The organism is Roseibium sp., from assembly GCF_965229775.1.
In the GTDB taxonomy this organism is placed as follows: domain Bacteria; phylum Pseudomonadota; class Alphaproteobacteria; order Rhizobiales; family Stappiaceae; genus Roseibium.
Map to the genome: position 1 here is coordinate 1306829 of NZ_OZ245929.1, position 55268 is coordinate 1362096.

Consider the following 55268-nt stretch of genomic DNA (forward strand, 5'->3'; position numbering starts at 1 on the left):
CTCGGAAATTCGACCCCGAATTCGCGTTTCACCTGCTAGAGCAACAGCAGATCAGGAACGCCTTCATCCCGCCGACGGCGCTGAAAATGCTGCGGTCGGTCGAGAACCCCGCCGCACGATATGCGCTTCGGTGGCGCAGTGTCGGGTCCGCCGGCGAAGCGCTCGGGCGCGAGACCTATGACTGGTTCGCGCAGGAATTCGGAATTCCGGTCAACGAGTTTTACGGCCAGACGGAGTGCAATGCGGTCCTGGGGTCAGCCGCAAGCCTCGGCGTCACCCGTTCCGGCGCGATCGGAAAGGCGACGCCGGGACATGAGGTCGCCATCATAGATGACACCGGCGCGGTTCTGCCGGCCGAAAACCTTGGCCAGATCGCCATCAGGAGACCGGATCCGGTGATGTTCCTTGAATACTGGAACAACGCGGACGCGACGCGCGACAAGTTCATAGGTGACTGGATGGTGACCGGCGACCAGGGCGTGATGGACGAGGACGGCTATTTCCATTTCGTGGGACGCGACGACGACATCATAACCTCTGCGAGCTACCGCATCGGCCCCGGCGAGATCGAAGATTGCCTGATCAGGCATCCCGCCGTCGCACTTGCAGCAGCCGTCGGCAAACCCGATCCGCTGCGCACCGAGATCGTCAAGGCATTCGTCGTCCTGAAACCGGACGAACAGGACAACGACAGCCTTGCATCGGACATCCGTGATTTTGTCCGCGAACATCTTTCCGCGCATGAATATCCGCGGGAGATCGAATTCGTCAGCTCCTTGCCGATGACGACGACGGGAAAGGTCATTCGGCGCAAGCTCCGCGAAATGGCGCGCGCGGAAGCGTCCTGACTGCCGGGTCAGGACCTGACCTTTCTCCTGACATCCCGGGCCAGCCGCCGCAGCGACTGTTCAAGAGCCAGATCCGTGGCACAGAGCCTAGTCTTGAACGCGGCCATGGGACCCGCGGCCAACAACAACGTGCCGATTTCCAGGCGGCCCCGCCACAGCGGTTCGATCATGGAGTGTCCCGGGATCGCGAGCGAGTCCGCCAGCGTGAATTCAGGCATGGCCAGGTTCTCCTGGAACGTATGGAGGACCAGTTGCGCACCTGGCGAAAACCGGGAAAAGGCCTCGTCAAACGCGATCTTCCAGGCAAAGACATGGCCGCCATCCACCAGCAGCACGAGCGAGGCGATCAGCGTTTCTCCCACCCGCAGCTCGTCGATCCGGACGCGGCCGGCACGGGCCGCCCCGGTGACTGTTTCCCGTGCAAAAGCCGCCGTTTGCGATTGGCTGGCGAGCGCCGTGTTCTCGCGTCCCTTCCATCCCGATGCTTCAAGTTCGAGAAACTGTTCGAAACGGCTCGGCAGGGCCTTTTCCCCGATCGTTTCCAGAGTAACCGGACCTTCGTCTTCAAGACGGCGCAGAAGCCGCTTCATTTCCTTTCGGCGCTTGCCCTTGAAGGCTTCATCAAATTGGGCCTGCCCGTCCGGCCCGCCGTCGTGACAGGCCCGATGATGGCTTTCCGCAACGCGGACATCCGCACCATCGAGGCCCATCAGCATACGGGCCGCCCCTGAGGCAAGCGGCAGGTGCGGGAGCGCGAGGATCCCGGCCTTTCCGGCGGCGGTTTCGAAGAACCGCCTGGCATGAGAGGTGCCGGCGTCGGGGTGCAGCAACGGTGTGCCGACCGGGCCATACTCCGTCGTGAACAGGGTTGGAACCGGAACGAGAACACCGGCCGGACGGATCCGGATAGGTGCCGACATCAGCCACCGGCCCGTAAGACTGTCCCGCACGGCCAGCAGCTTCACGTTCCCGGGTCCCATGTGCCTGAGATAGGCGCGCAGGTAAACCGGACCGAAAAAGGGGTTCGGATCGACCGCGACATCGCTCAGGTCCTGCCAGGCCTCGAGCGGCAGGTCGTCTTGCAGGGGATCGAAGACGCATACCTCGAGCCCGGACACACCTGCGCTGTTAGCGAGCATCCGGCTGCCTCCGGCCGGCCAGCATCAGCGGCAGCACGAATGTTGTGACATGCAGTTTCCGCCGGGCGGTCATCGCAAGCGCGGTCGCTTCGAAAAAGATCGCACAGCTTGTGGCAATCGCCGCACCTGCCAGACCCATCAGGGGAATGAAAATCAGGTTGAGCACCACGTTGACGACAAATGTGGCCGCATAGATCCCGGCACAGGACGTCTGGTGGCCCGTCATCGAAAGGAGCGCATCTGCCGGACCGACGGACGCCCGTGCGAGCACGCCGATCATCAGGAGGGCGATGAGCGGATAGCCGTCTTCAAATCCGCTGCCGAAGAGACGCAACAGCAAAGGCGCGACAAGCAGGAGCGCGAGCCCCGCGCCCAGCGAAGGCCAGAATGTCCAGAGCGTCGCCTGCCGCGTATAGGCCGCCAGCCCGTCCCTGTCCTCGTTATGCTTGTAGCTGGAAAAGCGGTGCGCGGACGCGGCCCGCACCGCAAAATAGACGAAATGCACGAGCGCGAGCGTTCTGGAGGCTGCAAAATAGACTGCGACCTCGTCAGGGCTCTGAAAGAAGCTCACCATGATCACGTCTGCACTGGTGAGCAATTGCAGAAAGCCTTCCACCATCAGCATCGGCAGGGAAATGGTAAGCCATGTCTTCAGGTCGACCCTGGCCGGCCCTTTCGGCACCTTGCGCGGCAGCCTCGCTCTCAGATGAAAGTATTGATAGGCAGCAACAAGGGATGTCGCCGCGACCGCGACCATTGCCGCCGTCGTCGCCGTTGCAGGCATGCCGGTGACACTCACCCCGACCAGCAGGAACAGAATGGCCAGCGGGCGCCAGATATAGGTCGGCAGCATGGCAAGCGAAGGCCAGTCGTGACTGCGTGCGATCCCGTCCTGAACCAGCCCGAAGGCGAAGAACGGCAGCGCGAGAAACACGATCACGAGCGGCTCGACATAGGTTGGCGCGATCTTGGCGCTGAACAGATACACCCCGGCGATCGCAAGAGCGGCCGTCCCCACGCCGATCAGGAAGGCGACTTGCCGGCTGGCCGTCAGAAACCCGCGAAGGCCGTTGAGATCGTCGGCCTGCCGGTATTGCGGAATGAACCGGCTTGCCGATGTCGAGAACCCGCCACAGGCCATCACCCCGAGCACAATCACGAATGTCCAGGCAACCGAATAGATTCCGTAGTCATGCGCGCCGAGAAGGCGGGCCAGGACTATCTGTGACAGGAAGGCAAGTCCCGCGCCGGCCACCCGGACGGCAAAAGTGGAAACGGCCATGCGTCCCGCAGCCGCCTTTTCAGACGACCCGCGACCCGAGGCAGCCGCGATCTGATCGGCACCCTTCCCCAGGATTTGCATCCAGGGAGCGTCCTGAAAACGCTTTGTCCAGAAGTTGGCGGTCGATCGCACGTGGTGGGCCCTTGAGAATTTCTTTCCGTATTTTTGCCACAAGGGACTTAATTTTCCGTGGCTTTCGGGACTCGCCGGCCGAAGCGTTTTCACACCTGCGTGATGAATTTCCGGAATTCTGCCCAATCGGGAACTCGCCGCTTGCCGCGCCCGGTTCGGCTGATCTGCTTGTCGAACCGGCAGGTGTTGCCGTGATCGTGCCGCATACGGGCTGAACGCTACCGGGTCTCCGCCGGTTTTCGGTGTCCTTGCAATGCGTTAGCCAATCAAAACAGGCGTCAGGACGATCCCCGCTTGACAGAGCGGCAAAAACAGGAACAAATAGGGAACAAGCGAGTCGTCCGGCACCTGAATGTCACGTTGAGTGCGTCCGGTCCGAACTATTTTGAACCCGGTTGTCTTGCGGATTCAGAGGGTTGCCTCCCCTTCGATCCGCGTCTTGATCCGGTCCCTGCATCGCCGCCAAGCGCAGGGGCCGGATTTTTTCTTTTCAGCTCCGCCGCGGGCAGGTTCGCCGAAAAATTAACCATAACTTAAGACAATTCCCTCGATTCGCGCAGATCTGATTGCGCCACCGATAGAGAGATTTTATAGGATGAGAAGATTTTTTTATGTGTTCGACATACCGCCGCGAACACCCCATCGGAATTCGAAACAGATTTCGCTTCGTGGCGGTCAAAAAGGAAAACCATAATGCTTAAGGCAATCGCGATCGCGTCATGTGCCGGCGCTGCGCTCCTCACCGCCGGGTCTGCAAACGCCATGATCATCAATGGTGATTTCGAAGACGTCTCGACCCTCGACCCGGCCGGCCTTGTCAAGGGCAACCAGCTTTCCAATCTCGCCACGACCGGGTCTTCCTGGGATGTGTTCGACGAGATAACCGGTTGGAAAACCGCGAGCGGCGCCGGAATCGAAGTACAGACAAACCGCACGCTCGGCTCGATCGACGCGCATTCCGGTCAACACTACATCGAACTCGACAGCCATCCGCGCAGCAACTCCAATTCGTCCATGGAACAGGAGGTGTCGCTGAGTGCTGGTAGCTACGCGCTTTCCTTCTGGTACAGCCCACGCACCGGGAATGCCGACTCGAACAAGATCGACTTTTCGATCAGTGGCGGTCTTCTGTCTGGCTTCATCACCGGCCCGGATGCTTCGCTGGGGACGGCGGTCGGCGCCTGGACGCTGGTCAGGGCACTGTTTGAAGTTCAAAGCGCCGGAGACTACACACTGACATTCGCTGCAGCAGGAAAGCAGGATTCCTATGGCGGCTTCATTGACACGGTGAACATCACCGCGGTTCCGATCCCGGCGGCTGGGTTTTTGCTGCCCGCGGGTCTCGGACTGCTCGGCTATGCGTCCCGCCGCCGCAAGGCACGCTGATCCCTGACGACACGCAGTTCGACACAAAAAAATGCGGCCCCAGAGGCCGCATTTTTTTGATCATCCCCGGGTATCGCGCGCGGACAGCGCGGATGGCCGCGTCAGGCAAACTGGCGCCAGAACTGGTAGGACCGATCCAACCGGTTGAGCCTCTTGCTTTTTTCGGAGGGATCCAGATCTTTCCGGTCCAGTAGTATTTCAATTTCTTTTCTGAGTTCTTCCATATGTCTGTTTGCATATCTCAACATTTCAACATCCTCCACTCAGGGTGTTCTTCGATACACAAAAGGTGCTACTGAAAGAGGAGATATTCAAATTAAGTATTTTTAAGAAAACCGGTCAAATTATTAAGTTGTATTACTTTTTCCGGTTCAATTAATTGAACTGAACGCGTTGGATAACTCTGCGCGCGCAGTCGTCATCAGGCTTCGGCAAGCTTCGGCGCGAGATCGCCGAATACATCCGGCTGACCCCGGACCTTGGCAATCAGCATCGCGCCCTCAAGCTGAGCGAGAATGCGCAGGCTTTGCCTGGCCAGATCTGCTTCCGGAACGCCCGCGCCCCAGTCCGATGTCCGCAATCCGTCCACCAACCACGCACCTGTCCGGTCGAAGAAGGCTCTGGCTTCCGTCACCACGGCCTCCGGCAGCCCCGACGATTCCGCCGCCAGAATACCGCAAAGACACATCTGTCCGTCCTGACCCAGGGATCGAGCGAATTCGCCGTGCAGTCTCACGATCAGCGCCTCGGCCGACCTGGCCGGATGCGCCGGATCGCCCAACAAGTCGAGAAACCGTTCCGTGTATCTCCTTGCAACCCTGGCACCCAGATCAGCCTTGGTCGGAAAATAATAGTGCACGCTCGAACTCTTCACGCCCACGCCGGAAGCGATGTCCCGAAAACTGAAGCCGTTGTAGCCGTTCTGCCGGATAAGAGCTTCCGCAAGATCGAGGATTCTTTCTTCTGTATCTGCGGTTGATGCGGTCACGGATCTATCTCCTTATCTATCGACTGATAGATAGGCCTTGACAAGTCGAAGCGCAACACTGATATGTCGCCTGTTGAATCTATCTATCAGTAGGTAGATAAATAGGACCGAACGACGAACCGGAGACAAACAATGACGAACAGCATTGCGATCATTCAGGGCGGAACGTCAGGCATGGGCCTGGCAACGGCACATCGCCTCGCGGCCCGGGGCATTCCTCTCGTTCTGATAGGGCGGAACCCGGACAAGCTGTCCACCGCGCGCGAACGGCTGGAATCCTTGCACCAGGTAGACGTCGGCACATGGCAGGCGGACGTGACCCGGAGTGAGGACGTGGAGCGCCTGATCGAGAAAATCGCGAACCTGGAGCAGCCGGTCGGATACCTGGTCAACGCGGCGGGCTATTTCAGTCCCAAGCCGTTCCTGGACCACTCGGGAGACGATTTCGACCTGTACCATGCCTTTAACAGGGGAACCTTCCTGATCACGCAGGCGGTTACCCGGAAAATGGCGGAGACCGGCAAGGGATCTGTCGTCAATCTTGGATCGATGTGGGCGCACCAGGCCGTCAAGGCGACACCGTCTTCCGCCTATTCGATGGCGAAGGCAGGCCTGCACGCCTTCACGCAGCACCTGGCGATGGAACTTGGAGACCAGGGCATTCGCGTCAACGCGGTCGCGCCTGCCGTCGTCGAAACGCCCATCTACGGCGCCTTCATTCCGGAAGACCAGATTTCGACGACCCTGAAAAAGGGATTTGATGCCTTTCACCCCATCGGGCGCATCGGAACAGCCGAAGATGTTGCCTCAGCGGTGGACTTCCTGCTTTCGGACGAGGCAGGCTGGGTAACGGGTGCCATCTGGGACGTTGACGGCGGTGTCATGGCAGGCCGGAACTAGGGGACGGACCCATAAATGAGGCTGAAATGGCTTCACCCCGTGGCGTCAGGATGGGGGGGTGCCGCTATCGGCACTCCTCATTCCGGGATTGCCTCCACGTAGTACCAGTGGCCTGCCTTCTTCCGGAACCGGCTGAGCTCGCGATGCGTGTGCAGCTTGCCTGCGGCAAGGAATTTCGCCTCGAACAGCACCGTCCCTTCCCGATCGGCAGCCTCACCTCCCCGAACCTGCAGAACCGTCAAGCCGGTCCAGTGATTTTCGCGCGCCCATTGCATCGTTGCGGTCTCATCGAAACCGGTCCGGTTCTTTGGCCACAAGGTGTCCTTCAGATAGGAGATGTTCAAAGTGACATAGGCCGAATATCGGGAGCGCATGAGCGCTTCCGCCGTCTCGGCATTTGCAAGGCCGGACAGAAAGGGACCGCAGCAGGACGCAAGGGTTTTGCCGCTGCCGCAGGGGCATATGTCAGTCGTCATCAAGATCTCTGGTACCAGGCATTTCGTCAGACTGACTATCACCAAATGCGCGAAACCGCTATCGTTAAGCATCTGAATAGTCTCAAGGTCTGGCGGCATGAAACTGGCCACATTCAACATTGAATCCTTTGGTAGCGACCGGTTCGACACTGCCGGCCTGAGACCGCGGGTCGGTGCTTTGCGTCCAAGGATCGAGGAACTCGATGCGGACATCCTGTGCCTGCAGGAAGTCAACGCGCAAAAGGTGAAGGGGGCGTCGCGGCGGCAGTTTCTCGCGCTCGATCTGCTGCTTTCAGGCACGCGATACGAAACTTATCACCGGGCGGCAAGCGAGCGCGCGCCCGGAAAGGGTCCCGGGGACAAGCACAATCTTGTCATTCTGTCGCGCTATCCGATCACTGCGCAGGAGAGCCTGTTCCAGCAGCGTGCGCATGCGCCGCTCTGGCAGCCGTCAACGGCGATGCCCGGATATGACGAACCGCAGCATGTCACCTTCGAGCGTCCGATCCTGAGGTCTGAGATCGACGTCGGCGGATTGAAACCTCTCCATCTGTTCGTGGTGCATCTGAGGGCACCGATCGCCGCGATGATCCGGGGCGGCAAGACCGAGAAGCGCACCTGGAAAACCACGTCGGTTTGGGCCGAAGGTTACCTGCTTTCGGTCCTGAAACAGACGGCCCAGGCACTGGAGCTGCGTCTTGCGGTCGAAGCCCTGTTCGACAGGGACGAAAAGGCAAGGATCATCTTGACCGGTGACTTCAACGCGACCGGTGAAACCGGCACCCTGCGCCTCCTGCGCGCGGACCCGGACGATACCGCGTCACCGGACTGGGCACATCGCAGGCTGTTTCAGCTCGACGCCTCGCTTCCGTTGCCGGAGCGCCAGACCGTCATTCACCGCGGCAAGGGTCAGGCGCTCGACCACATCCTTGCCAGTGCAACGATGACCGATCGCGTCGTTGATGTGCACGTCTTCAATGACGGCCTTCCCGACGAGGTGTTCGAAGCCGAGGACGACACCTACTCCGGTTCCTTTCACGCGGCGATGCGCGCGCAATTCGACATCTGACACCACGCCCGGCAATGGATGCTGTTCCGCATCCCATACCGTCAATCCGTCGAAAGCGAGTCGATATAGCTTGCGAGGTTCGCGATTTCGATATTGCCGAGATTCATGTTCGGCATTTTTGGATGCGGGTCTTTCAGGAAGGTGGCAAGTGACGCCTGGGTCCAGTCGGGGTCTTTGGCAATGTCATAGAAACTCGGCAGCGACACACTGGCGGCCGTCGGCTGATCGTCGGAGACCAGGTGACAGGACGAACACCACTGCAGCGCCAGTGTCTTTCCCGTCGCCGGATCGGCGGCGTGGACAGATGCCAAACTGGCAGGAGCCACCAGCATCAAGGCCGCAAGCCAGCTAGTTGCCAAGATTCTGGCCGGCCGGGCTGCCGGGTTATTGGTGTTCGCGCATCGGAACATGAAGGCCTCCTTGTAATCGTGCACCAACTCACACAAGTGAGAGTGACGCAGCTGTCGGATGGCGGCCTTGCGGTGGATCAAACAAATTGAAAGACTTCAACTTGCACGCGATTTTGAATTGCCGCACACCAGAGAATTCGGCACAGTCTCAACGACACGGCATGGGAGAGTGACATGGCTCGACGCTTGAATTTGACGATTTGCGCTGCCGCGGTGGTGCTGGCGCTGACCCCGGTCCACGCGTTGGCGCAGACCGCTCCGATCTACTCCCAGACGGATCTTTTCCATCCGGTCACATCCAGGAACGGCATGGTTGCCAGCCAGGAAGCGATCGCGACCGCCGTGGGTGTGGAGATCCTCAAGAAAGGCGGCAACGCGGTTGACGCTGCCATCGCGACCGGCTTTGCGCTGGCGGTGACCCTGCCCCGCGCGGGCAATCTCGGCGGTGGCGGCTTCATGATGATCCACATGGCCGAAAGCGGCGAAACCCATGCGCTGGACTACCGGGAAAAGGCACCGGCTGGTGCGTTTAAAGACATGTTTCTCGGACCGGACGGCGAACCGGACAAGCAAAAGTCCCGTTTTTCAGGGCTCGCCATCGGTGTTCCGGGCACCGTTGCCGGCTTTGCCGAGGCTTTCGAAGAACACGGCAGCGGCAACGTGACCTGGCAGGATCTCATTGCTCCGGCAATCGAACTGGCCGGAGCCGGCATCACCGTAACGGCGAGCCTCTCGGACGCGCTGTCCGCGCGCGCCGAGCGGCTCACCGCCGACCCGGCCACTGCCGAGATTTTCTTCAAGGCGGGCGGGGTTCCCTATCAGCCCGGTGAAACGCTCGTCCAGGCGGACCTTGCCGGAACCCTCCAGCTGATATCCGACAAGGGGGCAGCCGGTTTCTACCAGGGGGACGTCGCTGAAAAAATCGCGGGCAAGGTTCAGGCAGCTGGCGGCAGCATGACCGTCGAAGACCTTGCCAGCTACAAACCTGTCTGGCGTGAGCCGGTGACCGGCTCCTACAGGGGCTACGAGATTGCCTCCATGCCGCCTCCCTCGTCCGGCGGTGTTCATATCGTCCAGATCCTCAACATTCTCGAAAACTTCCCCATGAACGAGTTTGGACCGAACTCCGCTGATGCGATCCACGCCATGTCGGAAGCGATGCGGCTGGCCTATGCGGACAGGTCCAAATACCTGGGGGACCCCGATTACGTCAGCGTTCCCGTCAGCGGGCTGACATCGCCTGACTATGCAGCGGAACTGACCGGGACCATCAAGATGGACACGGCCCGCGCCTCCGAAGACATCAAACCAGCCGACCCGCTCCCCTATGAGAGCAACGAAACCACGCATTATTCGGTTGTCGACAAGGACGGCAACGCGGTTTCGAACACCTATACGCTCAACTTTTCCTATGGATCCGGTCTGACCGCCGATGGAACCGGCGTTCTCCTGAACAACGAGCTTGACGACTTTTCAGCAAAGCCCGGTGTCCCCAATGCCTACGGGCTGATTGGCGGAACGGCCAACGCGGTTGAGCCGGGTAAACGGCCGCTCTCCTCGATGAGCCCGACGCTGGTCTTCAAGGATGGTGCCTTTCACCTGGCGACCGGATCACCGGGCGGCAGCCGCATCATCACGACGACATTGCAGATCATCCTCAATATCGTCGATCACCAGATGAACATTGCCGAGGCAACGGTTGCCCCGCGCATTCACAACCAGTGGCTCCCCGACGAGATCCGCATCGAGGAGGGCATCTCGCCGGACACGGTCAGGCTGCTTGAGCAAAGGGGTCACAAGGTTGCCGTCAAGAACGCGATGGGGTCCACCCAGTCGATCATGAGCGTCGACGGCACTCTTGCCGGCTTCTCGGATCCGCGCCGCAAGGGCGCGCTGACCCTGGGCTATTGAGGTTCCGGAGGGAACTGCCTGTTCAGCGTGCTCTGGCTGTCGAGGTCCCGCAGGTGGTGGAAGAAGCTTTCCGCTGCGACCGCGAGAAAGGACACCAGCAGCACGCCGATATAGGTGGAATGCTCCAGCAATTCCGCGCGATCACCGACGATGACATCGAAGATCGTGAACCCCAGGAAGACAGCGATTGAAACGGTAATCGCAAGATCGGTGCGGTAGGCCACGCCCGGCTTGCCTTGCACAAGCCGTACCCAGGCCCAGACGAAAAAACCGGCTGCTGCGAACTCGACGATCCCGGCGAAGATCAACGTCGCCTGGACGAAGGCCGGGTCCAGTGCGAGCCTGTCAAAATACATCGTGAACTTTTCAACCCGGTGATTGCCCCACCAATGCAGGAACACGATGTCCTGACGCGCGAAAAACTTGTCGAGCCCGTTCAGAAGCCAGAAGAAGAACCAGAAGACAATGACGACGGCTGTGATCGGTTGGCGAAGTACTTGCATGACACTTTCCGTTTCCTGAAAGTCCGGAGACGTCCCTGAATAACAGCAAGCCGTTGAAGAAGGGTTAGTGTTCACTTTTGCGTGAGTGATCGCGGGAAGACCTACCGCTGCGCCGGTCCGAATGCCTTCGACACCATGGAGGCGAAGCGCTGGTCGAGCCGGATCCTGTCCTCGGCGGTCATGTTCGGCCACACGATCTGGCTGCCGACATAGGCGGCATATTCCAGTTGCGCGATTTCCCTGGCAAGGCCGGGTGCCAGGCCCGCATCAAGATAGAGACCGACGACGAACTCCGTTCTGATGCCGTCGACCTCTTCGACGATCGCCCGCGCGATGCCGTTGGCCTGTGCGAACTGGCGCACGGCTCTTTCGAGATCCTGATCCAGCATGTTGGCGATGTCGGACAGGGTCTGCGCACGCTTGTCCTGCGGCTGTTGCAGGATCGCATCCGCAACGTCCAGCGTGTTGCGTTGTTTCCATGCCAGGAACAGCGCCTCCAGAAAGGCGCCGTGGTCCTCGAAGTGGTGATAGAAAGAACCGCGTGTCCGGTTTGCGGCTTCGCACATGGCATCGACCGTCAGCGCAACTCCGCCATCCCGGGCAAGGCGTTGCAGCCCCAGGTCCAGCCAGTCCTCTTTCGCAAATCGCTTTCTTGGCTCCATCAAACTCCACCGGCAATGCCCAGCAGCGCGATCGGCAGGAACAGCCAACCTTGCGGCATTGCCTTGTAGGATTGTTTCTTCAACGGGGGAAGCGCCAATCCCAGGAAACAGAACGCGAGCGCAAGGCCCGTGGCCATCCATCCGAGTTCCCAGCTTTGCGGATAAAGGGCCGCGAGCCCGTACATCGCCGCCATCGCGGCGAGAACGATCGTCGCGATATGCCAGCAGTAATAGCTCACATATTTCGGCACGGGTTCGAGATCAGGCGCGCGCAGCAGGGGCACTGCGATCTCCCGCCCCCCGAGAAACGTGTGGATCAGAAACGTTAGTCCGGAGAGGGCCGCCGCAATCATGAGAAGAACATTCATGTCAAATTCCTTTCCATACCATATAGTATGGTTTGTATATAGATCATTCCCCAGGAACGCGATGCGGCGCGCAGTCACACCGTCCTGCGCACGAATCGGCTTGCTTGAACGGTCGCAGATTGACACTCCAAAAATGGCGTGTTAGCGCTATTCAAAGCGCTTTGAAAGTAGAGGCGCCCTTCCTGAAATGTCGACTGAACCTGGAGAAACGGCCATGCCGATCAGAACCCTGGTCTGGGGCGAGAACGTCCATGAGCAGCACAATACCATCGTCGCCCGCACCTATCCGGACGGCATGCATCAATGCATCGCCGATGCGCTGAATACCGATCCGGAAATCAATGCAACAACGGCAACCCTGCAGGACCCCGAACACGGACTGACCGAAGAACGGCTCGCCGGAACGGACGTTCTGGTGTGGTGGGGTCACGCGGCCCATGGCGACGTCGCCGACGAGGTCGTCGACCGGGTCTGCGACGCTGTCTGGTCCGGCATGGGCATGATGTTTCTGCACTCCGCCCATTTCGCCAAACCGTTCAAGCGCCTGATGGGCAGTCCCTGCAACCTGACCTGGCGCGAGGCCGGCGAGCGGGAACGTCTCTGGGTCACCAGCCGGAACCATCCGATCACCCGGGGCCTTCCGGACAGTTTCGAACTGGAGATGGAAGAAATGTATGGCGAGCCTTTCGGCGTGCCCGAACCGCTGGAAACGGTTTTCATCAGCTGGTTTCAGGGCGGCGAGGTTTTCCGGTCCGGCCTGACCTACCGGCGCGGTGCGGGCAACATTTTCTATTTCCGTCCCGGACACGAAACCTACCCGACCTATCACGACACGACGGTCCAGACCGTTCTGAAGAACGGCGTCAAATGGGCCTTCAACCCGATGGCGAGGATCACAGATCCGAATGCCGCACCGAATGTTCCCGTCGATGCCGCGCCTGAAAAAATAGAGGAGCGCGGGCCGAAACTTCACGCCGACGGCGAAGAAGGTTTCCGCTGATCGAAGATGTCAATGACCCGGCGCCTCCGGCGCCGGCTCCCGTTTCACAGCAGGACGGAGTTTCCCATGTCCTCATCTGATCGTCCGATCCGCCTTCTCATCCTGGGAACCGGCAACATGGCGGGAAATCACGCCGCCGCCTTTGGGAAGAACCCGGAGGTCGAGATCGTCGCGGGCGTCGACCGGCGCCCGGAGATGCTCGCCGGTTTCTGTGACAAATATGCGATCCCGCACCGGTTCGAGGATCTGGAAGACGCGATCGCCTGGGGCGAATTCGACGCCGTTTCGAACGTGACGCCTGACGCCGCCCACCATCCGACGACCCTGCAGCTTCTCCATGCCGGAAAACACGTTCTGTGTGAAAAGCCGCTTGCGACCAATGTCGCCGACGCTGCCGAGATGACCGCGCTGGCAGGGGACAAGGGCGTCGTCGGCATGGTCAACCTGAGTTACAGGGATGTCGCCGTTCTGCAGAAGGCGGCTCAATTGGTCGCCGCGGGAGAAATCGGCGCTCTCAGGCATTTCGAGGCGTCCTACCTGCAAAGCTGGCTGACACAGCCGGCCTGGGGCGACTGGCGCACGCAAAGCCAGTGGCTGTGGCGTCTGTCGAGGGAGCACGGCTCGAAAGGCGTGCTCGGCGATGTCGGTATCCATATCCTGGATTTCGCAACCTTTGCCGCGCAAAGCCCGGTTCGGGAACTGTCCTGCCGCCTGAAGACCTTCGACAAGGCGGAAGGCAACCGGATCGGCGACTATCCGCTCGATGCCAATGACAGCTTCACCATGCAGGCGGAACTTGAAAACGGAGCGCTTGGAACGATCACCGCGACCCGCTTTGCCTCCGGCCACCTCAACGATCTGCGCCTGCGTCTCTATGGCGACAAGGGCGGCCTGGAGGTTCTCTTTGAAAAACGCGGAGAGAGCCTGCGCATCTGCCGGGGAGCGGATCTGACGGAAGCCCGCTGGCAAGAGGTCGCCGCCGAACCGGTTCCGACCGTCTACGAAAGGTTCGCGGATGCCATTCTGGCCAAGGCCGGACCGGAGCCGGATTTCGCCCATGGCGCTCGTCTCCAGGCCGCACTCGACACGGCCGAATTGTCGGATGCGAAAAACGGCCAGTTCCTGAAAGTCGATTTTTGAGGCGAGGGCTGAATGAACAACGGCGGAGCCGGGGGGGCTCCGCCGCGCAAAGTGGGTACTACAGCAAGGCAACATCACCAGAAGACTGCAAAGTCCGCCGTCCCTCCATGTAATGTATGCACAAGGTAGCGCAGTCTCCCTGATACTTCGTTCAGGCCACTGCTGCGTTTTACCTCAAATTTTAGACGACTTGTCGTGCCGCTTCCAAAACGAGCACGCAGCTGCACCGAGATTTATCTGAAAACACAAATCGTTTCAGTGCCTTGAAATCTTAAAGTCACACACGGCGTTGCCACAACCTCTCCCGTAATTTCCGGTCGAAATCCTTTGATACACCGGTATCAGGCGGACCAGAATGTGTCGCTCTCTTCAGGCAGTGCCTCAACCATCCAGATCCTGTTTATCTGCTGACCGTGTATGGTCATGAGGTAGGCTGCGAAGTTGTGCAGCTTTCGGCCCTTGCGCACCGCCCGTACCTCGAACATCGCCAACACCTGGTCTTTATTGACCTCGGCAATCTGGGTGATCGTCAGGCTCGGGCGAACGGTCCCGATATCCAGTTGCGCGATCAGGTTCATGTAGGCGTCCCGGCTCTTTACTTGCTTCGTGCTGCCATCCTTCTGCGTCACCTCTGCCACGAGCTCATCAGCGAGACAGGACGCCATGGTCTGATGATCCGCTGCGTTGAACGCGTCAACGAAAGATAGGACAACGCGGGTGTTGCTGGTCTTGACGGACATGTCTACGCCTCCGGCCTCTTTCAGCGCTGGGGTCAGGAACGTGGAAATGGTTCGCGAAACCGTTTCCACGGTCAAGATGCTATGCTGCGGCGTTGCCGAGACCAACGAACAAACGTCGAAAGGAACACTTCGTGCCTGGAAGATCATTTGCTGCAAGCTGGAAAGCTCTTCTGGCTGCACTGGTGACCGCCGGTCTGTTTACAGGACTGGAGACCGCCGAAGCGCAAGGCTTTGCCGAACGGTTCGCCGACGGGTCCTGCTATTCACGGGTGTATTCGGCGGATCATCTTGCCGGACATCCCGGACAGAAGGTCGCGCACATCTGGTTCACCGCGGACCCGACCATGCGCCCGGACGACTATGCGATCGTGCTGAAATTTGGGTTTACGCTCAGGGACGGGCGGTTTTACCAGAGCTTCGCCTATTGCCGCGCCGACGGGTCTTGCGCAACGGAAGGCGACGGTGGCCGCATCCGGTTCACCCTCCGCGGCCAGAACCTGCGCATGTCCATCGTCGACCGCCTCATGGTCGAAGGCGATGATTTCTCACCGGACCTGATGCAAAGCGACGACCGCGTCTTCCTGCTCTATCCGGCGCCGCGGGCGGAGTGCGGGTAATCGCTCAGCCTAGACCCCAACAAACGTGTCATAGTGCCGTTCTTCGAGGCTCGGCTGGAATACGGGACCTTGAAAGCGATCGCTTGCAGGAGATCCGGGGGGACCCTGCAAGGCACCCACATTCAGGCCCCCGGGTGAAGACCAATCACCTGAGGGGAGCAAGATGCTGAAGGGGATCGATGCTCCTCTTGCCGGGCTGTTTGCAGTCAGCTCGAACTCCTGAGGCGTATGGCCCGCCCCTGCAAAGTCCGGCCCCTGGTCATTGGTGTTTTTTCCAAGCGGGTACCTGGCAGCGAGAATCTCGGCTGCAAAGGCCGGAAACTCAACGACGTCGCCGTCGAAATCGATGGTCCACCGGGACCAGCTGGACGTGAACCGCTTGTCGTATTCCGGCTCGAGAACCTTGCCGAAAAAGCCGTTTTTCCTTGGCGTTTCCCCTTTAGCCGGCGCATAGGCGATGGCGTTGTTCCTGTGGCTGAGGCCTGGCAGGAGCCCCTTCTTGATGTAGCTGGACCGGGTGATGAAGCTGTTGTGAAACACGTAAAGCCCGCTGAAAGGTCCCGTTGCACGCGCGACCTTCTTGATAGGTTTGAAGACCGCACCGCCCCTGTTGTCGTCCTTTTCGCCCTGTGATGGGTCCGGCCCCTGCTGTGTGCGGAAGGATCCCGTGTTGGAAAAGATGTACATCGGTCCGCGCGTCGCGCATTCGATTGAAAACCACTTGTGAACGTCGATCATGTCGTTGTGGTGGAACCACCAGTTCGACGCGCCGTCCTCCGGTTCGAACACATTGTCCCGGATCTGCTCGAACCTGTTGTGGTGTATGTGAAAGTCACGGTTGAGTGCGGCCTGGGCCGAGGTGTTGAACCCGTGTATCGCGTTGAACGCCGCCTTGATCGTGCAGTGGCGGATCGTGACGCCGCCGGAGATTTCATTGGACCGGAAGAAATCCCCGTCGAACAGACGGTAGTCCTTTTCAGCGTCAACCTCTTCGCCATGCACGCGGAACCACGGGATCTGTTGCCACAAGCGGTCAGGAACCGTGTCTTGTGTCCAGATACAATTCTCGATCAGGATATCCCGCGTGACAGCGCCCAGCGCACCGATGCAGAAGGTCGCATCTTCAAAGGCGCAGTCCTGAAGGCTGATATCGGCGGCCGATTCGATGAAGACGTGCGTCGGCCAGGACTTCGAAAAGGTCAGGCCGCGCACCACCACGTGCTGGCACCGGTAGATCCGCAGGCTGGCATCATCGATCCAGGGATAAAGGCCGGGAAAATCATATCCGATCTCGAGCGCGTACTGCGCCAGCCGATTGGCCGGGAGGCGAAACTCGTCCGCGCTCACGCCCCGGCTGATTTCGCAGTCCTTCGGATCGACACCCGGCGCGGGCTCGATCACGATGGGCCGGCTGGCGGCGCCGTGCCGGCGGCTGATGGTGTAGACGCCGCTGTAGATCCCAGGTGTCAATTGTATCCTGTCGCCGGCACACGCCGCATCAAGTGCCGGCTGAAAGGTCTCGGGGTCTACGGGTATGACGTTCACAACAGGGGTCCAATCGAAACAAACACGGGCGAAACGGTGCCTTTGGCGCGCAAAGAGATTTAACGCTACGTCAGTGTATAAATGCCAGAGCGCCCTGTAAAACACGCAATGGCAATTTGCCCGGCCGGAAAACGAGCGACCGAATTCCACCCTTTTCCGGCGGCGCTCCTGCCGGCTGTTGCCGTTCCTCGCAAATCGGGTACATATGCGTTTAAAGGTCAGTGGCCGAAACCGAAGCAGCGGAGCTCCATGAACCAGGCCACCGAGTCGAATTTGCGCGGCATCATCCTGATGGTCCTTTCCATGGGCGCATTCGCAATGGCCGATACCCTGATCAAACTGGTTTCGGAATCGGTCGCACCACCGCAGATCATGTTCCTGATGATGGCCGGCGGGTCGGTCATGTTTTGCCTGATCGCCAAGCTGCAGGGCGCACGGCTGATGGATCGCCGGATCTTCGCGCCGGTTTTCCTCGTCCGCTATCTCGCTGAAGTCGTGGCCATGGTCGGCATGGTCATGGCCCTGGCGCTCGTTCCGCTTTCCGCGGTCGGGGCGATCATCCAGGCGACGCCTCTGCTGGTGGCACTGGGCGCCGTCGTGTTTCTCGGTGAGAAGGTGAACTGGCGCCGCTGGAGCACGATCGCGCTCGGATTTGCCGGCGTTCTCCTGATCGTGCAACCGGGGGCCGACGGCTTCGACGCCGTGTCCCTGTGGGCGGTTCTGTCGATGGTCGGCTTGTCCGTTCGCGATCTGACGACGCGCATGACCCCGCCCGACATGGCATCTGCCAGCCTGGCGGCCTATTCGGCGCTCACCGCCCTGCCTTTTGCCATGGCATGGATCGTGCTGGATGGGGACACCTTTCTGCCGCCGGAGGCGGACTGGGTGTTTCTCGTCTCCATCGTCCTGCTGGGCTCGCTCGGATACCTGTTGCTCACCGCGTCGATCCGCTCGACCAGCCTGTCCGTCGTCGCGCCCTTTCGCTATGCGCGGCTTCTTTTCATGGTGATCCTGGGCATGGCGGTGTTCGGCGAACGCCCCGGCCTTTCGATGCTGGCCGGCACCGCCCTGATCGTGTTCTCGGGCCTCTACATGATGTGGCGCGAACGCCTGGTGAAGCAGCGGACCGGCTAGTCTGCAAGCGGCACTGGCCCGCGGCTTGTCATACTGCCATTTCAACCCAGCCAGACCGGCAATCGCGTTCTTTACACAATTGTAAAGTCGGGTGCAGGCGAGCGTAAGCTGCGCCGTCCATCTTCAGGTCATCGAAAGGCGCGGTGCCTTTCTGCAAACGCGAAGATGGAGAACTATCATGGACAAGAAACTGATCTGCGGAACTGTTGCGGCAGGCGTCCTTCTGGTGACGGGCGCGCTCGGCGCCGCCACGGCACAGACCACCCCTGCGGCGGTCGCCGTGGATGAAGCCAAGGCCGTTGAAATCGCGCTGGGCGAGGTTGCCGGTACGGTTCAGGAAACCGAGCTGGAGCAGGAGGACGGCAAGCAGGTCTACGAGATCGAGATCCTGACCGCCGACGGACAGGAAATGGAAGTCGAAATCGACGCGCAAACCGGGGCTGTCCTGGAAGTCGAAGCGGATGGCGACGATGACGATGACGATGATGACGACGACAAGTCTGCGGGCTAAAACAAAAGCTGACAGGGAACCCAATTGACGGAACAGGGTCCCGCGAAAAGGCTGCCGGAAACGGCGGCCTTTTTCCCCGGACGGAAACAGCCTATGGAAAGACATGCGAATTCTACTTCTTGAAGACGACCGGGATCTCGGACCATGGGTCGCCGGCGGGTTGCGCGAAGAGGGCCATGTCGTCGATCATTTCACGGACGGCAAGGAAGCCCTGCTCGCGTCCATGGGCCAGGACTACGACGTCCTGATCCTCGACCGCATGGTCCCGGGTCTGGACGGGCTCGCGGTGCTGAAATCGCTGCGTGCCTCCAAGGACACAACGCCTGCGCTGTTCCTGACGGCGCTCGGCGAAGTCGACTCGCGCGTTGAAGGGTTCGAGGCGGGGGGCGACGACTATCTCACCAAGCCCTTTTCCTTTGTCGAACTGTCGGCGCGCGTGAACGCGCTCGGCCGCAGGCGGGAGACCACGGCGTCGGAAACAAGCGAACCGACCGTGCTCCGGTTCGCGGATCTGAGCCTCGACCTTCTTTCACGCAACTGCGAGCGCCAGGGCCGGACCATCGAACTGATGGCCAAGGAATTCAAGCTTCTGGAATATTTCATGCGCCGCCCCGGCCGGCTGGTCACCCGCACGATGTTGCTGGAACAGGTCTGGGACATGAGCTTTGACCCCACGACCAGCGTCGTCGAAACTCATATCAGCCGCCTGCGCGCCAAGATCGACAAACCTTTCGGCGAGGAATTGATCCGGACCAGGCGGGGCGAAGGCTATGTCTTTGGCAGGTAGGCTCATCGCGCCCGTCCGCTGGCTGGTCCGCTCCTCGGCTCTGCGGCTGACGCTGCTGCTGTCCGGCCTGTTTGCCGTCGGCATGGCGGTTGCGATCATCGTGGCGCTGACGCTCGGCCGGGACGCCGTGCTGCAGCGGGTGGATACCTCGCTTGCGGGCCTCGCCGCCGCCGTTGAGGCCGATGACATGGAACGCGACGCATTTTCGGTGATCATCCGGCCGGTCTCCGGTCTCGGCGGTCTGCCGAAGGCCTTCGCCCGCGTCGCCGAACGGGGCGGCGGAACCGTCAGCCTGGAAAAGGATTTCAGGCGGTCGGAAGCCTGGCGCGTCCTGATCACCGAAGACAGCGAAGGCGAACCTGTCCTCATAGCCGTGCCGCTCGATGACAGTCTCGACGCACTCGAGCTTCTCGGCCGTATCTTGTGGACGACGGCGGGTGTCGTGGTGGCGATCGCGCTCGCCATCGGCCTGGGCGCGGGATATCTGGCACAGCGGCGCCTGAAGAAGATCAACGAAACGCTCGGCCGGCTGGCCGATGGCGACCTGAAAGCGCGCACGGGCACCGCGCGCTCCTCCGATGACCTGGATGATCTGGCCCGCCGCCTCGACAGGACGGCGGGCGAACTGGAGCGCCTGGTGGCGCAGACCCGCCATCTGAGCGCAAGCCTTGCCCATGACCTCAGGACCCCGCTTGCCCGTCTGAGGGCCCGGCTGGAAATGATGCCGGACGGGGAGGAGCGCGGCGCGGCGCTCGAAGAAGCCGAACGGCTTTCGGGCATTTTCGACACCATCATGCGGATTGCCAGGATCGAGGCTGGCGTCGGCCGGGAGGGGTTCGGACCGGTCGCGCTCGGGGATCTGGTGGAAGAAATCGCGGCGATATACGAGGCGGTGATCGAGGACAGCGGCAAGCATCTCGACCTTTCTTTGACCGCTCCCGCAACCGTCCTCGCCGACCGGCAGATGCTGGTCCAGGCGCTGGCGAACCTCATTCAGAACGCCCTGGTGCACGGGGGCGACCGGGTGACGCTGTTTGCCCATGGCGGCGCGATCGGCGTGGCCGACGACGGCGATGGCGTCGATCCGTCCGAGTTTGCGGAAATCGTCAAGCCGATGGTCCGGCTGGACACGGCCCGCGAAAGCGACGGCACGGGACTGGGCCTGGCGCTGGTGCGCGCCGTCTCAGACCGTCACGACGCGAAACTGCTTCTGTCGGAAAACAATCCGAACGGCCTGCGCGTCACGCTCAACTTTACAGAAATGTAAACTTGCGGTCAGGCAGGCGAAAACCCCGGGCTCCATATCAGGATTATCGAAGAGATCATGAATATGGAGAATTCACTGATGAAAACCGTTCTTGCAAAAATCACCTCCGCCGCCGCGGCCGCCGTTGCGCTGTTTGTCGGCTGCGCGCTGGCCGGTCTCGGCCTGGTGGTCATGGCCCTGCTGGCCATGTTCGCCCTCGCGGCCACCGGCCTTGCGCTCCTCGCGGCCCCGTTCATGCCGAAACCCTCCGAAGACATCGAAGGCCCGGGTTTCCGCATCATCCGCGAAAACCAGCCCGCCGCGTGACGGCGGGTGGCTTGCCTCTCAAGGCACCAACGCAAACAGCCGATAAAACGAAAAAAGCCGCCCGAAAGGCGGCTTTTTCAACTCACTACGCCCTGACGAGAATTGGTTGAAAACGGCCCGGAGCGGACGTTTGTTTTTATCGCAGCGAATGTCTGGAAGGAGCCCATTTTACCGACAATGCTGCATCGCAGCCAAAGTCCGCTTTCGGGGAGCGGACAAAACTGACCCTGAAATCTTGGCCCAAACCTGCCGCTCAAACCTCGTGCGTGCACTGCTTCGAAGCTGTCATTTGCTGCCGCGCATAAAGATATTGGCCGCGGGTGCCCGCACTGAGGACACAGCATGTTTTCGCTTCGCCCCTGCCAGAACCTGTGTTGGACGCTTTGCGCCTGCAGCGAACGGCGACAAGAACGGCAAAGGATACAAGCTCTTTTCCAAACGTCCGGCGCTTTTGTCCCGCCATAATGTTCCAAGTGCTGAACTGTCGGAAATAACAATCGAAATTCACATGCTTTCGCGGTTCTTCGGTCTTTGACCTTAGTCGAACAGTGTGCGACCCGCGCTGTTCAACTTTGAGCGAAGGCGCCACCAAGAAAGGCGGTTATCGCCTCTTTTCCTGCGTGCGATATGTCGTGACCTGTTCCATGCATGACGACATGTTCCACCGGGTTGCCGATTTGGCGTAGGGCGGTGGTGGCAGTTTCGGTTTCACGACGGCTCAGCAATTTATCTTCCGCGCCGGTCAAGATCAGGAAGGGGGGCTTGGTGCTGGCTTCGGCAGGCAAGGCGTCCTTGCGCTTCATGCGGCCTGCAATCGTAACGATGCCGCCCAGTTGCGCGAACCGGCGCGGCCCAACCTGATATGCCAAACCCGCCCCTTGAGAAAACCCCAAAAGGCCGACCGCCAGCGAGGGAAGGCCTGTTTGCGCCAGAATGTGATCAAGGAACGCATCAAGTTCCGCTGCCGCCAACAGAAGCCGGGCATCAGCCTCTGCGGGGGTGGAGCCACCGAGTTCCGGGATCGAATACCACATGCGACCTGTCGGCTTGCCGGGCACAAGGTCCGGCGCGTCAGGCGCGACAAAAGCGGTGTCGGGAAGCCCGGCCGACAAATTATCCGCTAGCGGCATCATGCGGCTGCCGTCAGCGCCAAACCCATGGAGCAAGACCACAAGGCTCTTCACCCGGCCTGATTTGGGTTTTCGTTCTTGGTAGGTCAGCATGGCTTTAAACCCGGAACCGAGGCTTCATACGCGCCAACGTGCCGTCTTTGCGGACGATCTGATTGTAAATCGCGGCCGCTGCATGGGCGAGTGCTGCAAAGAACAGCGCGATATTGATCGCAAAGTGAACGCTGCCCAAAGGTGCAATGCCATTCCAGGTCAGCATGCCGGTCACGACCATGCCAAGCAGCAGGCCATAAAGGGCCGCATGCATCGCGCTGGCCTGTCGGCCCTGTGTTTCGGACATGCCAGGCACATGGGCCGGCGCGCCGTGCCGCCACCGCAAAATCAACCGCGCGATGACCGCCAACATAATGACGCTGCCAATGCTGACATGGACCCAAGCCAGGGTGACGTCTGATGCATCCGCCGCGGTCCCTGCGTCTCTGGCAGCAAGGACCCGGACGATGGGTTCGTGTATCGCGATTTGAAGGATGACGCCCAAAACGACGATCCAGTGCAGCCAGATTTGGGCGGGGCGGTAGGCTTGCGGGACGGTCATGCTGCGTCCTCGGTCTCGATTTTCGGGGGCTTGAGGTGCAAGTTCAAGGTGGCGCCGGCTGGGTCTGCGCCGCTCAGCAGGCCGGTTTGCTCGTCTTCAGTCAACTGTGATTTCGCCCGCTCGAAAGCCTCGGGATCCGGGGTGTAAAGCGTGTACTCCAAAAGCCGGGCGGTCCCGTCTGGCGCGGGCTTTGCCCCCGGTCCGGCCCAGATATTGACCGCCAGCCGGTGCGTGTAAGGCGCACCTGCGCCCATATCCGCCATGCCAAAGCCGGGTAAGAGCAGGTTGCGGGCAAAGCCGATCCCCTCGAACCAGTCGAGCGCGGGATCTAAGCCCGGCACGTGCAGATGCAGATGCGCGACGGTCGTGTCACGGTGGAGCGGCAAGGCGGGGTCGGTCCCATCGGCCAGACCCAGTTCTGCCGTCAAATCCAAGCGCTCGCGCCCGCTGTGGGTGTTGCCGTCCGCGTCGATCAACGTGAACCGCCCGCCCTCGTTGCTGAACCGGCCAAAGCGTTCTGGCGTTTCCCACGCGATTTCAATGCCGTGCCCATCCGGGTCGCTGAGGTAGAGCGCCTTTGACATCAGATGGTCAACCGGCGAGAAGCCGATACCAAGCGCCGCAAAGTGGCGGATCCGGCGCGAGAATTCCGCTTGGGAGGCCATGCCAAAGGCGACGTGATACATCCCCGCATGACCCTGCGCGACCGGGCCTGTGGCCCCGGGGCGAAGCAGCACCAGCGTTCGATCCGGGGTGCCAAGGGCCGTCCCACCGGCTTCGCTCGGACGGGGGACGAAGCCAATGACCCGGGTCCAGAAGTCAACGGACCGGTCCAGATCGGTGACCGACAAGGTCAGCGGCCCCCAGGCCAAACGCTCGGGCAGGTTATGGGCTGCGCGTTCGCGAGCGAGCGTTAGGGCGTCTGTGTCCATGTCGGCCTCCTGTGGATTGTAGCTTAGCTGCGCGGCGCGATTGGGGCTTTTTTGCTGCGGCCCCAGATCACCAGAACACACAAGGCGAGGTAGATTGCGTTGAAGCCAAGGACGGAGAATTCGCCGCGGATCATGTGGAAGCCAATCGCAAGGATCTGGACGACCAGAAGTCCCCAAGCGGCCATGACGGTCAGGTCGGGCCGGATACGTGTGGCAGCCGGTAGGATCAGGCCAATCACACCCAATAACTCTGCAAAGCCTATGGCGCGGACGAAGAGCAGTGGTGCGTTTTCAACCCACAAAAGCCCCATGGCCACAAGGTCGGCGGGGGACATCAGCAGCTTCATATAAGCGGCCATACCGTAAAGCGCGGCCAGCGCAATTTGTGCGACCCAAAGGCCGATATGCCAGCCTTTGCTGGGCGGGGTCGCGATCTCATCAACAGTTGTCATGTCGTGTTCCTTTGTACGCATGCTGTGGGTAAACTTTGATGGGACGGAGATACATCTTTCCTCCCGCGAGATCATTCCGTAAGATATTGTCACTTCATTTCCTCAGGAGAAATGATTGATGGATCAACTGACCAGCCTTCGGGTGTTTGCGGCCGTGGCGGCGTCCTTAAGCTTTTCGAAGGGTGCGGACCGGCTCGGCCTGTCGCCCGCGATGGCCAGCAAGCACATTCAACGCCTTGAGGCGCGTGTGGCTGCGCGATTGTTTCACCGCAACAGCCGCAATGTCAGCCTGACCGAGGCCGGGGCGGAGTATCTCAAGACGGTCGACCCGTTGCTGCAAGGCTTAGACGAAGCGGAAGCGCAGCTGTCCAACACCACGAACGAAGCGAAAGGCACCCTGCGCCTGACGCTGCCGGTGTGGATGGCAAACCCACGCTTCGCGCGCTTTCTTGCGGCCTATACCGAAGCCCACCCCGGCGTGGAACTGGATGCGGATCTGACGGGGCGGCGCATCAATCTGGTGGAGGACGGGTTTGACCTGGCCCTGCGCGTGTCGCAATCGCTTGAGGAAGATCTGATCGCGCGCAAGGTTGGGGATGTGTCCTTTCTTCTGGTCGCAGCGCCCGCGTTTCTGGATCGGACAGGACGTCCCGCTTCGGCAGAGCACCTCAATGGCGCGCCGTTCTTGGTTTATGCCGAAGTGGCGGACAACGGGCGCATCCGCTTTGGATCAGGGAACGACGCTCTAGACATCACGACGCGCCCGGTTCTGAAAAGCGGCAACGAAACCTTGATCTACCAAACCGCCCTCGCCGGGATGGGCTTTGCGTTTTTGCCGGACTGGCTGGCGGCCGATGACGTGGCAGCCGGCCGGTTGGAATTGGTCTTGCCAGACGTCGCCCCGCCGACCGTCCCGCTTTATGCCATCTACGCCAATCGACATTTTTTGCCTGCCAAGGTGCGCAGCTTTCTGGATTTTTTGGCCATGCAGCTTGATCGCAGCGCGCGTTAGCCCTTGAGGGCATCTGAGCGGTCCGATACTTTACACGGCAATCGCAGCAGATTGGCCTGCCATGTAAACGCGCGTGGATCCGGGAATATTTTGATGCGCTCCACGCCTCCATCAACGTCTGTGTATTTCGGCCACCGACCCTTACTGCAGCCCAAAGTATTTCTTGCACTGGGCACTTTACCAACATCCTGCGGCGCGAGACGATCAACAACTCGAATTTTTAACGAACGTAAGCTGATTGTCTGATGGCTCGATCAAATCGCAACTGCAGCGAAGGTTAGCTCCCCGCACATGCTGTTTTCCGCTTCATCAGCAACCTGAAAAAGCGGCCATTGGTTAAATTTGCTCCAAAGTCGGCTCCGTCCGCAGTGCAGACATTTACTCAACCCGCACCAAGAGTCCGCCTTCCGCCCAAAGTCGACAATGAGTAGGCGGTACCTTTTTACGCATGTCCAAGTGCACACACTCGAAATACTGGTGTCGCTCAGGGGTCGAGCACATCTGCCAGAGCACAGCTAAGCGCACCTTGCCAACCTTGGGTGGAAATCCAGAAGTGTGAATAGAACTGTGAACGAGAGGGTTTTCTGCAAAAGCAAAAGGCCCACGATTTCTCGTAGGCCTTTGCAAAATCTGGAGCGGGCGATGGGATTCGAACCCACGACCCCAACCTTGGCAAGGTTGTGCTCTACCCCTGAGCTACACCCGCATAGTGTTCCTGCGCTCGGGCCGTCCGGCCTCCGCGTCGGTGGCGCAGTATATGGACCAAGCCGGGACGGATTGCAACAAGGAAATTGAAGAAATTTTTTTAGGTGTCTTTTTGAGGACTGCCGACCGGGCGGCAAGGAAAAACCGGCAGAAAACAGGCGTTTTTCCGATCGGTTTCCGCTTGTCGCAGGACGGGCAATCGCGCTAAACAGCCTGAACCAGACACTATCCCGGGAAAAAACATGCCAGCGACGCGCGACGACCTCCTGTCCTTCTTGGCCGAACTCGGCATTACGGTTTCCACCGTCGATCACCAGCCCGTTTTCACCGTGGCCGAATCCGGCGACCTGCACGACCGGATCCCGGGCGGGCACACGAAAAACCTGTTCGTCAAGGACAAGAAGGGCCGGCTGTTCCTGATCGTCGCGCTCCACGACGCGGAGATCGACCTGAAGAAGGTGCACCAGATCGTCGGTGCCCAGGGCCGGGTGTCCTTCGGCAATGCGGATCTCCTGATGGAGGTTCTGGGCGTTGAACCCGGATCGGTGACACCGTTCTCGCTGATCAACGACCGCGGCAGCCTGCGGGTCACGCCCGTGTTCGATGCGGCGATGATGCAGCACGACATCCTCAACTATCACCCGCTCAAGAATGATGCGACGACGGCGATCAGCGCGGCGGATCTCCTGAAATTCGCCGAAGCCTGCGGTCACGAGCCCCGCGTTCTTGCCGTCAGCGAACAGGCCAAGGAAGCCGGCCTCTAAGGCATGGGCCCCATAAACGATGCCGAATTCTGACGCTCCCGATACGGGAGTTTGTATTTCAAGCGCGGCGGCTCCATGTTAGGAGCAGATTCGAATAGTCAAGATGCGAGATTGGCCGGTGTGAAATCCACGGCCGGAAAACACGAGGCGGGCAAATGAGCAATGGCAACTACAGCGTCGGCGGCCAGGTCGGCGGCGGATTCGGTGCCAGCATGGGGGGCGGTTACGGCGGCCAGGGCGGTGGTTTCGGCGGCGGCGGCGACGGCGGTGGAAACGGCGCATCCGGCGGTGACCTGGTGTTCGACGTCACCACGCAGACCTTCATGGCCGACGTACTGGAAGCCTCCCGGCACCAGCCCGTGCTCGTCGATTTCTGGGCGCCCTGGTGCGGACCCTGCAAGCAGCTGACGCCGATTATCGAGGCCGCGGTCAAGGCGGCCGGCGGCACGGTCAAGCTGGCGAAGATGAATATTGACGATCATCCGGAAATCGCCGGGCAGATGGGCATCCAGTCCATTCCCGCCGTGGTCGCCTTCAAGGACGGCCAGCCGGTGGACGGCTTCATGGGCGCGCAGCAGGAAAGCCAGGTCAAGGAATTCATCGAGAAGCTGGCCGGGCCGGCCCCGGCGAACCAGACCGACGCCTACCTGGAACAGGGCGCGGCTCTTCTGGCGGAAAACGACTTTCCGCAGGCCGCCCAGATGTTCGGCGCCGTCATGCAGATGGAACCGGACAACGTGAAGGCCATTTCCGGCCTCGCGCAGTGTTATCTCGGCGCGGAAGAACTCGACCGTGCGAAACAGGCGCTCGAACTGGTGCCCGAAGACAAGCGCTCCGACGAGGCCTACGTGGCGGCGAAAGCGGCACTGGATCTAGCCGAGCAGGCCGCATCACTCGGGGATCTTGCCGATTTCCAGGACCGTATCGCAAAGGATCCGCTGGATCACCAGGCGCGCTTCGACCTCGCCCTCGGCCTCAACGGCAAGGGGGACAAGGAAGGCGCGGTTGACCAGCTGATCGAGATCGTGCGCCGGGAACGCGAATGGAACGAGGACGCCGCCCGCAAGCAGCTGCTGCAGTTCTTCGAAGCCTGGGGGTTCAAGGATCCGGCCAGCAACTACGGCCGGCGGAAACTCTCGGCGGTTCTGTTTTCTTGACGATCGCGCGGAATGACACACATAACCGGGTAAGACCGGTTCCAAGCACCGGTGCCTGAACGAACACAACAAAAAAAGGCCAGGAAATGCAGGCGGGAAATGCCATATACGAAACGATCGCGGATCTGCCCCCCGTGTTGCCCGTCTTCCCGCTTTCCGGCGCGCTGCTGCTGCCCAGAACACAGCTGCCGCTGAACATCTTCGAGCAGCGTTACCTCGACATGATCGACGCCGCCCTGTCCGGCAACCGCCTGATCGGCATGGTACAGCCCGCCTCCGAGGCCGCGTCCGCACAGTCCGATGCCCCGGCGCTGGCAAATGTCGGATGTGTCGGCCGGCTGACGAGTTTTCAGGAAACCGGCGACGGCCGTTACCTGATTACCCTTCAGGGCGTCACCCGTTTTGCGCTCGGCAAGGAGCTGACCACCTATAGCGCATTCCGGGAGGTCGAATGCGATTTCGCACCGTTTGCTACCGATCTGACCTGTGGTGACGGCGAGGAGGATGTCGACCGCAACGGGCTTCTCAAGACCCTGCGCGACTATCTCGATGCCAACAACCTGGAAGCGGACTGGCAAAGCGTGTCGGAAGCGGAGACCGAGGTGCTGGTCAATGCACTATGCATGATGTGCCCATACGGCCCGCAGGAGAAACAGGCGCTGCTGGAAGCCCGCGACCTGAAGACGCGCGCCGAAACGCTCATTGCCATCACCGAGATGGATCTGGCACGGTCACAGAACGATGGCGGCTCGACGCTGCAGTAGGCTGCCTCGCGTGGACCGTCCTGAGAGGAATTTTTCCGATGAACGACACACCCGAACGCCCGGTCGACCGGAAGCTGCTTGAGCTTCTCGTTTGCCCGGTGACCAAGACGACGCTGGAATATGATGCCGAGGCCAGGGAACTGATCTCACGATCGGCAAAGCTCGCCTATCCGATCCGCAACGGCATACCGATCATGCTGCCGGACGAGGCGCGGCAGCTGGAAGACTAGGATTCCCACCTGTGGAAATTGGAACGCAGAAAAGCCCGGACTTCACGTTCGGGCTTTTTGCTTACATGGAAAAGGCGATGCGGGCGATGAAACTCTGCAGGAACATGATGATCAGCAGCAGAATGACGGGCGAGATATCGATGCCGCCCAGATCCGGCATGAAGCGTCTGATCGGCCGCAGCGCAGGCTCCGTCAGATTATAGAGAACGCGGCCGATGGTGTTGATCACCTGGTTGTTCGAATTCACGATGTTGAACGCATAGAGCCATGAAAAAATGGCGCTTGCGATGATGACCATCGAATAGAGGTAGAGTGCCGTGCTGACAACGTCCAGGAGCGATCCGACCAAAGCGTTCATGTGATTTCCTACTGCCGAAATGCATTTCCTCTCATGTAGCCCCCCAGCCGCGCCCCTGCAAGACGGCACTTTCAAGATCTTGAGCAAGATCCCGGGATTGTTCAGAGGCGGCCTTTGACAGGGCTGCAGGCGAATCCGATGCTCAAATGCAACACTTCGTCAAAACAAGGATTCCTTAGGCTTTGAGTAAGGCTGCTTCGTGCTATCTTGCACGCAGATGATCTCCATATGGATGTGGCCTGAATGTTCAAGACCTTGACACGCGTTGCGCTCGCTCTCGCCATGGGCGCCGCGTCCGGAAGCGCCCTCGCACAGAGCAGTGAAATCTCCGCCGAGGATGCGACGAAACAATTCGTGGTTGACCTTGGCATCGGCGCGATCGTCCAACCGCGGTATGAATCAGCGGATTCCTATCTGGTTTACCCGATGCCGATCATTTCGGTCGGCCGCTTCTACCTTCCCGGCCTCGGCCAGGTGGTTGACGGACGCCGCAGGGCCGGCGTGTTCTTCTTCCCGTCCTTCAATTTCATCGGCGAACGCAAGGCGAGCGACAGCTCCGACCTTACCGGCACCGACACCGTCGACTGGGCGCTTGAACTCGGGCTCGGCGGCGGCTTCCGCACGGAACATTTCCGGGCCTTCGCCGAACTGCGCCAGGGCATCAACGGTCACACCGGTCAGGTCGGCCAGCTGGGGATCGACGGTATTCTCTACCCGGGCGACAAGTGGGAATTCAGCTTCGGCCCGCGCGCCAGCTTCGCGTCTGGCGAATACATGGACACCTATTTCGGCGTGACCGCCACGGAAGCCGCCAACAGCGGCGGCCGCCTGACGCAGTATGATCCGGGTGCCGGTTTCAAGAGCGTCGGTGTTGCCGCGCGCGGCAGCTATGACTGGAACGACGACGTGCGCCTGCATATTCGCGGCGGCTATGACCGTCTGGTCGGCGACGCGGCGGACAGCCCGATTGCGGAAGCCGGCAGCAAGGACCAGTTCAGCATCGGCGTCGGCGTCAGCTACCGGTTCGCGTTCGACGTTTTCTGAGAGTTGAAGATCCTCGCTCACAAGCGCACAAAAGGAGGCTCACGGCCTCCTTTTTCTTTGGTCCGGTCAATGTGAAGTCGCGTCCTAGAGCATTTTCCGACCAATTTGGATCATTTGACCGAGGCCCTTTTTCGCGCTGGCGAGGCGGTTCGCCCGCCGTGGTGTTGCCCACCACAAGGGTGAACCAACGACGCCAGAGCGGAAAAGGGCCCGGCCAATCTTGATGTTTGTCGCTTGAATGCGTTCCACAAAGGGTGAGGATATCCAGCCCATCGGCTGCGTTGTGCCACTTGCACGATGCACCGCATCGCGCTTCGTGACCCGCCTGGCCGAGTGAACCGGATATCCGCATCAAATGATTCAAATTGGTCGGAAAATGCTCTAGTAGGAACACTCGATCAGCTCGATGCCTTTCGGCAGCTTCGTGGTCGCGTCGCCGCAGGCGCCCAGGATCCGGCTCGGATCGAGGTTGTCCGCGCCGGTCAGGTCGGCACCGACCAGGCGCGTGCGGCGCAGGAGCGCCCCGTCAAAATCGACATCTGTCAGGTTGGCATTGGAGAGGTCGGCACTGACCAGCCGGACACCGGTAAAGTCCGCTCCGGAGAAGTCCGCGCCGTCAGCCTTGATCCGGTCCAGTTTTCCCTGCCGGATGCGCGCGTTCTTGAAATTTGCGCCGCTCAAGTCCACCCGCTCCAGGTTCACGCCGTCCATCTTGGCGCCTTCGAACGAAGCGCCGGTGGCAACCGACCGGATGAACGCGGCGTTGCGCAGATCGGCATTGTCGAAAACGGCTCCGTTCAGGATGCTGGCGTTGAGATCTGCGTCGCGAAGATCGACCCCGGTCAGATTGGCGTCGGTGAAGTCGGCTTTCTCCAGATCGGCGGAGCGCATATTCGAACCGGTAAAGTTGCTTCCGGCGAAGTTCGCCCGCTCCGCTTCCGCGCGTCTCAGATCGGAGTTGCGGAAATCGCCGCCGGTCAGCACGGCTTCCTTCAGGTCCGTTTCGCGCAGGTTGGTGCGGTTGAAATCCGGGTTTTCAACATTCAGGAACCTGAACTCGGTCAGTCTCAAATCGCATTTGGGACAGCCGCCGTTCTCCTTGATCTCGGCCATTTTCTCTTCGTCACTGCCGGCCAGGGCGCCGCCGGCAATCGACAAGAAAGCCATTGCACCCAAACCTGCTGCAAGAACATGCGTAAACCGGTTCGTCATTCCAAACCCTTTTTTCGATCTGACCTTAAGATAGGTATCCAACAGCAACAGTTTAAGGACGGTTTCTGTCCAGAAAACGCCTATTGACAAAAATGCTATGAGATTGCGGTCAAAATATCACCCGAATTGTGCAGCGGCGGGGCTGACACACGTCTTGTCCGGGTCTGTTTTGGGCAAAGCAAAGTGGGAAGAAAGAAGCGGGCGGGGTCGCAGATGCCCGCTTCTTTCCACCACATAAGGCGCTGACGACGCACAACCTGACAATCAGCGTGCCAATCAGATCGCAAAAGCCTTGCCAGTTTGTTGCCCGGAAAAAACATCCAGATCTAGTCAGTCGCACGAGCGCCACCACAAAATGCTGATTCTGTTCAGGAAGTCTTCATATGTCATGCATTGCATTCTGCAACGCTGGTTGCGAACGTGGCTAACAAGGCGTTAATCGCGTATCGGGCTGCGCGCCGGCTCAGGCGAACTCGTCCCTGAGATCAATGGTCGAACGCTTGCCGATATCGTCGAAATGCGCATCCAGCCATTCCTTTGCGGTGTCGCGTCCGAGATCCCGCAATTCGGTCAGGAAGGCCCATTCGGCATTCATCTTGGACGAGGCCTGCAGCGGTTTGAGTTCACGCGCGAAAATCCGGTGCATGTGAACCTTCATGTATTCGTCCTTCGAGAGTTTTCCTTCCTCGATGAGCCGCGTGACGAAATCGATCGCCCGAAGTTCCCTCAACAGGGTCGAGTTGAACGTGATCTCGTTCAGCCGGTTGACGATCTCCCGCGCCGTCCTTGGAACCTCGCGCCGCTCGAGCGGGTTGATCTGGATGAGTACGACATCCGGCGTCTCGGTGTTGTAGAACAGCGGATAGAGCGGCGGATTGCCCATGTAGCCGCCGTCCCAATACGGTTCGCCATCGATCTCCACCGCCTGGTAGAGCTGCGGCAGGCAGGCCGATGCCATCACCGCGTCCAGCGTGACCTCCTTTTCGCTGAACACCCGGATCTTGCCGGAAAAGACATTCGTCGCCGCAATGAACAGCTTGACGCCGGAACAGCAATGCACCTTGTCGAAATCGACCATCTTCTCGACGACATCGCGGAGCGGATTGATGTTGAGGGGATTGAATTCGTAAGGGGACGCAAATCGCGACAGGACGTCGAAATAGAGATAGCTCGGCGAGTGATCGAGGCTCCAGTTGCCGAGCATTACATCAAGCGGCGAGCGCTGGATGGGACTGAAACGGGCCTCGTCGCTGACCTCGCGCCAGAACGCCTCGAGGCTGGCACGGGCGCCTTCCTCGCCGCCCGCTTCCATGCCGCTTGCAAGCACCACCGCATTCATCGCCCCGGCGGATGTTCCGGTGATCGCCTCGATGGAAAAACGGCTGTCCTCCAGAAACCAGTCGAGGACACCCCAGGTAAAGGCGCCGTGGGCGCCTCCGCCTTGCAATGCGAGATTGATCTTCTTGGCAGCAGCCACGTCCGTCGCCTTTCTCGAAATTTGACCCTTGCAGATTTACTGGGCGGTCCAGCCACCGTCGATCGGCAGGACCGAACCGGTGATCGAAGATGCCGTATCGCTGCACAGGAACACGGCATATCCCGAAACCTGGTCGACCGTGACGAACTCCTTGGTCGGCTGCGCCTTGAGCAGGACCTCTTTCTTGACCTGCTCCTCGGTCATGTTGCGTGCTTTCATCGTGTCCGGGATCTGCGCCTCGACCAGCGGCGTCCAGACATAGCCGGGGCAGATCGCGTTCACGGTGATGCCCTGCTCCGCCACTTCCAGGGCGACCGTTTTCGTCAGGCCTGCAATCCCGTGTTTTGCCGCCACATATGCGGATTTGTAGGGAGACGCCACGAGCGCATGCGCGGAAGCCGTGTTGATGATCCGGCCCCAACCGCGCTGTTTCATGCCCGGCACGGCGGCGCGGATCGCATGAAATGCCGAGGAAAGGTTGATCGCGATGATCGCGTCCCACTTGTCGACCGGAAACTCGTCCACGGGCGACACGAACTGGATACCGGCATTGTTGACCAGGATGTCGACCGACCCGAAGTCCTTTTCGGCATCCGCCACCATGGCCGCAATTTCGTCCGCCTTGAGCATGTTTGCCGGCGAATAGGCACACTGGACGCCGAAGTCGGCTTCGATAGACGCCCGTGTCCGCTCGATTTCGTCGGCATCGCCGAGACCGTTGATCACGATGTTGGCCCCCTGTTCCGCAAAAGCGCGGGCACAGCCAAGGCCGATCCCCGAGGTTGATCCGGTTACAACGGCGGTTTTGTTGGCAAGCATGCGGGATCTCCCAGGCAAGAAAAAATCTGGAGCCACATTTCACCAGTTATCGCCGCACTGCAACATCACAATGATGAAAAGTGATACGAACCGGACCGGCTGCCTAGGTGATGGACACTCGGTTCAATCCCGCTTGACGCGCCTTGCACCGGCGAGCGCCTTGTGCGCGCGTTCGCGGGCAACCTGTCTCTGGGCATCGGCCTGCAGGTAATCCTCTTCGCGCAGGCCGAGTTTTTCTGCAAAGCGCTCGCGGATCAGACCGTAGAACGTTGCATGCAGGCTGGAAAAGACCCAGACCAGGATCAGCATGGTGCCCATCGGGAAGATTGCCGACCGGACCTGCTGCCAGAGATCGCTCGCCGGGACCAGACCGTCGCTGACACTCAGGAGAAAGCCCCAGACAAAAACCAGGAAACCCGCCAGCAGGCTCATGATCAGCGCCGAAAAGGCCATGGCCCAGCCCATCCCCGACGTTGCATGCCAGCTTTCCTTCAGTGTCAGCGGATCGTCGACTGCCGCGGCCGGCAGGACAACGGAGAGCCTCTGGACCACCATCAGCGCGATGAACGGCGCGAACACCATCAGCAGCGCGCCCAGACCTCCGGTCAGGGCAGCCGCAATCGATGCGGCAATGATCAGCGGGATAAGCGACAGGAACCCGATCAGACCAAGAACGATCTGGAAGAAGATCACCCTGATGGTCCGTCTTCCGACCACGACGGGAAAGTCGCGCGCATCGATCAGGATGCGCCGGACATAGGCAATCGCGATGGAAAATCCGACCAGCAGGTTGGCAAGCGCGGCAAGCGTGCGCAGGGCCCCCTCATCCGCCTTGGCGACCGGTTCCGTCATGTAGGACACGGTCGAAAACCCGCTCTCGGGCATCAGTGCGGATCCGATGGCAAAATTGAGCGCAAGCAGAAGCAGGATATAGGCCCAGCCGGTTCTGAAAACCGTCCCGACATTGTGCTGCGCCAGGGACAAGGATCGTTCCAGCACGGTAATGAACATGAATTGCCCCCAGGATGACCGACACGCTGCACTATAGGTAGAGATTCCTTAGAAAATCGCTAGCGTTGCGCGCCGCAACGCTCAATTCCGCATGCTTTTCGACGCACTTTTCCATCCAATGCTGGAAAGTTGGGCCAAATTCCCTCATATGGTGGACAAACATCCTCAACCGGTTGGCTTCAGTCATGATCGATGATTTCGCAAAACCCCTGCCCCGCCGAAAGTCCGTGGGTGTCATGGTCGGCAATGTCCAGGTTGGCGGTGATGCGCCGATTGTTGTGCAATCCATGACCAACACCGACACGGCCGATGCGGATTCAACGGTTGCCCAGGTCGCGGCTCTTGCCCGATCCGGGTCGGAGGTCGTGCGCATCACCGTCGACCGGGCAGAGGCCGCTGCACAAGTGCCGCGTATCAAGGAACGGCTTCAGCGCATCGGCATCGATGTTCCGCTGGTTGGCGACTTTCACTATATCGGCCACAAGCTGCTGACCGATTATCCCGATTGCGCCGCCGCGCTCGACAAGTATCGCATCAATCCGGGAAATGTCGGCTTCAAGGCCAAGCGAGACACGCAGTTTTCACAGATCATCGACATCGCCCTGAAGCACGACAAGCCCGTGCGCATCGGCGTCAACTGGGGATCGCTCGACCAGGAACTGCTCACGAAGCTGATGGACGAAAACGCGGAAAGTGCCGATCCGGTGTCCGCGGCCGCGGTCATGCGGGAGGCGATCATCCAGTCCGGCCTTTTGTCGGCGGAGCGGGCCGAAAGCCTCGGCATGGGCCGCGACAAGATCATCCTGTCTGCCAAGGTCAGCCAGGTTCAGGACCTCATTGCGGTTTACGCCGATCTGGCGCGCCGTTGCGACTACGCGCTTCATCTCGGCCTGACCGAAGCCGGCATGGGCACCAAGGGCATCGTCTCGTCGGCTGCCTCCATGGGCATCCTGCTGCAGCAGGGCATCGGCGACACCATCCGCGTCTCGCTGACCCCGGAACCGGGCGGCGACCGCACCCGCGAGGTTCAGGTGGCCCAGGAGCTTCTGCAGGTGATGGGGTTCAGGGCGTTCGTTCCGGTCGTGGCGGCCTGCCCGGGATGCGGCCGCACAACCTCCACTGTCTTCCAGGAACTGGCGAGCGACATTCAGGACCATATCCGCGAATCGATGCCTGCGTGGCGCGAGCAGTATCCGGGTGTCGAAAGCCTGAACGTCGCGGTGATGGGCTGCATCGTCAACGGCCCGGGTGAATCCAAGCATGCCGATATCGGCATTTCGCTGCCCGGCACCGGCGAAACGCCTTCGGCCCCCGTCTTCGTGGACGGCGAAAAGGTGGCGACACTGCGCGGTGACGGCATCGCGGACGAGTTCAAGAAAATGGTTCTGGACTATATCGAGAAGCGCTACGGCACCGGTGCGAAATCATCGTCCGATGCAGCCTGAACCACCGAAAGCACCGCTTCTGGTGATTACGTCCCAGGTCGTCCGCGGCGGCATCAGCGGCCGTGGGCTGACCTTTGCGCTGGAGCGGATCGGACATGCCGTCTGGTTTCTTCCGACGGTTCTGCTGCCCTGGCATCCGGGGCACGGCAAAGGCACGCGCATCGTCGCCCCCTCTGACGATTTTGCAGCGCTCGCCGGCGATCTTGCGACGTCTCCGAAACTCGCCGAACTTGGCGGCGTCATGACGGGTTATCTCGGCAATGCCGAACAGGCGGCCCCGATCGCCGGGCTGGTCAAGGCCGTGAAGACAGCCAATCCGGACGCGCTCTACCTGTGCGATCCGGTGATCGGTGACCATCACAGCGCGACGGGTGGCGGGCTTTACGTTCCGAAGGTAACGGCGGAGGCAATCCGGGACGAACTGGTGCCACTTGCGGATATCGTCACACCCAACTCCTTCGAGCTTGGCTGGCTGACGCAGCGCGAGGTTGAAACCGAACTCCAGGCCCTTTCCGCCGCGCGTTCCCTCGGAGCAAAGCGGGTCCTGATCACCTCGTCGCCGGCGCTCCGCCGCAATTCGATTGCCAACCTGCTGGCAGGTCCGCGTGATGCGGTCGCAGCCGAACACGCCGCCATAGACAATCCGCCCCACGGCACCGGCGATCTCATTGCCGGTCTGTTCCTGTCGAATGTCATGGCAGGGTTTGACGATGAGGAAGCCCTGAAACGCGCGTCTGCCTCGGTTTTCGAACTGGTCGCGAGAAGCGTCAAGAAAGGCGCCGACGAACTGCTCTTTGCGGCGGAACAGCAATCCGTCGTGCGCGCAATGGCGTTGGTGACGTCCCGCCGCGTGCTTGAATCGAGAAGCCGTGCCTGAGAGCACCGGCACCTGGGTCGCCGGCGTTGACGGCTGCAAGGCCGGCTGGGTTGCCGTGTTGCGCAATCTCGATGATCCTGCCGGCCTGCGTCTGGGGGTTTTCCCGTCCTTCGCCGGTATTCTGGCATACGATCCATTTCTTGCGGTCATCGCGGTCGACATGCCCATCGGGCTGCCGGAGAGGCTCGACCAGACCGGCAGAGGCCCGGAAAAGGCCGCGCGCAGACATCTGGGCGAACGGCAATCCTCCGTCTTTTCCGTCCCGTCGCGTGCGGCCGTCTACGAGACCGATTACCGGGAGGCTTGCGAAACCGCCCAAAAGACATCGGAACCACCGAGGAAAGTGTCCAAGCAGTGCTTCTACCTGTTCCCGAAAATCAGGGAAATCGACACGCTGATGACACCGGAGTTGGAGGACCGTGTCTTCGAGGTGCATCCGGAACTCGCCTTCTGGCGGCTGAACGGCGAGCGGGAAATGAGCTTGCCGAAGAAGATCAAGAGCCGCGCCAATCCCGATGGCCTCGACCAGCGCCGGGATCTGCTCGTATCAAAAGGTCTGCCCGCCGCTTTCCTCGATCAGCAGCCGCCAAAGGGCTGCGGCCGGGACGATCTCCTCGACGCGGCCGCCAACAGCCTGATCGCCGAGTGTTGCCTCAAGGGAATCGCGGAACCGTTTCCCGACCCGTTCCGGCGGGACGGGCGCGGATTGCGCATGGCGATCTGGGCGTAATGGGGTAACGTAGGCAATCCTGCCATCAGGAAGTCACCCGACTCGTGAGAGCCTCTCTTCGCAAGCTATCATGGAAACAGTGTCTGGCAGCATCGCGGCTGTCAGCTGATACTGCTTGAAGGAGGATATTCACGTGAGGCGACTGAAACTTATATCGGCTGCGGCGATCGGATTCGCGCTTGCCTATTCCAGTCCGATTGATTTTTCAGGTGTTTCTTCCGGGCTGCCGATCGTCGCTGGCATCGGAACCGCGAAGGCACAGAACGCAGCACGCAACACAGCGCGGCGCACCTCCAGGCGCACGACCCGCCGCGTCAATCGCCGGACCTCCGTCGCAGGATGCAGCCCATACAACGCCTACTTCAACTGCGGCGGTGTTTATTATCGCCCCGTCGTAGAAAATGGCGTCACTGTATATGTCGTTGTAAATCCTTGATGTTTCGGAGGTCGTCATGACACTTTTCCTGCACATTCGCAGCATCTGCATCGCTTTCGCGTTCGCTGCCGTCAGCACGGCAGCAACGGCACAAGGCCCGGTACAGGGTGTCCTCGAAGCATGCGAAACGGAAATCACCACCTATTGCGACCAGGTGACGCCCGGCCACGGCCGGATGCTGTCCTGCATGTATGCCCATGAGGACAAGATCAGCGACGCCTGCGCCAACTCCATCGTCGACCTTGCCGACGCTCTTGACTTCATGTTCGCCAATGCCAGCGAAGCCATTGCCATTTGCGCCGCCGATATCGAGGCCAACTGTTCCAGCGTCGAATTTGGCGGCGGGCGCGTTCTCTCCTGTTTGAAAGAGAATGCCGACAGGGTTTCATCCGATTGTCAGCCTGTCATGAAGGCATTTGCGGAAAAATTCGGTCTTGAAGACTGATCCCTCAAACGGCGCCGTGTCCCGTCCGCTTGCCGCTTGGCCGATCCCGGGCCAGGCGGGTCTATAGCGTTTCGAGCAGCGCCGTGATTTCCGTGTCCAGGGCTGCACCGCGCACGATCTCCCCGTGACACGGCACGATCATGGTCGGCACCCCTTCTGACAGCCGCTGTCGCACCCAATCCGAAAATCGCTTTTTGTCCTCAAGCCCGTAGGTCGGAAACGTCTTCGGAAAACCGGTACGCGCGCGTTCATCGCCCTTGTCCTTAAGACCGCAAAAGGCATCGGTGACAACCCAGACGATCTCGCGCGCTGCACGGATCACCTTCCAGACTTCACCAGTCTTGAGTCCCTCCGGTTCCACAAGCGACACGCTGTCCGGAAGCGCCTTGCGGAGCTCCGCAAGATCCCCGAAACGGCAACCGGTCACCTTTTCGAGCCTGGGCCTGGCCGCGTCCGAGGCGATGGGGCCGGCGGCTTTGAAGGCCGCGACATGCTCCGCAATGCCCTTGTTGTGATAGTGATTAGGCGCGAACAGGAAACGGACGTCATGCGTCTCCAGGAGGGCCGCACTTGTCTTTTCCACCGGACTGTAAAGACAGACGCCACCGTCGCGAAGATCCGTGATCATGCATCTGAGGTTGCCGCGTCGCAGGGTCCTGAGACCCGGAACACCGTCAACGTGTTCTGGTACTGGGGGTGTTTTCGTCATGCGCTCCGCTCCATGGCCCGCAATTGATCGCACAGCACGCCAACCAGAAACCGGCCGCCCCGGTTGGATCCGTCCAGACGGTTCTGGACATGAACCCCCATGACCCCGGACACCAGCCCCTTTGCCATTGAAGGACAGTCCGTCGACGGGTCGATCCGCGACTCGTCGGCCGCGTTTTCAAGGCAGGTCTTGAAACAGGTCTCAAGCGCCTGCCAGTAGCGCCGGACGGCTTTTTCAAGACGCGGACTTCCGACCCGGGCATTTTCGATTCCCGTGTTCACCACCAGGCATCCGTGCCTGCTGGAGGTCATCGAGCCGTCGCACACCAGTGCTTCCAGGAAACCGATAATGTCCTGAATGCCACCGCCTCTCATCGGCCGCATGGCGTGGTCAATGGCCTTCTGGCTATAGAAGTCCAGCGCTTCGAGATAAAGGCCTTCCTTGCCGCCGAACTCGGTCCGGATCGCGAACTGGTTCAGACCCGTCAGACGTTCCAGTTCCCTGAGGCCGAGGGCCTGGTAGCCATGCTGCCAGAACGCAAGGACCACACGTTCGACGACCTCTTCCCTGTTGTAGCTCTTCGGGCGTGCCATTCGACTATTTCTCTACAGTTGCAGTGAAATATTTTCTATACACTTACAAAGAAATGTCAAGCGCCCGTCTTTCCCGGCTCGGGCGGCTTCCCCCTTCCCTTTTCGTCAGAACCTGTTAAAAGGCGCGCCGCCTGCCGCAAGCAGGCCACCGGTCGCAGCCTACCCGGTGCCAGCGAAAACAAGGGACCACATCGTTGAAAACACTTGTCATCTGTTCCGGCGGAATGGACTCCGTCACCCTTGCGCACAGGATCGCGCAGGACCACGAGCTTGCCGGCCTCATCTCCTTCGACTACGGCCAGCGCCACAGGAAGGAACTGGAGTTTGCCGGTCTGTGCGCCGAAGAACTCGGTACCGAACATGTCCTGATGGACATCTCCAACATCGGCCGCCAGCTTACCGGCTCGGCGCTGACCGACGATGTCGATGTTCCGGACGGTCACTATGCCGAAGACACCATGAAGATCACCGTTGTGCCGAACCGCAACGCGATCATGCTTACCATTGCCTTTGGCATCGCGGCCTCGCGCGGCGCCGATACCGTGGCAACGGCCGTCCATGGCGGTGACCACTTCATTTATCCGGACTGCCGCCCGGCCTTCACGTCCAGCTTCGAGACAATGCAGCGCTACGCACTGGACGGGTACGCCGAAATCAGCCTGTTCACACCCTATGTCAGCATCAGCAAGGCGGACATCGCCGCCGAGGGCCTGCGGCTCGGCATCGACTACCGCAAGACCTGGTCCTGCTACAAGGGCGGCGAAAGACACTGCGGGCGCTGCGGCACCTGCGTGGAGCGCCGGGAAGCCTTTCATCTGGCAGGCGGCATCGATCCGACGGACTACGCGGACGCGGACTTCTGGAAAGTGGCCTGCAATGTATAGGATCACGAAGGAATTCCACTTCTCCGCCTCCCACCAGTTGCACGGCCTGCCGGAGGATCATCCCTGCGCCAGGTTCCACGGGCACAATTACATCGTGGAAGTGGAACTGGCCTCCGAAGAGCTGAACGCGATCGGCTTTGTCCGCGATTACAACGAACTCAAGTCGCTGAAGACCTATATCGACGAAACGCTTGATCACCGACATCTCAATGACGTCCTCGGCGATGACTGCGTGACCGCGGAACGCCTGGCGCGGCACCTTTTTGACTGGTGCAGAAATGCCTGGCCGGAAACGGCGGCCGTGCGCGTCAGGGAAACCCCGAAAACCAGCGCAGAGTACCGGCCGCTTGTCCATGTTCCACCGGAGCAGCGCCCATGACCGCCGCAACGATACGCGTCAACGAGATCTTCGGCCCGACCATCCAGGGAGAAGGCGCCCTGATCGGCCGGCCGACCGTTTTCGTGCGCACCGGCGGGTGTGACTACCGGTGTTCCTGGTGCGATACGCTGCATGCGGTCGACAGTGCCTACCGGGAAGACTGGCAACCGATGACCCCGGCCTCGATCCTGATGCAGGTCGACATTCTGTCCGGCGGGCACCCGCTGATGGTGTCGCTCTCCGGCGGCAATCCGGCCATTCAGCCGCTCGGACCGCTGATCCACCTGGGCCGGGAGGACGGCTACAGGTTTGCGCTGGAAACCCAGGGCAGCATCGCAAGGGACTGGTTCGGGGATCTCGATCTGCTGACCCTCAGCCCGAAGCCGCCTTCCAGCGGAATGGAGACGGACTGGCAAAGGCTCGCCGAATGCGTGGAGGCGGCGGGACCGAAGACCCGGGTCGCAATGAAGGTGGTCGTTTTCGACGACGCCGACTATGCCTATGCCCGCGAGGTCGCCAGCCGCTACCCCGGGCAGCCGCTCTACCTGCAGCCAGGCAATCACACACCGCCGCATCCGGGCGAGGAAGACGGCTTCATCGACATGAACGGCATCATGGACCGTATGCGCTGGCTGGTCGGCAAGGTCACGTCGGACCGGCTCTATTCGGCAACCGTTCTGCCTCAACTGCACACGCTGGTCTGGGGCAACCTGCGAGGCGTCTGACCCGGAACTGAACGCCCGCCCTCCGGGCAATGAAGCGGACGTAGGGCGACAAGGAGACAACCATGTCCGACAAGAGTATTTATGAAAATCTGACACAGCTTGGCGCGGCGACGGACCTGCCTGACGATCCGGAAAAAGCCGTCCTGGAAAAGGTGCCGAACCCGCAGGCCGGAACAAGATACATGGTCCGCTTCGTCGCCCCGGAATTCACCTCGCTGTGTCCGATCACGGGCGCGCCCGACTTTGCCCATCTCGTCATCGACTACGTACCGCGGGACTTCCTGGTGGAGAGCAAGTCGCTGAAACTGTTCCTCGGATCATTCCGAAATCACGGCGCGTTTCACGAAGACTGCACGGTGTCGATCGGCAAACGGCTGGTCGACCTTCTGGACCCCGAATGGCTCCGGATCGGCGGCTACTGGTACCCGCGCGGCGGCATCCCGATCGACGTCTTCTACCAGACCGGCCCGGCACCCGACGGCGTCTGGATCCCCGAGCAGGGCGTCGCCCCCTATCGCGGGCGCGGCTAGGACAGACCTGGTCCGTCAGCCTTCAGGCTTGGCCCGAAGCGCCGGATCGAGAGGGGATCCTTTGCTGAAGAGCGACCCAGGGAAATCAATGGAGTTCCATCCCCTATCGACCATCCAGTACGCTCTCCGATCGTCCATGCGGCGCCAAGCAATCCATTTGGCATCCTCCGGAACCTGGGGTCGGCACGTTGGAGATCCTCGGTCATGATGTCTGCAATAACCGTGTCGTCATCATAAGCCGTTTTCGCGGTTAGCCTGCAGGAACCTTGAGTCTTGGTGATGATGTACAGGTTCGAGGTTGCTTCGGCTGGGTCATCAGCGGCCGCCTTGACACATTGCTCGACAAACGCAGAAACGATTAGGGGATATTCGTCCTGACCTGGCCTGGTGAGCTGTGCCTCTACCAGTGATTCGCCGATTCCGCTGCAAGCGGTTAATGTGAGGCACGCCGCCAGCGCACAAGTCGATACACGCAACATAATGATTTTGTTCTCTTTTTTCTGCTCCAAGAAAGACACGTCGCCCCCAGCACACGGCATACGTGCACTAGATACTGCACTAACAATTGCATGTCAAAGTTGAATGCCTGCCACCTGAACACAAGTCATCCGTGCCTGCAGATGAATGGTCTGAAGGAAGGCTGACCGCCGCGGCCGGACGCTCGGCCAGCACTCTGCCGTAAACGGTTCACCACCGGGAAAACAAAGCCCGGGTCTCGCAACATTCCCTATCGCGAAAGCAACAAGGGTGGTCCGCACAACCCTCTATTGCGGGGTCGGCAGGGAAAGCTCCGGGGCCGGTTCGATCGTCTGGGTCGTCACCATCTCGAAATTGGGTGCGGTGGTCTCGTAAAGAGCCTTGACGATGAAGCCGTCATCGCGCGTAAGCCAATAGGTATATCTGTTTTCCGTGACCATGCCCTGGCTAACCGTCAGGTCGGCGGCAACCTTTTCCAGAACGACACCGTCGATGGTCTCCTCGCCGCACGCGGCATTACGGATGGTTTCCGCATTGGTCTTTTTCGCCGCGATTGCACCTTCCGCGTTCTGGGCACTGTCAAGATCGCGCACCTTGGCCCATGTCTTGCCCGCGTCCGCCGACTGGTACATGACGTTCTGATAGGTCAGCACCCAGGGTCCGGCCGGATCGGTCGGCACGGTCATGTGATGGTCCTGGCTGAGATAGAGAAAGTCATTGACCGTGGCCGGCGCGCCCTTGAACTGGGTTGTCGCGACCGTTTTCGTCGGAACGCCCTGGTCGAGCTGCATGTAGATCTCGGTGAAACGGTCACTGCAGTCATCGGCGAGAGCAGGCTGCGCAAGCCCGGCAAGGATCACGGCGGCAATCCCGGCCGGCGTCTTCAAAATGGTCATCAGTACCCCCTGAAAAAATCGTATCTGAAACGTAATCCTTGCCGGTCTTCCAAGTCTGCGCTCACCTCACTCTGCGGGAGCGGTGGCGCCGCCCGGCCGGTCTCCTTCGAAGGCCTTGTCCTTGATCTCGACGAACTTGTCGGACATCTGCGACAGCTTCGCGTCCCATTCCGGGTTCGGTGTCTGGCCGTCCGTCACCTTGAAGAACACCTGCATCATCAGCGTGATGGCGAGCGGCTCCAGAACGGCGGCCTTCACCGCCCAGGCGAAGATGATCGCAAAGACGAGACCGCCCGCACTCCACGATCCGGGCATCAGGTAGACCAGACCGGCAGCCGGTGCGAGCATGAACAGGAACACCAGAATGGCGATGATATAGGTGAAGAGGGCGATGAACGCGGCGTTCTTCAGCATCGGCTGGTAGTTCTGTCCGTAGAGGACCAACGCTTCGCGCGCCGAGGCCCAGGCATTGTCGGAGCGGGTGCGAATGGCATGGGCGAGAATGACTTCGTCGACGAAGCCGACAGCCACCTTCATGAAGGCCCTGAACAGCGACACAAGACCGTTCAGCCCCGGGATCGGCAGCACCGACGCGATACCCTCGACGACACCGCTGATCGCACGGATCACGCCTTTCACCAGCTGGTCGAGACCGAAAAGCGCGCTTGACTGGACGAACCGTTCCTTGACCACGCTTGCGCCATAGGCGACCTGGCCTTGCCCGTCGGGCAGGTCCTTGCCGTCCATCAGTTCCACCAGTACCGCAATGTGCCCGGCCTTGACCGTGTAAAGGAGATATTCGCGCAGGAGATAGATCACGGTCGCCGTCAGCCCAAACCCGATGAGGCCGCCCCAGAAAGCGAACCCGGCCTGCGAATCCGGACCGCCGAACCAGCCAAGTCCGTAGCCAACGCCCGCGCCAAATCCGGTAACGACGACATAGGCAACGGCAATGCCGCCATAAACAATCACTCTGAAAATCAGATAAGGAAATGTCCGCACCATCAATCCGACGGCGCGGGAAAAATCGAAATCCCACATAAACTGGCTCCTGTTTTTGACAGGTTTCCACGACAACGGACGTAAGGTTAGCCAATCTTTGGCGGCAGTCACAAGCGCCAGCGTCACAGTTTGATGATTTTCATTGCTGTCCGGTTCAGGGCACGGACCCTAGAAAGAACTGTCGAACTTTCGTGGTTGAGAAAGCGGCTTGTTTCCGTGCGGTGCCAAATCAGGATACGGAACTTCCCAAGACTTGTCGTCCCGGTTTGCCGCTAAAGCGGCAAGACCGGGACCCAGTACCCGTTGTGGCCGGAGATTGAAAAATTGATTAAAATCATGTGGTTACTGGGTTCCGGCTTTCCGCTACGCTTCAGCCGGAATGACAAGCATATAGACTGGGGATCGCCTCGCTGGAGCATTTTCCGAGTTAAACCGGACAGCAGTGGGTGTATTTGGTGAGGCAGCCAACCTCCGCCGCGTCAGTCCCCTGTCCCATCCTTGGAAGCGCCATGATCATGCGGGTGGAAGATCCCGTGATACCAGAAACTGTCCCACAGGTGCCGGTGCCCCGGTTTTTCGCGCATCTCGACACGGTCGAGATGTTCGCCGAAAAGGAGCACATTCCCGTCAGGATCGCGCGTTTCGAATTCGCGCATCCGCCAGGGCTGATCCCTGATATCCTCGGTAATATTGGCGCCGGACGCCTTTGCCAGCGCATGATAGGCGTCGATGTCGTCGACGAAGCAATAGGCAGTGGCGCCGCCGGGCTGGTCGCTCTGCGTCAGGTGGACACCGGCCTCTCCGTATTCGAGAACCGCGTAGCGGACCGGCTCTCCCTCACCGTCCGCCCACTCGAACGCGACGGTGAATTTCAGGCTGTCCCGGTAATAGGCGAGCGCTTGGCCGAGATCGCTGACCCGGAGGACAGGGGCGATGTGGGAAACCTTGGGCGGCCGTGCCTGGGACATTGTTCAACCCCGATCTGACAGATTGCGGACGGGGACCCGAACTCAGTAACACTCCAGGGTGACCGTCGCGTTTTCGAACCGTCCGTCTTGCAGATCTTGCGTCGAAATCGTGAAATAGACAATCCCGGCATCAGCCCACGCCCAATGCATGGCATCGTCGCTCGCAAGATGCAGGAGCAGGACGCGCGACGTCGGGCCGCCTTTCGGCTCGGACTGGACGCCATCGAAGGCCCCGCCCGTCCGGTGCGGCCGGTTGTCGTTCAACCGGCGCCAGTAGGGCTCGAACCGGCTGAGAACGTCCGCCGGGATCAGAGGCCGGTGTTCGGGATCGGCATAATAATCCGCGACGTATTCCCAAAGGCGCACATAGGCCGCGTTGTAGAGCCCGGAAAGCGAGACATCCTGCTCGAACGCCTGCACGCCCTGTTCGCTTCCCTCGGTGTTCCGGAACTCGAAATAGCTGGTCCGGGTCTGGTCGAGATGAACGGCAATATCGGCCCATTCCCCGTTCGAAAGCGCCCTGTCCGGCTCGTCCGAGCGAAGCTGGTTGATGATGTCGCGCAGGTCGCGCAAGGCATCCTCCCGCCAGCTCTCGTTGGCGCGGATGGTTTCCTGCCGGTAGTTCCGAAGCGAAACCGGCGACGGAAACCGGTCAAGCACCGCGGCCAGTCTCTTGTCGTGTTCCAGCCGTTCCTCCAACTGCCAAAGGCGTTCAAGGTCCGTTTCCGGCTGTGCACCATCCGTTTCGGCGGCAGCGCTCAGGGATTGTTCCAGCTCCCTGATCTCGTGTTGCAGGGCGGAGACATCCGGCCTGAGCGCGTGCAAAACCTCTGGGTCCTCCAGCGCGTCCAGAACCGTTTGCGGCAGATCGGGCTTGAGGGGCTGCTTGGCGAGGCGGGTCTCGATGGACGTCAGGACGTCAAGCGCCATCCGCACGGTGAACGGTTCCGGCACCGGCGGACGTTCGGCATCTGAGACTTCCTTGCCCGCATAAAGCACATGCGCGAACCGGTCCGGCGCGACGCGCAGGATTTCGCCGTCGCGAACGACTCTGTTCGGCACGGTCACGAAGTCGACCGGCCAGCGGCGCCAGGTGTTCGCGGCGTCACCTGCGCCTTCGGATTGAACATCGTGCGCTCCGGCGTGGGTTCCGTCTCGGACCGGACCCAGCTCCGCAGGCGCCGGACGCTCGGAGCCGAGCGCGCGCGTGTGGATCACGTGGCAGCCCTCGGTTCGCCCGTCTAGATCGCGCGTATTCGGATCAATGAAAAAGAGGAGCCAGCCGTCGCGCGGCCCCAGCCCGCCCCAGAGTTCCTCCGGCAGCTCCGCACAACAGATCTGTCCCAGAAAATGAAGCGGGATCTCGCCGCGCTGCGGATGCCCGAGCGAGATCGACTTCGGCCAGGGTACGTTGTCGGGCATCATCGGAAGCCCGCCAAGCCATGACCGCGGCTTTTCATCGGAGCGGATCGGAACCTGCCTGCGCAGCACCACTGAAACCGTTTCCAGTATTTCAGCCGACCCCCGGGAGGATCTGTCCGCATGGGAAACCTGACGTGCGGCGCTGCCGTCGAATGCCAGCCGCGCGGCGTCGGCGGTACGCCCGGCGTCTGCGCGGGCCTCCGGCTCCGGCACGGGCCGCCTGATGCGCCGCGCCGCCCGGTTGCTGGATTGCTCGAGGATATCGTGGATGCGGTCCGGCTCAACCGTGAAGGCTGGCGAGACCGTTCTCAATCTGGGGCTTCTGGGTAAAAACCCGACAATTTTAGACAAAAACAGCCAAAATCCGATAATAAAAATCATTAATAGTAAAGTTAACCCTGCAATAAATACCAATCCTGCTTCGCTATAAATATCCTCGGGCATTGCAACGTCCAAATATTATCATTCCCACACCTCATGTTTACTTTCAGACATTAAGCCCGGGTAAATTGAATTGTGAGAAAGATAACGAACGCGCCAAGTTTCCTGCCCAAAACGAAAACGGGCCCCGCAGGGCCCGCTCAAAGTTCACTCCGGTTTCAGCAGGGATCAGCTGCTGACCAGGTTCCGCAGCACGTAGTGGAGGATGCCGCCGGCCTTGATGTATTCCAGCTCGTCCTCGGTATCGACGCGGCACAGGCATTCGATGGTCTTGGTGGTGCCGTCCTCGTAGGTGACCTCCACGTCCATCATCTGCCGTGGCTTGATGTCGGCAATGCCCCGGATGGTGACGCGCTCGGTGCCCTTGATGCCGTGCGACTGCCAGCTCTCGCCTTCCTTGAAGGTCAGCGGGATGACCCCCATGCCGACAAGGTTGGAGCGGTGAATGCGCTCGAAGGACTGGGTGATCACGGCGCGCACGCCGAGCAGCTTGGTGCCCTTGGCCGCCCAGTCGCGCGAGGATCCCGTGCCGTATTCCTTGCCTGCAAAGATCACCAGCGGCGTGTCGGCTTCCTTGTATTCCATGCAGGCGTCATAGATCCATTCCTTCTTGCCGTCCTTCATCGTGACGCCGCCTTCGACGCCCGGCACCATCTGGTTCTTGATGCGGATATTGGCGAAGGTGCCGCGCATCATGACCTGGTGGTTGCCGCGGCGCGAGCCGTAGGAGTTGAAGTCCTTGCGGGCGACCTGGTGCTCGGACAGGTACTGGCCCGCCGGGCTGTCGGCCTTGATGGCACCGGCCGGAGAGATGTGGTCGGTGGTGATGGAATCCAGGAACAGGCCCATGACCGCGGCGTTCTCGATGTCCTCGAGCGGCTGCGGCTCCATGGTCATGCCCTCGAAGTAGGGCGGGTTCTGCACGTAGGTCGAGGAGACCGGCCAGGTATAGGTCAGCCCGCCTTCCACCTTGATGTTCTGCCAGTGTGCATCGCCCTTGAAGACGTCGCCGTAGCGCCCGCGGAACATCTCTTCGGTGATGGAAGCGCGGATGAGATCGGTGATCTCTTCCGTGCTCGGCCAGATATCCCTGAGATAGACCGGATTGCCGTCCTGGTCATTGCCGAGCGGGTCTTCGGTGATGTTGACGTTCAGATTTCCGGCGATCGCGTAGGCGACGACCAGCGGCGGCGATGCCAGGTAGTTGGCACGCACATCCGGGTTCACCCGTCCTTCGAAGTTGCGGTTGCCGGACAGCACCGAGCAGGCGATCAGATCGTTGTCGTTGATCGCAGCCGAAATGGCCGGATCGAGCGGACCGGAATTGCCGATACAGGTGGTGCAGCCGTAACCGGCAAGGTCAAAGCCGAGCGCATCCAGATCGTCCTGAAGGCCGGCCTTTTCCAGGTAGTCGGTCACAACCTGCGAACCCGGCGCCAGCGAGGTCTTCACCCACGGCTTGACGTCGAGGCCCTTTTTCAGCGCGTTGCGGGCGACGAGGCCCGCTCCGATCAGAACCGACGGATTGGACGTGTTGGTGCAGGAGGTGATCGCGGCGATAACGACGTCGCCGTTGCCGAGATCGTGCTCCTTGCCCTCGACCGCGACCCGCTTGGAAAGTTCGTCCGCTTTCTTGAACTCTTCCGCCATGGTCTTTGCGAAGCCGCTGGCGGCGTCGGAGAGATTGATGCGGTCCTGCGGGCGCTTGGGCCCGGAGACGGCCGGAACGACCGTGGTGATATCCAGCTCCAGCGTGTCGGTGAATTCCGGCTCCTCGCCGCCGGCGCGGAACATGCCCTGTGCCCTGGAATAGGCCTCGACAAGGGCAACCCGGTCCTTGTCGCGGCCGGTCGCCTCAAGATATTTCAGCGTTTCGTTGTCGACCGGGAAGAAACCGCAGGTCGCGCCGTATTCCGGAGCCATGTTGGCGATGGTCGCCGCATCTTCCAACGACAGGTTGTCGAGACCGGGCCCGTAGAATTCCACGAACTTGCCGACAACGCCTTTCTGGCGCAGCATTTCCACCACCCGCAGCACAAGGTCGGTCGCGGTGATGCCCTCGTTCAGCTTGCCGGTCAGCTTGAAGCCGATGACTTCCGGGATCAGCATGGAAATCGGCTGGCCGAGCATGCCGGCCTCCGCTTCGATGCCGCCGACGCCCCAGCCCAGTACCGCCAGTCCGTTGACCATCGTCGTGTGGCTGTCGGTGCCGACAAGCGTATCCGGGTAGGCGACCGTCTCGCCGTTTTCTTCCTTGGTCCACACCGTCTGCGCAAGATATTCCAGGTTCACCTGGTGACAGATACCGGTTCCGGGAGGCACGGCGCGGAAATTGTCGAATGCGGACTGGCCCCAGCGCAGGAATTCGTAGCGCTCCTGGTTGCGCTCATATTCCAGTTCCACATTCAGCTTGAACGCGTCCTTGGTGCCGAAATAATCGACCATCACCGAGTGGTCGATGACCAGGTCGACCGGAACCAGGGGATTGACCTTTTCCGGGTCGCCGCCAAGCTTCACCGCGGCATCGCGCATGGCCGCAAGATCAACGACCGCGGGAACGCCGGTAAAGTCCTGCATCAGCACACGCGCAGGCCGGTAGGAGATCTCGTGCGAGGATTTTCTCTCCTTCAGCCACTCGGCACAGGCAACGATGTCTTCCCTGGTGACGGAGCGGCCGTCTTCGAAGCGCAGCAGGTTCTCAAGAACGACTTTCAGGGAAAACGGCAGTTTGGAGACACCTTCGAGACCGTTTTTCTCCGCTTCGGGAATGGAGAAGTAGGTGTAGGTCTTGTCACCGACCTGAAGAGTCTTTTTGCAATTGAAACTGTCAAGGGACTGGGTCACGGCACGTGCTCTCCTTCACTGTCCGCAGCAGCAGGTTCGCGTCTGACCCGCTGCCTGTCATGATCTCCGGCGGCTCCGCGGATGGAGCCGAAAATGCCCGTTTCCGGTGGACCGACGGGCTATGCCGTCAAATGCGCACCGCCTCGCTGCCCCTATACAAAACTTTGGCGCCGATCACCAGAGTTAGCGCACGATTGTCTCGTGAGCAGGGCAACAAGTGATCGCCCGTGAAGGCTGGAGCCCCGTCGAACGGATCAGATTTTATATACAAACGTATACAAAAATTTCCAGAGCTTTGCCCGACGATTTTTTAGCGCCGTTTCCCGCCACCGGCACGGGACGAAGAGCCCTGTGTGGATTGACAATGTCAATACAACCAGAGATCGGGCTTTGCCGCCGGCACCGGATTATTGCCACGTTAACCCGTTCCCGCTATCAAAACGACCATGCGGCGCTTGTTTCTGACCTTCCTGATACTCGGCCTGACGGCCCCCCTGATCGCGGTCAACGCGCAGGAACCGGTTCGTGAACCGCTGGAAATCGGGGAATCGGGCGAGGAATATCTGCGGTCGATCCGCCTGCGGGGGATCGATCCGGACGTCGCCTACTATGATCCCACGGCCCCGGCGCCCAAGCTTGAAACCGAACAGCAGCCCCTGCAGCCGACGGCCCGCTCCGGATCGGAAAACGTCCCGTTGCCCGGTGCGCGCTGGACCTTCATGCTGATTGCCGGCCTCATCCTGGCCGGCATCATCTATCTTGTGCTCCGCTTCGGCGGAAACATCGCGATCACGTTGCAAAGGGACGCAGACAACCCCGAAAGCCGCCGCGCGGCCGGGCCTCAGAACACCCCGGCCTGGGCGGAAAAGCTCGGATCGTTCAATGATATCCTGGGGATCGCGGACAGACGCCAGGCGCTGGTTTTGCTGACGCAGAAGGTCCTGGCCACTCTGGCGACGACCAACGGCGTGCTCATGCAGCGCAGCTGGACAGCGCGCGACACCCTGCGCAACATCCCGCTTGCGGACGCCCAGCAGTCCCTTCTGCGCGCGCTTGTCCTGACCAGTGAGCGCGTGCAGTTCGGCGGCCGGGACGTGTCGGAGGACGAGTTCCGGGACCATGTCTCTTCCTGCCAGCAACTTCTGGGAGCCGGTGCGTCATGAGCGAGACGTCCACAGCACCCCGGTCCGGCGGCCCGCGCATCGAGGTCCTTGTGATTGCGGCCGTCGTCGTCGTTGCCGCACTGGCTGTTTGGTATGTCATGTCGCAGCGCCAGCAGACCCTACGCAGTTCACCTTCGGGCCTGGACGGCCTTCAGGTCTGGCTGACCTCCAACGACATCACCTCCTACAATTTTTCCGGCGGCTGGCCGATCGACCAGACAACCGTCGATCTCCTGATCCTGCCCGTCTATGACACCGCGCTGGACGTCGCGCGCACGCCGCCGGCGTCCAAGGAGGAATATCTGCTTCAGTCGGATGAATATGACTTCGCGACCGAGGCGATCCTCACCAAGGCGCAAACCGTTCCAACGCTTGTCGTGCTCCCGAAGTGGCGCAGCGGCATGCGCCTCACCGGGATCGCGCACCCGGTGCTGCTGATCGAACCCGGCAAGATCACGGACACGCTTGAGGAAATCACCGGCGGGGGTACAGCGGACCTTGTCTACGGACGAACGCCTTTTACCGAATTCAGCTATCGCGCCACGGACGGTGCCACCCTCGGCGCCAGGCTCTATGCCGCTCAGATGTTCCGCAAGGAGGGCTGCGATCCGATCATAGGGACATCCGATGCGATGATACTGGGCAGTTGCCCGCTGCCCGCCGACGCATCGCTTGAGGTCGACGGCGCACGCGATCGCGTGCTTGTCCTGTCCGACCCGGATCTCCTGAACAACCACGGTCTTCGTCTCGGCGACAACGCGCAAATCGCGGCGGACTTCCTGTCGTCACAAACCGGCGAGGGCAACATCGTCATCGATTACAGCCGGACATCCTGGTTGCGCGATCCGTTCCAGGAACCGGTCCGCGAACGCACTTGGTCCGACCTCAGCCGTTTCTTCGGTCCGCCGTTTCTCATTCTGTGGCTTGGCGCGGGTGCCCTGCTCGTGCTGTTCCTGTGGTCCGCCGCACTCCGGTACGGGCCGGTCCTGCGCGAGCGCGCCACGGCCGGCTCGGGCAAGGCGCTCGCCATCGAGGCGCGGGCCCGGCTGATGCGGCTTTCCGGTCAGGACGGGGCGCTCGTGCACGAATATGCAGCCGCCCGGATATCGGCGGTGGCGGCCTCGCTCTTCGGCCCGTCTCACGCCCGCCATTATGCAAGCGAGGATGAATTCCTGAAATTCGCGGACCGCCGGCATCCGGACCAGGCAGCCCGGCTCCGGTCGGTCCTTGCCGAGATCAGACGACTGCCCGCGCGCATTCACGCCGCAGAGGCAATTCACCTCATAGACGAGTTCGAACAGGTTTTGGAGCAAATCACCCATGACGCTTGAGGTCCTACGCCAACGCACGGACGCCCTGAGAGCCGAGATCGGAAAAGCCGTCCTCGGCCAGGACGAAATCATCGACCTTCTGCTGGTCGCTCTGTTTGCGCGGGGTCATGTCCTGCTTGAGGGGCCTCCGGGAACGGCAAAGACGCTTCTGGCACGCAGTTTTTCCGCTGCGCTCGACCTTGATTTCGGCCGCATCCAGTTCACGCCGGATCTCATGCCCGGTGATGTTCTCGGCACCTCGATCTTCGATTTCAGGACGAATGAATTCAATCTGACCAAGGGACCGGTCTTTTCCCAGGTGCTGCTTGCGGATGAAATCAACCGCGCGCCGCCCAAGACCCAGGCCGCCCTGTTGCAGGCCATGAACGAACGCACGGTTTCGATCGACGGCACCGACCATTCCCTCGGCAGCGAATTCATCGTTGTCGCGACGCAGAACCCGATCGAACAGCAGGGCACCTACCCCCTGCCCGAGGCCCAGCTGGACAGGTTCCTGTTCAAGCTCATGATCGATTTCCCGCCCGAGGCGACGGAAATGGCCATCCTGCGCCAGCATGCGGCACAGCCGCTGGAATCGGGACTGGAAACGGCGACGCTGTCGAAGGTGCTGGACGCGGCTGCGCTTGCGGAAACCCGCAAGCTGGTCGACGGCATCATTCTGAAGGACGACATCCTCGCCTATATCCTGCGTCTCGTCAGGGCGACACGCCAGAATTCCGAAATCGCATTCGGCGCCTCGACCCGCGCCGCCGACGCACTGGTCAGCGCAACGCGGGCGACCGCGGCCCTCAACGGGCGCGACTTCGCCATCCCCGACGACGTCAAACGCCTGTTCGTGCCGTCGCTTCGCCACCGGATCGTTCTTGGTCCGGCTGCCGAAATCGAGGGGCGCAGCGCCGATCAGGTTCTTGACAACATTCTCAACCAGATCGAGGCACCGCGCTGATACGCCCGTCGAAAAGATTGCTCGCACTTGCCGGCGTGACGCTTCTGGTTTCCTTGACCATGATCGTCGCGAGCACGGCGCTGCGCGATCTTGCCCTTCTTCCCTGGTTGCTTCTCGGACTGCTGGTCGCCTTCGACATGGCGTCATCGCTGCAGCGTCCGAAAAACCTGACCTTCGAGGCACCCCCGGAAATCTTCGTCGGCGAGACGGTCCGCCTCCGGCTTGCTCTTGACCGGGCACCGCGGAACCTGAGCGCGAAACTGGAGTGGCCGGAAGGCCTGAGCGGCGCGCACGAGATCGCCTTTCTGCCCGGCGCCGACGGCACCGGCCACGCGGACTTGGAGGTCCGTGCGGTGCGGCGGGGCATCTGGCATCTGGAACATCTCTGGCTGTTCTGGGTGTCGAAGCTGAGACTGCTCGAGTTCGTCCCGAGGCTCAATCTGGAAGCCGAACTTCGTGTCGTGCCCAACATCCGGCAGGTGCAATCCGGTGAAATCACGACGACGGTCATGTCGACCCTTTACGGCGTCAAGGAAAACCGTGCACTGGGCGAGGGATCCGAATTCCACCAGTTGCGCGATTTCGTGCCCGGCATGGACATCAAGTCGATCGACTGGAAACGCTCGGCCAAGCGCCGCTCGCTGGTCGCAAAGGAATTGCGTGCGGAACGGAACCACCACGTGATCATCGCCCTCGACAACGGCTATCTCATGCGCGAGGAAATCGCCGGGCTGCCGAAGATCGACCACGCGGTCACGGCGGGTCTCGCGACGGCCTGGGCCGCCGCAGTCGGCGGCGATCTCGTCGGATACTATTCCTATGACGTCCGCCCGCGAACCTTCGCCGCCCCGGCGCCCGGTCGCAATGCCTTTGCCCGGTTGCGCAACTGGACCGCGGAACTCTCCTATGTCAGCCGGGAGACCAATCACACGCTCGCGCTCACGGAACTGAACGCGCGCACGCCCAAGCGCAGCCTGATCATCGTCTTCACCGACTTCATCGACACGACCTCGGCGGAACTCCTGATCGAGAATATCGGCATCCTTGCAAAGCGCCATCTCCTGATCTTCGTCGCCATCCGCGATCCCGACATGGAAACCCTGGTTGAAACCGCACCGGACAGCCTCGACGGCGCGGCGACCCTCGTTGCGGCCAACCAGTCCATGAACGAACGCAGGCTCGTGCTGGAAAGACTTGCCCGCATGGGAGTGACGATCGTCGACGCCAAGCCGAACGCGGTCA

General features: G+C 60.7%; 59 protein-coding genes and 1 tRNA gene (2 of these 60 running past the window's edge). 32 read left to right on the forward strand and 28 right to left on the reverse strand.

Translation table 11 applies throughout. From position 1 onward, the window contains the following. On the forward strand, positions 1-848 hold the 3' portion of the coding sequence (locus ACO07N_RS05730) for an AMP-binding protein (RefSeq protein ID WP_421980103.1). 784 nt of this gene lie to the left of the window's left edge; 848 of the gene's 1632 nt are visible here — the last part of the coding sequence; its start codon lies off the left edge, out of view; it ends in the stop codon at positions 846-848. An 8-nt stretch (positions 849-856) separates the two neighbouring features. Here the strand turns inward: ACO07N_RS05730 and ACO07N_RS05735 are convergent, their stop codons facing one another. Beyond that, positions 857-1987 (reverse strand): GNAT family N-acetyltransferase, encoded by a 1131-nt coding sequence (locus tag ACO07N_RS05735; protein WP_421980104.1) that lies wholly within the window; start codon positions 1985-1987, stop codon positions 857-859. Next, complete coding sequence (locus ACO07N_RS05740; protein ID WP_421980105.1) at positions 1977-3350, reverse strand: lipopolysaccharide biosynthesis protein; 1374 nt, start codon at positions 3348-3350, stop codon at positions 1977-1979. The genes ACO07N_RS05735 and ACO07N_RS05740 overlap by 11 nt, the downstream gene beginning before the upstream one ends. 744 nt (positions 3351-4094) lie before the next feature. Between ACO07N_RS05740 and ACO07N_RS05745 the strand changes: the two genes are divergently transcribed. After that, complete coding sequence (locus tag ACO07N_RS05745; RefSeq protein WP_421980106.1) at positions 4095-4787, forward strand: hypothetical protein; 693 nt, start codon at positions 4095-4097, stop codon at positions 4785-4787. 421 nt (positions 4788-5208) lie between these two features. Here ACO07N_RS05745 and ACO07N_RS05750 read toward each other — a convergent pair whose 3' ends face one another. Beyond that, positions 5209-5775, reverse strand: coding sequence for a TetR/AcrR family transcriptional regulator (locus tag ACO07N_RS05750; protein WP_421980107.1), 567 nt, complete (start codon positions 5773-5775; stop codon positions 5209-5211). Positions 5776-5907: 132 nt separating this feature from the next. On the opposite strand from ACO07N_RS05750, the gene ACO07N_RS05755 reads away from it, so the two are divergent. Next, a complete protein-coding gene (locus ACO07N_RS05755) occupies positions 5908-6675 on the forward strand; it encodes an SDR family NAD(P)-dependent oxidoreductase (RefSeq protein ID WP_421980108.1) in 768 nt (255 codons plus the stop codon). A 77-nt stretch (positions 6676-6752) separates the two neighbouring features. On the opposite strand, the gene ACO07N_RS05760 is transcribed toward ACO07N_RS05755, so the two are convergent. Then, positions 6753-7151, reverse strand: a complete 399-nt coding sequence (locus tag ACO07N_RS05760) for a YchJ family protein (protein WP_421980109.1) — start codon at positions 7149-7151, stop codon at positions 6753-6755. Between the two features lie 97 nt (positions 7152-7248). On the opposite strand from ACO07N_RS05760, the gene ACO07N_RS05765 reads away from it, so the two are divergent. Continuing rightward, the gene (locus tag ACO07N_RS05765; RefSeq protein ID WP_421980110.1) at positions 7249-8220 is read left to right on the forward strand and encodes an endonuclease/exonuclease/phosphatase family protein; all 972 of its coding nucleotides are present in this window, start codon (positions 7249-7251) and stop codon (positions 8218-8220) included. A 41-nt stretch (positions 8221-8261) separates the two neighbouring features. Here the strand turns inward: ACO07N_RS05765 and ACO07N_RS05770 are convergent, their stop codons facing one another. Continuing rightward, positions 8262-8654, reverse strand: coding sequence for a c-type cytochrome (locus ACO07N_RS05770; RefSeq protein ID WP_421980111.1), 393 nt, complete (start codon positions 8652-8654; stop codon positions 8262-8264). Between the two features lie 150 nt (positions 8655-8804). On the opposite strand from ACO07N_RS05770, the gene ggt reads away from it, so the two are divergent. Then, complete coding sequence (gene ggt / locus ACO07N_RS05775) at positions 8805-10541, forward strand: gamma-glutamyltransferase (RefSeq protein WP_421980112.1); 1737 nt, start codon at positions 8805-8807, stop codon at positions 10539-10541. On the opposite strand, the gene ACO07N_RS05780 is transcribed toward ggt, so the two are convergent. The 3 genes from ACO07N_RS05780 to ACO07N_RS05790 form a co-directional block, all read right to left on the reverse strand. Then, on the reverse strand, positions 10535-11044 hold the full coding sequence (locus ACO07N_RS05780) for a hypothetical protein (RefSeq protein WP_421980113.1): 510 nt from the start codon (positions 11042-11044) through the stop codon (positions 10535-10537). The two genes, ggt and ACO07N_RS05780, sit on opposite strands and share 7 nt — an antisense overlap. 101 nt (positions 11045-11145) lie before the next feature. Continuing rightward, positions 11146-11706: a TetR/AcrR family transcriptional regulator gene (locus tag ACO07N_RS05785; protein WP_421980114.1), complete on the reverse strand. Its 561-nt coding sequence runs from the start codon at positions 11704-11706 to the stop codon at positions 11146-11148. Next, complete coding sequence (locus ACO07N_RS05790; protein ID WP_421980115.1) at positions 11706-12074, reverse strand: hypothetical protein; 369 nt, start codon at positions 12072-12074, stop codon at positions 11706-11708. Before ACO07N_RS05790 ends, ACO07N_RS05785 begins: the two co-directional genes overlap by 1 nt. A 214-nt stretch (positions 12075-12288) precedes the next feature. Between ACO07N_RS05790 and ACO07N_RS05795 the strand changes: the two genes are divergently transcribed. Further along, positions 12289-13074 (forward strand): ThuA domain-containing protein, encoded by a 786-nt coding sequence (locus ACO07N_RS05795; RefSeq protein ID WP_421980116.1) that lies wholly within the window; start codon positions 12289-12291, stop codon positions 13072-13074. An 87-nt stretch (positions 13075-13161) separates the two neighbouring features. Beyond that, positions 13162-14214: a Gfo/Idh/MocA family protein gene (locus ACO07N_RS05800; RefSeq protein ID WP_421984382.1), complete on the forward strand. Its 1053-nt coding sequence runs from the start codon at positions 13162-13164 to the stop codon at positions 14212-14214. 341 nt (positions 14215-14555) lie between these two features. Here ACO07N_RS05800 and ACO07N_RS05805 read toward each other — a convergent pair whose 3' ends face one another. Continuing rightward, positions 14556-15023 (reverse strand): nuclear transport factor 2 family protein, encoded by a 468-nt coding sequence (locus tag ACO07N_RS05805; protein ID WP_421984383.1) that lies wholly within the window; start codon positions 15021-15023, stop codon positions 14556-14558. Positions 15024-15085: 62 nt separating this feature from the next. Between ACO07N_RS05805 and ACO07N_RS05810 the strand changes: the two genes are divergently transcribed. After that, positions 15086-15571 carry a hypothetical protein gene (locus tag ACO07N_RS05810; protein WP_421980117.1) on the forward strand — a complete coding sequence of 162 codons (486 nt, stop codon included), beginning with the start codon at positions 15086-15088 and terminating at the stop codon, positions 15569-15571. A 9-nt stretch (positions 15572-15580) separates the two neighbouring features. Here the strand turns inward: ACO07N_RS05810 and ACO07N_RS05815 are convergent, their stop codons facing one another. Then, complete coding sequence (locus ACO07N_RS05815; protein WP_421980118.1) at positions 15581-17116, reverse strand: hypothetical protein; 1536 nt, start codon at positions 17114-17116, stop codon at positions 15581-15583. Between the two features lie 249 nt (positions 17117-17365). Here ACO07N_RS05815 and ACO07N_RS05820 point away from each other — a divergent pair, with 249 nt between their 5' ends. The 5 genes from ACO07N_RS05820 (at position 17366) to ACO07N_RS05840 (ending at position 21121) form a co-directional block, all read left to right on the forward strand. Next, complete coding sequence (locus ACO07N_RS05820; RefSeq protein WP_421980119.1) at positions 17366-18250, forward strand: DMT family transporter; 885 nt, start codon at positions 17366-17368, stop codon at positions 18248-18250. Between the two features lie 178 nt (positions 18251-18428). Further along, positions 18429-18761, forward strand: a complete 333-nt coding sequence (locus ACO07N_RS05825) for a PepSY domain-containing protein (protein ID WP_421980120.1) — start codon at positions 18429-18431, stop codon at positions 18759-18761. Positions 18762-18864: 103 nt separating this feature from the next. Next, positions 18865-19548 (forward strand): winged helix-turn-helix domain-containing protein, encoded by a 684-nt coding sequence (locus ACO07N_RS05830; RefSeq protein ID WP_421980121.1) that lies wholly within the window; start codon positions 18865-18867, stop codon positions 19546-19548. Continuing rightward, positions 19532-20815 (forward strand): ATP-binding protein, encoded by a 1284-nt coding sequence (locus tag ACO07N_RS05835; protein WP_421980122.1) that lies wholly within the window; start codon positions 19532-19534, stop codon positions 20813-20815. Before ACO07N_RS05830 ends, ACO07N_RS05835 begins: the two co-directional genes overlap by 17 nt. Positions 20816-20893: 78 nt before the next feature. Next, on the forward strand, positions 20894-21121 hold the full coding sequence (locus tag ACO07N_RS05840; RefSeq protein ID WP_421980123.1) for a hypothetical protein: 228 nt from the start codon (positions 20894-20896) through the stop codon (positions 21119-21121). A 566-nt stretch (positions 21122-21687) separates the two neighbouring features. On the opposite strand, the gene ACO07N_RS05845 is transcribed toward ACO07N_RS05840, so the two are convergent. Genes ACO07N_RS05845 through ACO07N_RS05860 form a run of 4 tightly spaced genes read right to left on the reverse strand, consistent with a single transcriptional unit; the run spans position 21688 to position 24230 of the window. Then, positions 21688-22344 carry an alpha/beta hydrolase gene (locus tag ACO07N_RS05845; protein WP_421980124.1) on the reverse strand — a complete coding sequence of 219 codons (657 nt, stop codon included), beginning with the start codon at positions 22342-22344 and terminating at the stop codon, positions 21688-21690. Positions 22345-22348: 4 nt separating this feature from the next. Further along, positions 22349-22846: a cytochrome b gene (locus ACO07N_RS05850; RefSeq protein ID WP_421980125.1), complete on the reverse strand. Its 498-nt coding sequence runs from the start codon at positions 22844-22846 to the stop codon at positions 22349-22351. Further along, a complete protein-coding gene (locus tag ACO07N_RS05855) occupies positions 22843-23778 on the reverse strand; it encodes a VOC family protein (RefSeq protein WP_421980126.1) in 936 nt (311 codons plus the stop codon). Before ACO07N_RS05855 ends, ACO07N_RS05850 begins: the two co-directional genes overlap by 4 nt. A gap of 23 nt (positions 23779-23801) precedes the next feature. Then, complete coding sequence (locus ACO07N_RS05860) at positions 23802-24230, reverse strand: DoxX family protein (protein WP_421980127.1); 429 nt, start codon at positions 24228-24230, stop codon at positions 23802-23804. 118 nt (positions 24231-24348) lie between these two features. Here ACO07N_RS05860 and ACO07N_RS05865 point away from each other — a divergent pair, with 118 nt between their 5' ends. After that, positions 24349-25242 carry a LysR family transcriptional regulator gene (locus ACO07N_RS05865; RefSeq protein WP_421980128.1) on the forward strand — a complete coding sequence of 298 codons (894 nt, stop codon included), beginning with the start codon at positions 24349-24351 and terminating at the stop codon, positions 25240-25242. A 631-nt stretch (positions 25243-25873) separates the two neighbouring features. Here ACO07N_RS05865 and ACO07N_RS05870 read toward each other — a convergent pair. After that, positions 25874-25948, reverse strand: a tRNA-Gly gene (locus tag ACO07N_RS05870). 241 nt (positions 25949-26189) lie between these two features. Between ACO07N_RS05870 and ACO07N_RS05875 the strand changes: the two genes are divergently transcribed. From ACO07N_RS05875 to ACO07N_RS05890, 4 genes are all read left to right on the forward strand, one after another. Continuing rightward, a complete protein-coding gene (locus tag ACO07N_RS05875; RefSeq protein ID WP_421980129.1) occupies positions 26190-26711 on the forward strand; it encodes a prolyl-tRNA synthetase associated domain-containing protein in 522 nt (173 codons plus the stop codon). 155 nt (positions 26712-26866) lie between these two features. Then, complete coding sequence (gene trxA, locus ACO07N_RS05880) at positions 26867-27868, forward strand: thioredoxin (RefSeq protein WP_421980130.1); 1002 nt, start codon at positions 26867-26869, stop codon at positions 27866-27868. An 86-nt stretch (positions 27869-27954) separates the two neighbouring features. Continuing rightward, entirely contained in the window at positions 27955-28632 is a 678-nt protein-coding gene (locus ACO07N_RS05885; protein WP_421980131.1) for an LON peptidase substrate-binding domain-containing protein, read from the forward strand. Positions 28633-28670: 38 nt separating this feature from the next. Beyond that, positions 28671-28862, forward strand: a complete 192-nt coding sequence (locus ACO07N_RS05890; protein WP_319384516.1) for a Trm112 family protein — start codon at positions 28671-28673, stop codon at positions 28860-28862. 61 nt (positions 28863-28923) lie between these two features. Here the strand turns inward: ACO07N_RS05890 and ACO07N_RS05895 are convergent, their stop codons facing one another. Continuing rightward, positions 28924-29220 carry a YggT family protein gene (locus tag ACO07N_RS05895; protein ID WP_421980132.1) on the reverse strand — a complete coding sequence of 99 codons (297 nt, stop codon included), beginning with the start codon at positions 29218-29220 and terminating at the stop codon, positions 28924-28926. A 243-nt stretch (positions 29221-29463) separates the two neighbouring features. On the opposite strand from ACO07N_RS05895, the gene ACO07N_RS05900 reads away from it, so the two are divergent. Then, a complete protein-coding gene (locus ACO07N_RS05900) occupies positions 29464-30264 on the forward strand; it encodes a MipA/OmpV family protein (protein WP_421980133.1) in 801 nt (266 codons plus the stop codon). A 381-nt stretch (positions 30265-30645) separates the two neighbouring features. Here ACO07N_RS05900 and ACO07N_RS05905 read toward each other — a convergent pair whose 3' ends face one another. From ACO07N_RS05905 to ACO07N_RS05920, 4 genes are all read right to left on the reverse strand, one after another. After that, complete coding sequence (locus ACO07N_RS05905) at positions 30646-31431, reverse strand: pentapeptide repeat-containing protein (RefSeq protein WP_421980134.1); 786 nt, start codon at positions 31429-31431, stop codon at positions 30646-30648. Between the two features lie 508 nt (positions 31432-31939). Beyond that, entirely contained in the window at positions 31940-32953 is a 1014-nt protein-coding gene (locus tag ACO07N_RS05910; RefSeq protein WP_421980135.1) for a patatin-like phospholipase family protein, read from the reverse strand. A gap of 36 nt (positions 32954-32989) precedes the next feature. Further along, positions 32990-33772, reverse strand: a complete 783-nt coding sequence (locus ACO07N_RS05915; protein ID WP_421980136.1) for a 3-hydroxybutyrate dehydrogenase — start codon at positions 33770-33772, stop codon at positions 32990-32992. A gap of 123 nt (positions 33773-33895) precedes the next feature. After that, positions 33896-34783: a 4-hydroxy-3-methylbut-2-en-1-yl diphosphate synthase gene (locus ACO07N_RS05920; protein WP_421980137.1), complete on the reverse strand. Its 888-nt coding sequence runs from the start codon at positions 34781-34783 to the stop codon at positions 33896-33898. A 185-nt stretch (positions 34784-34968) separates the two neighbouring features. Between ACO07N_RS05920 and ispG the strand changes: the two genes are divergently transcribed. The 5 genes from ispG (at position 34969) to ACO07N_RS05945 (ending at position 38716) form a co-directional block, all read left to right on the forward strand. Continuing rightward, on the forward strand, positions 34969-36228 hold the full coding sequence (gene ispG / locus ACO07N_RS05925; RefSeq protein WP_421980138.1) for a flavodoxin-dependent (E)-4-hydroxy-3-methylbut-2-enyl-diphosphate synthase: 1260 nt from the start codon (positions 34969-34971) through the stop codon (positions 36226-36228). Next, entirely contained in the window at positions 36218-37105 is an 888-nt protein-coding gene (pdxY, locus tag ACO07N_RS05930; protein ID WP_421980139.1) for a pyridoxal kinase, read from the forward strand. The genes ispG and pdxY overlap by 11 nt, the downstream gene beginning before the upstream one ends. Continuing rightward, entirely contained in the window at positions 37098-37835 is a 738-nt protein-coding gene (locus tag ACO07N_RS05935; RefSeq protein ID WP_421980140.1) for a DUF429 domain-containing protein, read from the forward strand. Before pdxY ends, ACO07N_RS05935 begins: the two co-directional genes overlap by 8 nt. Positions 37836-37968: 133 nt before the next feature. Continuing rightward, entirely contained in the window at positions 37969-38271 is a 303-nt protein-coding gene (locus ACO07N_RS05940; RefSeq protein WP_421980141.1) for a hypothetical protein, read from the forward strand. A 16-nt stretch (positions 38272-38287) separates the two neighbouring features. Further along, complete coding sequence (locus ACO07N_RS05945) at positions 38288-38716, forward strand: cysteine rich repeat-containing protein (RefSeq protein WP_421980142.1); 429 nt, start codon at positions 38288-38290, stop codon at positions 38714-38716. Between the two features lie 61 nt (positions 38717-38777). Here ACO07N_RS05945 and ACO07N_RS05950 read toward each other — a convergent pair whose 3' ends face one another. Together ACO07N_RS05950 and ACO07N_RS05955 are read right to left on the reverse strand one after the other, a co-directional pair. Continuing rightward, a complete protein-coding gene (locus ACO07N_RS05950) occupies positions 38778-39425 on the reverse strand; it encodes a hypothetical protein (RefSeq protein ID WP_421980143.1) in 648 nt (215 codons plus the stop codon). Continuing rightward, positions 39422-40018 carry a TetR/AcrR family transcriptional regulator gene (locus ACO07N_RS05955; protein ID WP_421980144.1) on the reverse strand — a complete coding sequence of 199 codons (597 nt, stop codon included), beginning with the start codon at positions 40016-40018 and terminating at the stop codon, positions 39422-39424. The genes ACO07N_RS05950 and ACO07N_RS05955 overlap by 4 nt, the downstream gene beginning before the upstream one ends. A 194-nt stretch (positions 40019-40212) precedes the next feature. On the opposite strand from ACO07N_RS05955, the gene queC reads away from it, so the two are divergent. From queC to queF, 4 genes are all read left to right on the forward strand, one after another. Then, positions 40213-40902, forward strand: coding sequence for a 7-cyano-7-deazaguanine synthase QueC (queC, locus tag ACO07N_RS05960; protein WP_421980145.1), 690 nt, complete (start codon positions 40213-40215; stop codon positions 40900-40902). Continuing rightward, positions 40895-41281, forward strand: a complete 387-nt coding sequence (gene queD, locus ACO07N_RS05965; RefSeq protein WP_421980146.1) for a 6-carboxytetrahydropterin synthase QueD — start codon at positions 40895-40897, stop codon at positions 41279-41281. Before queC ends, queD begins: the two co-directional genes overlap by 8 nt. Continuing rightward, positions 41278-42006, forward strand: a complete 729-nt coding sequence (queE, locus tag ACO07N_RS05970) for a 7-carboxy-7-deazaguanine synthase QueE (RefSeq protein WP_421980147.1) — start codon at positions 41278-41280, stop codon at positions 42004-42006. The genes queD and queE overlap by 4 nt, the downstream gene beginning before the upstream one ends. 62 nt (positions 42007-42068) lie before the next feature. Beyond that, positions 42069-42536 (forward strand): preQ(1) synthase, encoded by a 468-nt coding sequence (queF, locus tag ACO07N_RS05975; protein WP_421980148.1) that lies wholly within the window; start codon positions 42069-42071, stop codon positions 42534-42536. Here the strand turns inward: queF and ACO07N_RS05980 are convergent. The 6 genes from ACO07N_RS05980 to acnA all read right to left on the reverse strand — a co-directional run bounded on the left by ACO07N_RS05980 (position 42533) and on the right by acnA (position 50586). After that, positions 42533-43045 (reverse strand): hypothetical protein, encoded by a 513-nt coding sequence (locus ACO07N_RS05980; RefSeq protein ID WP_421980149.1) that lies wholly within the window; start codon positions 43043-43045, stop codon positions 42533-42535. The two genes, queF and ACO07N_RS05980, sit on opposite strands and share 4 nt — an antisense overlap. 255 nt (positions 43046-43300) lie before the next feature. After that, on the reverse strand, positions 43301-43909 hold the full coding sequence (locus ACO07N_RS05985; RefSeq protein WP_421980150.1) for a hypothetical protein: 609 nt from the start codon (positions 43907-43909) through the stop codon (positions 43301-43303). A gap of 66 nt (positions 43910-43975) precedes the next feature. After that, positions 43976-44950, reverse strand: a complete 975-nt coding sequence (locus ACO07N_RS05990; protein ID WP_421980151.1) for a hypothetical protein — start codon at positions 44948-44950, stop codon at positions 43976-43978. 440 nt (positions 44951-45390) lie between these two features. Beyond that, complete coding sequence (locus tag ACO07N_RS05995; protein ID WP_421980152.1) at positions 45391-45879, reverse strand: bleomycin resistance protein; 489 nt, start codon at positions 45877-45879, stop codon at positions 45391-45393. A 42-nt stretch (positions 45880-45921) separates the two neighbouring features. Next, positions 45922-47613, reverse strand: coding sequence for a DUF1963 domain-containing protein (locus tag ACO07N_RS06000; protein ID WP_421980153.1), 1692 nt, complete (start codon positions 47611-47613; stop codon positions 45922-45924). Between the two features lie 297 nt (positions 47614-47910). Beyond that, on the reverse strand, positions 47911-50586 hold the full coding sequence (acnA, locus tag ACO07N_RS06005) for an aconitate hydratase AcnA (RefSeq protein WP_421980154.1): 2676 nt from the start codon (positions 50584-50586) through the stop codon (positions 47911-47913). A gap of 446 nt (positions 50587-51032) precedes the next feature. On the opposite strand from acnA, the gene ACO07N_RS06010 reads away from it, so the two are divergent. The 4 genes in view from ACO07N_RS06010 to ACO07N_RS06025 are tightly spaced (at most 17 nt apart) and all read left to right on the forward strand, a layout consistent with a single transcriptional unit that may run on beyond the window. After that, positions 51033-51749 carry a DUF4129 domain-containing protein gene (locus tag ACO07N_RS06010; RefSeq protein ID WP_421980155.1) on the forward strand — a complete coding sequence of 239 codons (717 nt, stop codon included), beginning with the start codon at positions 51033-51035 and terminating at the stop codon, positions 51747-51749. Beyond that, positions 51746-53080 carry a hypothetical protein gene (locus ACO07N_RS06015; RefSeq protein ID WP_421980156.1) on the forward strand — a complete coding sequence of 445 codons (1335 nt, stop codon included), beginning with the start codon at positions 51746-51748 and terminating at the stop codon, positions 53078-53080. Before ACO07N_RS06010 ends, ACO07N_RS06015 begins: the two co-directional genes overlap by 4 nt. Further along, entirely contained in the window at positions 53070-54026 is a 957-nt protein-coding gene (locus ACO07N_RS06020; RefSeq protein WP_421980157.1) for an AAA family ATPase, read from the forward strand. Before ACO07N_RS06015 ends, ACO07N_RS06020 begins: the two co-directional genes overlap by 11 nt. Before the next feature lie 17 nt (positions 54027-54043). Continuing rightward, positions 54044-55268, forward strand: the 5' portion of a protein-coding gene (locus ACO07N_RS06025) for a DUF58 domain-containing protein (protein WP_421980158.1). Its footprint extends 53 nt past the window's final position; only the first 1225 of its 1278 coding nucleotides appear in the window; its start codon is at positions 54044-54046; its stop codon lies off the right edge, out of view.

What these genes read in the sequence shown, in the direction of transcription:
- ACO07N_RS05735 (WP_421980104.1), bottom strand. Translation starts at nt 1,987, where the DNA reads ATGCTCGCTAACAGCGCAGGTGTGTCCGGGCTCGAGGTATGCGTCTTC.
- ACO07N_RS05740 (WP_421980105.1), bottom strand. Translation starts at nt 3,350, where the DNA reads ATGCAAATCCTGGGGAAGGGTGCCGATCAGATCGCGGCTGCCTCGGGT.
- ACO07N_RS05745 (WP_421980106.1), top strand. Translation starts at nt 4,095, where the DNA reads ATGCTTAAGGCAATCGCGATCGCGTCATGTGCCGGCGCTGCGCTCCTC.
- ACO07N_RS05755 (WP_421980108.1), top strand. Translation starts at nt 5,908, where the DNA reads ATGACGAACAGCATTGCGATCATTCAGGGCGGAACGTCAGGCATGGGC.
- ACO07N_RS05760 (WP_421980109.1), bottom strand. Translation starts at nt 7,151, where the DNA reads ATGACGACTGACATATGCCCCTGCGGCAGCGGCAAAACCCTTGCGTCC.
- ACO07N_RS05765 (WP_421980110.1), top strand. Translation starts at nt 7,249, where the DNA reads ATGAAACTGGCCACATTCAACATTGAATCCTTTGGTAGCGACCGGTTC.
- ggt (WP_421980112.1), top strand. Translation starts at nt 8,805, where the DNA reads ATGGCTCGACGCTTGAATTTGACGATTTGCGCTGCCGCGGTGGTGCTG.
- ACO07N_RS05780 (WP_421980113.1), bottom strand. Translation starts at nt 11,044, where the DNA reads ATGCAAGTACTTCGCCAACCGATCACAGCCGTCGTCATTGTCTTCTGG.
- ACO07N_RS05785 (WP_421980114.1), bottom strand. Translation starts at nt 11,706, where the DNA reads ATGGAGCCAAGAAAGCGATTTGCGAAAGAGGACTGGCTGGACCTGGGG.
- ACO07N_RS05790 (WP_421980115.1), bottom strand. Translation starts at nt 12,074, where the DNA reads ATGAATGTTCTTCTCATGATTGCGGCGGCCCTCTCCGGACTAACGTTT.
- ACO07N_RS05795 (WP_421980116.1), top strand. Translation starts at nt 12,289, where the DNA reads ATGCCGATCAGAACCCTGGTCTGGGGCGAGAACGTCCATGAGCAGCAC.
- ACO07N_RS05820 (WP_421980119.1), top strand. Translation starts at nt 17,366, where the DNA reads ATGAACCAGGCCACCGAGTCGAATTTGCGCGGCATCATCCTGATGGTC.
- ACO07N_RS05825 (WP_421980120.1), top strand. Translation starts at nt 18,429, where the DNA reads ATGGACAAGAAACTGATCTGCGGAACTGTTGCGGCAGGCGTCCTTCTG.
- ACO07N_RS05830 (WP_421980121.1), top strand. Translation starts at nt 18,865, where the DNA reads ATGCGAATTCTACTTCTTGAAGACGACCGGGATCTCGGACCATGGGTC.
- ACO07N_RS05835 (WP_421980122.1), top strand. Translation starts at nt 19,532, where the DNA reads ATGTCTTTGGCAGGTAGGCTCATCGCGCCCGTCCGCTGGCTGGTCCGC.
- ACO07N_RS05840 (WP_421980123.1), top strand. Translation starts at nt 20,894, where the DNA reads ATGAAAACCGTTCTTGCAAAAATCACCTCCGCCGCCGCGGCCGCCGTT.
- ACO07N_RS05845 (WP_421980124.1), bottom strand. Translation starts at nt 22,344, where the DNA reads ATGCTGACCTACCAAGAACGAAAACCCAAATCAGGCCGGGTGAAGAGC.
- ACO07N_RS05850 (WP_421980125.1), bottom strand. Translation starts at nt 22,846, where the DNA reads ATGACCGTCCCGCAAGCCTACCGCCCCGCCCAAATCTGGCTGCACTGG.
- ACO07N_RS05855 (WP_421980126.1), bottom strand. Translation starts at nt 23,778, where the DNA reads ATGGACACAGACGCCCTAACGCTCGCTCGCGAACGCGCAGCCCATAAC.
- ACO07N_RS05860 (WP_421980127.1), bottom strand. Translation starts at nt 24,230, where the DNA reads ATGACAACTGTTGATGAGATCGCGACCCCGCCCAGCAAAGGCTGGCAT.
- ACO07N_RS05865 (WP_421980128.1), top strand. Translation starts at nt 24,349, where the DNA reads ATGGATCAACTGACCAGCCTTCGGGTGTTTGCGGCCGTGGCGGCGTCC.
- ACO07N_RS05875 (WP_421980129.1), top strand. Translation starts at nt 26,190, where the DNA reads ATGCCAGCGACGCGCGACGACCTCCTGTCCTTCTTGGCCGAACTCGGC.
- trxA (WP_421980130.1), top strand. Translation starts at nt 26,867, where the DNA reads ATGAGCAATGGCAACTACAGCGTCGGCGGCCAGGTCGGCGGCGGATTC.
- ACO07N_RS05885 (WP_421980131.1), top strand. Translation starts at nt 27,955, where the DNA reads ATGCAGGCGGGAAATGCCATATACGAAACGATCGCGGATCTGCCCCCC.
- ACO07N_RS05890 (WP_319384516.1), top strand. Translation starts at nt 28,671, where the DNA reads ATGAACGACACACCCGAACGCCCGGTCGACCGGAAGCTGCTTGAGCTT.
- ACO07N_RS05895 (WP_421980132.1), bottom strand. Translation starts at nt 29,220, where the DNA reads ATGAACGCTTTGGTCGGATCGCTCCTGGACGTTGTCAGCACGGCACTC.
- ACO07N_RS05900 (WP_421980133.1), top strand. Translation starts at nt 29,464, where the DNA reads ATGTTCAAGACCTTGACACGCGTTGCGCTCGCTCTCGCCATGGGCGCC.
- ACO07N_RS05905 (WP_421980134.1), bottom strand. Translation starts at nt 31,431, where the DNA reads ATGGCTTTCTTGTCGATTGCCGGCGGCGCCCTGGCCGGCAGTGACGAA.
- ACO07N_RS05915 (WP_421980136.1), bottom strand. Translation starts at nt 33,772, where the DNA reads ATGCTTGCCAACAAAACCGCCGTTGTAACCGGATCAACCTCGGGGATC.
- ACO07N_RS05920 (WP_421980137.1), bottom strand. Translation starts at nt 34,783, where the DNA reads ATGTTCATTACCGTGCTGGAACGATCCTTGTCCCTGGCGCAGCACAAT.
- ispG (WP_421980138.1), top strand. Translation starts at nt 34,969, where the DNA reads ATGATCGATGATTTCGCAAAACCCCTGCCCCGCCGAAAGTCCGTGGGT.
- pdxY (WP_421980139.1), top strand. Translation starts at nt 36,218, where the DNA reads ATGCAGCCTGAACCACCGAAAGCACCGCTTCTGGTGATTACGTCCCAG.
- ACO07N_RS05945 (WP_421980142.1), top strand. Translation starts at nt 38,288, where the DNA reads ATGACACTTTTCCTGCACATTCGCAGCATCTGCATCGCTTTCGCGTTC.
- ACO07N_RS05950 (WP_421980143.1), bottom strand. Translation starts at nt 39,425, where the DNA reads ATGACGAAAACACCCCCAGTACCAGAACACGTTGACGGTGTTCCGGGT.
- ACO07N_RS05955 (WP_421980144.1), bottom strand. Translation starts at nt 40,018, where the DNA reads ATGGCACGCCCGAAGAGCTACAACAGGGAAGAGGTCGTCGAACGTGTG.
- queD (WP_421980146.1), top strand. Translation starts at nt 40,895, where the DNA reads ATGTATAGGATCACGAAGGAATTCCACTTCTCCGCCTCCCACCAGTTG.
- queE (WP_421980147.1), top strand. Translation starts at nt 41,278, where the DNA reads ATGACCGCCGCAACGATACGCGTCAACGAGATCTTCGGCCCGACCATC.
- queF (WP_421980148.1), top strand. Translation starts at nt 42,069, where the DNA reads ATGTCCGACAAGAGTATTTATGAAAATCTGACACAGCTTGGCGCGGCG.
- ACO07N_RS05985 (WP_421980150.1), bottom strand. Translation starts at nt 43,909, where the DNA reads ATGACCATTTTGAAGACGCCGGCCGGGATTGCCGCCGTGATCCTTGCC.
- ACO07N_RS05990 (WP_421980151.1), bottom strand. Translation starts at nt 44,950, where the DNA reads ATGTGGGATTTCGATTTTTCCCGCGCCGTCGGATTGATGGTGCGGACA.
- ACO07N_RS05995 (WP_421980152.1), bottom strand. Translation starts at nt 45,879, where the DNA reads ATGTCCCAGGCACGGCCGCCCAAGGTTTCCCACATCGCCCCTGTCCTC.
- ACO07N_RS06010 (WP_421980155.1), top strand. Translation starts at nt 51,033, where the DNA reads ATGCGGCGCTTGTTTCTGACCTTCCTGATACTCGGCCTGACGGCCCCC.
- ACO07N_RS06015 (WP_421980156.1), top strand. Translation starts at nt 51,746, where the DNA reads ATGAGCGAGACGTCCACAGCACCCCGGTCCGGCGGCCCGCGCATCGAG.
- ACO07N_RS06020 (WP_421980157.1), top strand. Translation starts at nt 53,070, where the DNA reads ATGACGCTTGAGGTCCTACGCCAACGCACGGACGCCCTGAGAGCCGAG.